This is a genomic window from Chelativorans sp. AA-79, from assembly GCF_029457495.1.
In the GTDB taxonomy this organism is placed as follows: Bacteria; Pseudomonadota; Alphaproteobacteria; order Rhizobiales; family Rhizobiaceae; genus Chelativorans.
This window is the reverse complement of sequence record NZ_CP120361.1, coordinates 1839273-1895383: the sequence shown is the minus strand read 5'-3', so window position 1 is coordinate 1895383 and position 56111 is coordinate 1839273. Positions and strand designations below refer to the sequence as shown.

At 65.5% G+C, this 56111-nt stretch carries 53 protein-coding genes (2 of these 53 cut by a window edge); 20 read left to right on the top strand and 33 right to left on the bottom strand.

Translation table 11 applies throughout. From position 1 onward, the window contains the following. The 6 genes from PVE73_RS09170 to PVE73_RS09145 form a co-directional block, all read left to right on the top strand. Positions 1-157 carry the end of an SDR family oxidoreductase gene (locus tag PVE73_RS09170; RefSeq protein WP_277366640.1) on the top strand. The gene continues 533 nt to the left of window position 1, outside the view, so only the last 157 of its 690 coding nucleotides appear in the window; its start codon lies beyond the left edge, outside the window; its stop codon occupies positions 155-157. 24 nt (positions 158-181) lie between these two features. Further along, a complete protein-coding gene (locus PVE73_RS09165) occupies positions 182-1447 on the top strand; it encodes an amino acid ABC transporter substrate-binding protein (protein ID WP_277366639.1) in 1266 nt (421 codons plus the stop codon). Positions 1448-1511: 64 nt separating this feature from the next. After that, entirely contained in the window at positions 1512-2390 is an 879-nt protein-coding gene (locus tag PVE73_RS09160) for a branched-chain amino acid ABC transporter permease (RefSeq protein WP_277366638.1), read from the top strand. Further along, a complete protein-coding gene (locus PVE73_RS09155) occupies positions 2387-3322 on the top strand; it encodes a branched-chain amino acid ABC transporter permease (RefSeq protein ID WP_277366637.1) in 936 nt (311 codons plus the stop codon). Before PVE73_RS09160 ends, PVE73_RS09155 begins: the two co-directional genes overlap by 4 nt. Then, positions 3319-4047: an ABC transporter ATP-binding protein gene (locus PVE73_RS09150; protein ID WP_277366636.1), complete on the top strand. Its 729-nt coding sequence runs from the start codon at positions 3319-3321 to the stop codon at positions 4045-4047. Before PVE73_RS09155 ends, PVE73_RS09150 begins: the two co-directional genes overlap by 4 nt. Then, positions 4028-4759, top strand: coding sequence for an ABC transporter ATP-binding protein (locus PVE73_RS09145; protein WP_277366635.1), 732 nt, complete (start codon positions 4028-4030; stop codon positions 4757-4759). Before PVE73_RS09150 ends, PVE73_RS09145 begins: the two co-directional genes overlap by 20 nt. 864 nt (positions 4760-5623) lie before the next feature. Here PVE73_RS09145 and PVE73_RS09140 read toward each other — a convergent pair. The 4 genes from PVE73_RS09140 to PVE73_RS09125 form a co-directional block, all read right to left on the bottom strand. Further along, positions 5624-5911 (bottom strand): YciI family protein, encoded by a 288-nt coding sequence (locus PVE73_RS09140; protein WP_277366634.1) that lies wholly within the window; start codon positions 5909-5911, stop codon positions 5624-5626. 23 nt (positions 5912-5934) lie between these two features. After that, positions 5935-6813, bottom strand: coding sequence for an intradiol ring-cleavage dioxygenase (locus PVE73_RS09135; RefSeq protein ID WP_277366633.1), 879 nt, complete (start codon positions 6811-6813; stop codon positions 5935-5937). Further along, on the bottom strand, positions 6813-7727 hold the full coding sequence (locus tag PVE73_RS09130) for an NAD(P)-dependent oxidoreductase (protein ID WP_277366632.1): 915 nt from the start codon (positions 7725-7727) through the stop codon (positions 6813-6815). Before PVE73_RS09130 ends, PVE73_RS09135 begins: the two co-directional genes overlap by 1 nt. Before the next feature lie 64 nt (positions 7728-7791). Continuing rightward, positions 7792-8868, bottom strand: a complete 1077-nt coding sequence (locus tag PVE73_RS09125) for a maleylacetate reductase (protein WP_277366631.1) — start codon at positions 8866-8868, stop codon at positions 7792-7794. Positions 8869-9289: 421 nt separating this feature from the next. Here PVE73_RS09125 and PVE73_RS09120 point away from each other — a divergent pair, with 421 nt between their 5' ends. Then, the gene (locus tag PVE73_RS09120) at positions 9290-10594 is read left to right on the top strand and encodes an amidohydrolase family protein (protein WP_277366630.1); all 1305 of its coding nucleotides are present in this window, start codon (positions 9290-9292) and stop codon (positions 10592-10594) included. 2 nt (positions 10595-10596) lie between these two features. Here the strand turns inward: PVE73_RS09120 and PVE73_RS09115 are convergent, their stop codons facing one another. From PVE73_RS09115 to PVE73_RS09075, 9 genes are all read right to left on the bottom strand, one after another. Then, positions 10597-11367 (bottom strand): SDR family oxidoreductase, encoded by a 771-nt coding sequence (locus tag PVE73_RS09115; RefSeq protein WP_277366629.1) that lies wholly within the window; start codon positions 11365-11367, stop codon positions 10597-10599. A 291-nt stretch (positions 11368-11658) separates the two neighbouring features. After that, on the bottom strand, positions 11659-13365 hold the full coding sequence (locus PVE73_RS09110) for an SMP-30/gluconolactonase/LRE family protein (protein WP_277366628.1): 1707 nt from the start codon (positions 13363-13365) through the stop codon (positions 11659-11661). Then, complete coding sequence (locus tag PVE73_RS09105) at positions 13344-14324, bottom strand: NAD(P)-dependent oxidoreductase (protein ID WP_277366627.1); 981 nt, start codon at positions 14322-14324, stop codon at positions 13344-13346. The genes PVE73_RS09110 and PVE73_RS09105 overlap by 22 nt, the downstream gene beginning before the upstream one ends. Beyond that, on the bottom strand, positions 14324-15436 hold the full coding sequence (locus PVE73_RS09100) for an ABC transporter ATP-binding protein (RefSeq protein ID WP_277366626.1): 1113 nt from the start codon (positions 15434-15436) through the stop codon (positions 14324-14326). The genes PVE73_RS09105 and PVE73_RS09100 overlap by 1 nt, the downstream gene beginning before the upstream one ends. Position 15437: 1 nt before the next feature. After that, positions 15438-16268 carry a carbohydrate ABC transporter permease gene (locus tag PVE73_RS09095; protein WP_277366625.1) on the bottom strand — a complete coding sequence of 277 codons (831 nt, stop codon included), beginning with the start codon at positions 16266-16268 and terminating at the stop codon, positions 15438-15440. 10 nt (positions 16269-16278) lie between these two features. Next, a complete protein-coding gene (locus tag PVE73_RS09090) occupies positions 16279-17232 on the bottom strand; it encodes a sugar ABC transporter permease (protein WP_277367395.1) in 954 nt (317 codons plus the stop codon). 524 nt (positions 17233-17756) lie between these two features. Further along, complete coding sequence (locus PVE73_RS09085) at positions 17757-19022, bottom strand: sugar ABC transporter substrate-binding protein (protein ID WP_277366624.1); 1266 nt, start codon at positions 19020-19022, stop codon at positions 17757-17759. A 25-nt stretch (positions 19023-19047) separates the two neighbouring features. Continuing rightward, positions 19048-20217 (bottom strand): mandelate racemase/muconate lactonizing enzyme family protein, encoded by a 1170-nt coding sequence (locus PVE73_RS09080; protein WP_277366623.1) that lies wholly within the window; start codon positions 20215-20217, stop codon positions 19048-19050. Beyond that, positions 20214-21152 (bottom strand): dihydrodipicolinate synthase family protein, encoded by a 939-nt coding sequence (locus PVE73_RS09075; RefSeq protein ID WP_277366622.1) that lies wholly within the window; start codon positions 21150-21152, stop codon positions 20214-20216. The genes PVE73_RS09080 and PVE73_RS09075 overlap by 4 nt, the downstream gene beginning before the upstream one ends. Before the next feature lie 95 nt (positions 21153-21247). On the opposite strand from PVE73_RS09075, the gene PVE73_RS09070 reads away from it, so the two are divergent. Together PVE73_RS09070 and PVE73_RS09065 are read left to right on the top strand one after the other, a co-directional pair. Continuing rightward, entirely contained in the window at positions 21248-22177 is a 930-nt protein-coding gene (locus tag PVE73_RS09070; protein WP_277366621.1) for a 2-dehydro-3-deoxygalactonokinase, read from the top strand. Positions 22178-22325: 148 nt separating this feature from the next. After that, the gene (locus tag PVE73_RS09065) at positions 22326-23705 is read left to right on the top strand and encodes an FAD-containing oxidoreductase (protein ID WP_277366620.1); all 1380 of its coding nucleotides are present in this window, start codon (positions 22326-22328) and stop codon (positions 23703-23705) included. A 30-nt stretch (positions 23706-23735) separates the two neighbouring features. On the opposite strand, the gene betC is transcribed toward PVE73_RS09065, so the two are convergent. Together betC and PVE73_RS09055 are read right to left on the bottom strand one after the other, a co-directional pair. Next, complete coding sequence (betC, locus tag PVE73_RS09060) at positions 23736-25250, bottom strand: choline-sulfatase (RefSeq protein ID WP_277366619.1); 1515 nt, start codon at positions 25248-25250, stop codon at positions 23736-23738. 107 nt (positions 25251-25357) lie between these two features. After that, positions 25358-26299, bottom strand: a complete 942-nt coding sequence (locus tag PVE73_RS09055) for a choline ABC transporter substrate-binding protein (RefSeq protein ID WP_277366618.1) — start codon at positions 26297-26299, stop codon at positions 25358-25360. A gap of 120 nt (positions 26300-26419) precedes the next feature. On the opposite strand from PVE73_RS09055, the gene PVE73_RS09050 reads away from it, so the two are divergent. Next, the gene (locus tag PVE73_RS09050) at positions 26420-27304 is read left to right on the top strand and encodes a LysR substrate-binding domain-containing protein (RefSeq protein ID WP_277366617.1); all 885 of its coding nucleotides are present in this window, start codon (positions 26420-26422) and stop codon (positions 27302-27304) included. Between the two features lie 70 nt (positions 27305-27374). On the opposite strand, the gene PVE73_RS09045 is transcribed toward PVE73_RS09050, so the two are convergent. From PVE73_RS09045 to PVE73_RS09020, 6 genes are all read right to left on the bottom strand, one after another. Next, complete coding sequence (locus PVE73_RS09045; protein WP_277366616.1) at positions 27375-27593, bottom strand: hypothetical protein; 219 nt, start codon at positions 27591-27593, stop codon at positions 27375-27377. A 66-nt stretch (positions 27594-27659) separates the two neighbouring features. Beyond that, the gene (minE, locus tag PVE73_RS09040) at positions 27660-27923 is read right to left on the bottom strand and encodes a cell division topological specificity factor MinE (RefSeq protein ID WP_277366615.1); all 264 of its coding nucleotides are present in this window, start codon (positions 27921-27923) and stop codon (positions 27660-27662) included. After that, positions 27920-28735: a septum site-determining protein MinD gene (gene minD, locus PVE73_RS09035; RefSeq protein WP_277366614.1), complete on the bottom strand. Its 816-nt coding sequence runs from the start codon at positions 28733-28735 to the stop codon at positions 27920-27922. Before minD ends, minE begins: the two co-directional genes overlap by 4 nt. Positions 28736-28767: 32 nt before the next feature. Next, positions 28768-29520, bottom strand: coding sequence for a septum site-determining protein MinC (gene minC / locus PVE73_RS09030; protein ID WP_277366613.1), 753 nt, complete (start codon positions 29518-29520; stop codon positions 28768-28770). Positions 29521-29760: 240 nt separating this feature from the next. Further along, complete coding sequence (locus PVE73_RS09025; RefSeq protein ID WP_277366612.1) at positions 29761-30435, bottom strand: HAD family hydrolase; 675 nt, start codon at positions 30433-30435, stop codon at positions 29761-29763. A 64-nt stretch (positions 30436-30499) separates the two neighbouring features. Then, positions 30500-30871, bottom strand: coding sequence for a metalloregulator ArsR/SmtB family transcription factor (locus PVE73_RS09020; RefSeq protein WP_277366611.1), 372 nt, complete (start codon positions 30869-30871; stop codon positions 30500-30502). A 40-nt stretch (positions 30872-30911) separates the two neighbouring features. Here PVE73_RS09020 and PVE73_RS09015 point away from each other — a divergent pair, with 40 nt between their 5' ends. The 3 genes from PVE73_RS09015 to PVE73_RS09005 all read left to right on the top strand — a co-directional run bounded on the left by PVE73_RS09015 (position 30912) and on the right by PVE73_RS09005 (position 33831). Next, positions 30912-31427 (top strand): DUF6428 family protein, encoded by a 516-nt coding sequence (locus PVE73_RS09015; protein WP_277366610.1) that lies wholly within the window; start codon positions 30912-30914, stop codon positions 31425-31427. Positions 31428-31453: 26 nt separating this feature from the next. After that, positions 31454-32680 (top strand): arsenite efflux MFS transporter ArsK, encoded by a 1227-nt coding sequence (gene arsK, locus PVE73_RS09010; protein ID WP_277366609.1) that lies wholly within the window; start codon positions 31454-31456, stop codon positions 32678-32680. A gap of 205 nt (positions 32681-32885) precedes the next feature. After that, a protein-coding gene (locus PVE73_RS09005) for an IS630 family transposase (protein ID WP_246249038.1) occupies positions 32886-33831 on the top strand; the annotation gives its coding sequence in 2 pieces (ribosomal slippage) (positions 32886-33226 and positions 33225-33831; 948 coding nt in all). A gap of 166 nt (positions 33832-33997) precedes the next feature. On the opposite strand, the gene PVE73_RS09000 is transcribed toward PVE73_RS09005, so the two are convergent. From PVE73_RS09000 to PVE73_RS08985, 4 genes are read right to left on the bottom strand one after another with little or no spacing between them, the layout of a single operon-like run. Then, a complete protein-coding gene (locus PVE73_RS09000; protein WP_277366608.1) occupies positions 33998-34852 on the bottom strand; it encodes a DeoR/GlpR family DNA-binding transcription regulator in 855 nt (284 codons plus the stop codon). A gap of 51 nt (positions 34853-34903) precedes the next feature. Beyond that, positions 34904-36217 (bottom strand): TRAP transporter large permease subunit, encoded by a 1314-nt coding sequence (locus PVE73_RS08995; protein ID WP_277366607.1) that lies wholly within the window; start codon positions 36215-36217, stop codon positions 34904-34906. Between the two features lie 26 nt (positions 36218-36243). Beyond that, positions 36244-36837: a TRAP transporter small permease subunit gene (locus tag PVE73_RS08990; RefSeq protein ID WP_277366606.1), complete on the bottom strand. Its 594-nt coding sequence runs from the start codon at positions 36835-36837 to the stop codon at positions 36244-36246. After that, entirely contained in the window at positions 36830-37846 is a 1017-nt protein-coding gene (locus tag PVE73_RS08985) for a TRAP transporter substrate-binding protein (protein ID WP_277366605.1), read from the bottom strand. Before PVE73_RS08985 ends, PVE73_RS08990 begins: the two co-directional genes overlap by 8 nt. A gap of 360 nt (positions 37847-38206) precedes the next feature. Here PVE73_RS08985 and PVE73_RS08980 point away from each other — a divergent pair, with 360 nt between their 5' ends. From PVE73_RS08980 to PVE73_RS08960, 5 genes are all read left to right on the top strand, one after another. After that, positions 38207-38920 carry an SDR family NAD(P)-dependent oxidoreductase gene (locus tag PVE73_RS08980; protein ID WP_277366604.1) on the top strand — a complete coding sequence of 238 codons (714 nt, stop codon included), beginning with the start codon at positions 38207-38209 and terminating at the stop codon, positions 38918-38920. A 46-nt stretch (positions 38921-38966) separates the two neighbouring features. Then, positions 38967-40313: an FAD-binding oxidoreductase gene (locus PVE73_RS08975; RefSeq protein ID WP_277366603.1), complete on the top strand. Its 1347-nt coding sequence runs from the start codon at positions 38967-38969 to the stop codon at positions 40311-40313. 6 nt (positions 40314-40319) lie between these two features. Further along, on the top strand, positions 40320-42368 hold the full coding sequence (locus PVE73_RS08970; protein ID WP_277366602.1) for a hydantoinase/oxoprolinase family protein: 2049 nt from the start codon (positions 40320-40322) through the stop codon (positions 42366-42368). A gap of 2 nt (positions 42369-42370) precedes the next feature. After that, on the top strand, positions 42371-43993 hold the full coding sequence (locus PVE73_RS08965) for a hydantoinase B/oxoprolinase family protein (RefSeq protein ID WP_277366601.1): 1623 nt from the start codon (positions 42371-42373) through the stop codon (positions 43991-43993). 84 nt (positions 43994-44077) lie between these two features. Beyond that, positions 44078-44500, top strand: a complete 423-nt coding sequence (locus PVE73_RS08960) for a RidA family protein (RefSeq protein WP_277366600.1) — start codon at positions 44078-44080, stop codon at positions 44498-44500. Between the two features lie 38 nt (positions 44501-44538). On the opposite strand, the gene PVE73_RS08955 is transcribed toward PVE73_RS08960, so the two are convergent. From PVE73_RS08955 to PVE73_RS08925, 7 genes are all read right to left on the bottom strand, one after another. Then, on the bottom strand, positions 44539-46314 hold the full coding sequence (locus PVE73_RS08955; protein ID WP_277366599.1) for a hypothetical protein: 1776 nt from the start codon (positions 46312-46314) through the stop codon (positions 44539-44541). 175 nt (positions 46315-46489) lie between these two features. Then, positions 46490-47374, bottom strand: a complete 885-nt coding sequence (locus PVE73_RS08950; RefSeq protein WP_277366598.1) for an alpha/beta hydrolase-fold protein — start codon at positions 47372-47374, stop codon at positions 46490-46492. Between the two features lie 17 nt (positions 47375-47391). Further along, on the bottom strand, positions 47392-48150 hold the full coding sequence (locus tag PVE73_RS08945; protein ID WP_277366597.1) for an ABC transporter ATP-binding protein: 759 nt from the start codon (positions 48148-48150) through the stop codon (positions 47392-47394). Further along, the gene (locus tag PVE73_RS08940) at positions 48147-49031 is read right to left on the bottom strand and encodes an iron chelate uptake ABC transporter family permease subunit (protein WP_277367394.1); all 885 of its coding nucleotides are present in this window, start codon (positions 49029-49031) and stop codon (positions 48147-48149) included. Before PVE73_RS08940 ends, PVE73_RS08945 begins: the two co-directional genes overlap by 4 nt. A gap of 73 nt (positions 49032-49104) precedes the next feature. Continuing rightward, positions 49105-50067: an ABC transporter permease gene (locus tag PVE73_RS08935; protein WP_277366596.1), complete on the bottom strand. Its 963-nt coding sequence runs from the start codon at positions 50065-50067 to the stop codon at positions 49105-49107. A 79-nt stretch (positions 50068-50146) separates the two neighbouring features. After that, complete coding sequence (locus PVE73_RS08930; RefSeq protein WP_277367393.1) at positions 50147-51067, bottom strand: siderophore ABC transporter substrate-binding protein; 921 nt, start codon at positions 51065-51067, stop codon at positions 50147-50149. Positions 51068-51147: 80 nt separating this feature from the next. Continuing rightward, entirely contained in the window at positions 51148-53346 is a 2199-nt protein-coding gene (locus PVE73_RS08925) for a FepA family TonB-dependent siderophore receptor (protein WP_277366595.1), read from the bottom strand. Between the two features lie 282 nt (positions 53347-53628). On the opposite strand from PVE73_RS08925, the gene PVE73_RS08920 reads away from it, so the two are divergent. Together PVE73_RS08920 and PVE73_RS08915 are read left to right on the top strand one after the other, a co-directional pair. Continuing rightward, positions 53629-55101 (top strand): glycosyl transferase family protein, encoded by a 1473-nt coding sequence (locus PVE73_RS08920; RefSeq protein ID WP_277366594.1) that lies wholly within the window; start codon positions 53629-53631, stop codon positions 55099-55101. A 172-nt stretch (positions 55102-55273) separates the two neighbouring features. Next, positions 55274-55882: a DUF1442 domain-containing protein gene (locus PVE73_RS08915; RefSeq protein ID WP_277366593.1), complete on the top strand. Its 609-nt coding sequence runs from the start codon at positions 55274-55276 to the stop codon at positions 55880-55882. A gap of 58 nt (positions 55883-55940) precedes the next feature. Here PVE73_RS08915 and PVE73_RS08910 read toward each other — a convergent pair whose 3' ends face one another. After that, positions 55941-56111, bottom strand: partial view of a dihydrodipicolinate synthase family protein gene (locus PVE73_RS08910; RefSeq protein ID WP_277366592.1) — the final stretch only. 744 nt of this gene lie beyond the right edge of the window; the window shows 171 of its 915 coding nt (coding positions 745-915); its start codon lies beyond the right edge, outside the window; it ends in the stop codon at positions 55941-55943.

Here is a 56111-nt window from a genome sequence, read left to right as displayed (position 1 = left end):
CTGGTCCGACAAGAACCTCGATCACGTCGTCGCCCGCACGCCGACCAAGCGGCTCGCCACCATGCAGGACGTTTCCGGCGCGGCGCTGTTCCTGCTCGACAACCAATCGATCAACGGAGTGAACCTGAACGTCGACAACGGATGGCTGCTCACCTGAGCGGCAAGAAAGTGGGAGGAGAACATGAGGATTTCGAGGAGAGAGTTCACGAGGCTCGGCGCCGCCGCCTCGCTTGGCCTCGCGGCACCGGCCGTCTGGACGAAGGGTCGGGCGCAGGACCGGCCGATCCGTGTCGGCTGCAGCGCGTCGCTGACAGGGCCGCTGTCCGGCACAAAGAATATGGTGATCGGCTACGAGCTGTGGCGCGACGACGTCAACGCCGCCGGCGGGCTCCTGGGGCGCCAGGTGGAGCTGATCGTCTATGACGACCAGAGCGCGCCTTCCAACGTACCGGCCATCTATTCCAAGCTGGTGGACGTCGACCAGGTCGATTTCCTGTTCACGCCCTATGGTGCGAACCTGACCGCGACCATCATGCCCTTCGCCAAGCAGCGGGACCGTTTCATCATCGGCATCCTCACGCTGGCGAGCAACGACCAGCTCAAGCACGACAAGTTCTTCCAGGCGGCCCCCTGGGGACCGGACGGCGCCACGGACTGGGCACGCGGCTTTTTCGACATCGCCAACAGCACCGGCGTGAAGAAGATGGCGATCCTGGCGGCCGACACCGAGTTCTCCAAGACCGCGGCGGAAGGGGGGCGCAGGGTGTCGGAACAGTTCGGGATGGAGGTCGTCGACTTCCAGATGTACCCCCCGACCAACCGCGACTTCTCCGCCATCCTGCGCAACATCCGGGCGGCCGGGCCGGAAGCGGTCTTCGTCTGTTCCTATCCGGCGGACTCGACCGCCATCGTGCGCGGCATCCAGGAAATCGGGCTCGGCGATACCGTGCGCCTCTTCGGCGGCGGCATGGTGGGACCGCAATACGCCTCGCTCATGGAGAGCCTCGGGCCGGCGCTCAACGGCATTGTCAACTTCCATCTCTATGTGCCTGAGCCGACTCTGGAATTCGAAGGCATCGAGAGCTTTCTGCAGAGATACCGGCCCATTGCCGAAGAGCGCCAGGTCGATCCGCTTGGCTTCTATATTCCGCCCTTCTGCTATGCGGCGGGCCAGCTCATCTCCAAGGCCGTCACCGCGACGGGGTCGCTCGACCAGGCCGAGGTATCGAACTGGCTGCACGCCAACCCGGTTGACACGGTCGTAGGCCAGATCAGCTTCGACGAGATCGGCAACTGGACCGAGCGCCGTGTGCTCATGATCCAGTTCCAGAATGTGGACGGGAGCGGCCTCGATCAGTTCCGCCAGGCAGGCAAGGAGGTCGTCATCGACCCCGAGGCCTACAGGAGCGGAGAGTTGATCCCCTTCATGGAAGCGCGCAAGGCATGAGCGTGCGGACGGCCCGCTGGGACGGCGGGCCGTCCATTCATCTCGTCCCGTTGAGCGGAGCCTTATGATCGTTCTGGACCTTGCCCTCAATGCCGTGGTGACCGGCATCATGCTCGGCAGCATCTACGCCTTGCTTGCGCTCGGTCTGGCGATCACCTTCGGCGTCCTGCATATCCCCAATGTCGCGCACCCGGCGATCGTGATCGCCGGAGCCTATGCGGTGGTGGTCTCTAACAGTTACGGCATGGACCCCATACTGGCGGGGCTCGTCTGGTGCGTTCCCTTCTATTTTGTCGGGCTCGCCTTCTACGAGTTCTACGCCCGGTCCTTCGAGATAAGGGGCGGCGGCAACACGCTGCAGAGCCTGACGCTCTTCTTCGGCGTTTCCCTGGTGGTGGAGATCGCGCTGGTCGTCGCCTACGGCACCGACCTGCGCTCCGTCGGCGTCGGCTATGTGGGACAGAGCCTGCATCTGGGGATGGTGACCCTGCCCTACCGGTTCCTGATTCCGGCAGCAGTCACGCCGGTGGTGATCTTCCTGCTCTGGCTCTATCTCGGGCGGACGAACACCGGTCTTGCGATCCGCGCCGTCGCCTATGACGAGCGCGCCCTCAGCGTCTCGGGCGTGAACCCGGCCGCGATCAAGCGGCACGCCTTCGGCATCGCCACCGCGCTTGCGGTGATCGCCGGCGCGGCCCTCGTCATCACCGGGCCGGTGGACCCCTTCGCCGGCCGCTTCCATATCGGCCGTGTCTTCGCGGTGGTGGTGCTTGCCGGCATGGGCACCATCCCCGGCACGCTGCTGGCGGGCATCATCATCGGCGTGGCGGAATCGCTCGTCATGAGCTTCGCCAGTCCCTCCTGGGCGCCGGGCGTGGCCTTCGCCATCCTGCTCGGCACGCTGGCGCTGAAGCCAACCGGCCTGTTCGGAGGCTTGCGGTGAGGCTTCCCCGTTTCACTCTCGTCGCCGTCGCTGTGGTGGTGGCAGGCCTGTTCCTGCCGAACCTCGTGGGCAATGCGTATTATTTCTACGCGGGCTATGTCGTCCTCCAATATGTCGTCATCGCCACCGGCTGGAACATCCTGGGCGGCTATGCCGGCTACACCAATTTCGGCGCCTCCGCCTTCTTCGGCGCCGGCGCCTATACGGCCGCGTTCCTCTTCAAGGCGCTCAGCCTGCCGCTCGCCTTCCAGATCCTTGGGGCTGCCGCCGTCGGCATGTTCCTCGGCATCGCGACCGGCTATCTCACCCTGCGCATCCAGGGCGTCTATTTCGCCATCGCGACGGTGGCTCTGGTGATCGTGCTGGAGACGCTCGTTCACAACACCGACTATCTGGGCGGCGCCTCCGGCATGACGCATATCGCGCCGCCGCCGCCGGCCTGGTTCGGCGGCCAGACCCAGTTCGTCTTCTGGGTCATGCTGGTGCTCGCCGCGGGTGCGGTGGTGCTGGCGCGGTGGCTGGAGCTTTCTTGGATCGGGCGCGGCCTGCGCGCCATCCGGGCGAGCGAGCCGGCGGCCGAAAGCTGCGGTGTGCCGACGCTCAGGCTGAAGCTGCTCGCCTGCGCCTTGAGCGGCGGGGTGATGGCGGCGGCCGGCGCGCCCTACCCCACCTATACCTCCTATCTCGACCCGGTCAGCGCCTTCAGTCTCCTGATCGGGCTCAACGCGCTCGCCATGCCGCTGATCGGCGGCACGCGCAACTGGAAGGGGCCGGTAATCGGCGCCGTGCTGCTGGCGAGCGTGCAGCAGATCGCGACGGTGACGATCTCCTCCGAATTCAACATCCTTGCCGTCGGCATCGTGCTGATCGCCTTCGTGGTCGCCGCGCCCGAAGGGCTTCTGGGGCTCAGGCTCTCGAGGGCGGCGCGATGAGCGAGGCGCTTCTTTCCGTCCGCGGCGTCGGCAAGAGTTTCGGCGCCATCAAGGCGTTGGGGCCGGTCGATCTCGACCTCGAGCCGGGCGAGCGGCTGGGCATCATCGGCCCGAACGGCTCGGGCAAGACGACGCTGATCAACTGCATCAGCGGCTTCTTCCCCCCGGATACGGGATCGATACGCTACAAGGGCCGGGACATCACCCATATGCCCGCCTACAGGCGCGCGCGGCTCGGCCTTTCGCGCAGCTTCCAGATTCCGCGTCCCTTCACCGGCATGACGGTGATCGAGAACCTGCTCGTGCCGATGGACTATGGCGATGCCTCCGGCAGGGACGAGTTGCAGCGCGCCGCGGACGTGCTCGATGCGGTCGGGCTCGCGCGGCGCCGCGACGATCCCGCGGAATCGCTCTCGCAGCTCGAACTGCGCAAACTGGAGCTTGCGCGGGCGCTGGCGGCCAGTCCCGACATCCTGATCGCCGACGAGGCCATGGCCGGACTGTCGGAGGGCGAGATCGACGAAATCCTTACCGTGCTCTTCAGGCTCAACAACTCCGGCGTGGCCGTGATCATGATCGAGCACATCATGCATGCGGTGATGCAGTATTCCGAGCGCGTCATATGCCTGGAGACCGGACAGATCATCGCGGAAGGCAAGCCGGAGGCGATCGTGAGAAGCCCGATGGTGCAGAAGGTGTATTTCGGTGAACAGACTGCTCGTTGAAGGGCTGAGTGCCGGCTACGGCGTCGTCACCGTGCTGCGCGACATCAGCCTGGAGGTTCGCCAGGGGGAGCTGGTGGCGCTACTCGGCATGAACGGCAACGGAAAGAGCACCCTGCTCAACGGCATTCTCGGCTTCGTGCGGCCCGGCACGGGCCGCATCGTGCTGGAATGGGATGGCGAGCGGACCGAGCTCACGGGCAAGCCGCCGCACCAGATCGTCGGCATGGGCATCGGCTATGTGCCGGAGGGGCGGCGGCTCGCGCCCAACCTGTCGGTGGAGCAGAATCTTCTGCTTGCCGGAAGCGCGCCGCGCGCGCGGGCGGCGGTGAAGGACAATCTGGACTTCTGCTACGCGACCTTCCCCATCCTCAAGGAACGGCGCAGGCAGCTCTCCGCGACCTTGAGCGGCGGCCAGCAGCAGATGCTGGCGATCGCCCGCGCGCTGATGACCTCGCCCAAGCTGATGGTGGTGGACGAGCCCTCGGTGGGGCTGGCGCCGATCATGGTGGAGCAGGTGATCGCCACGATCCGCAAGCTGCAGGAGGAGACCGGGCTGACCGTGCTGATGGCCGAGCAGAGCTTCTTCCAGGCGATCGAGGTGGCCTCCCGCGCCTATATTCTCTCGCACGGCCGTATCATTCGCATGTTCGACCAGAAGGCCGACCCGGCCGGCGAGGAAGAGATCCGCAGCGCGATGCTGGGGGTGGGTTGACGGCGTCGGGTCGCCGCGCCTGTCGGTGCCGTCCGCGCTGCGGCGGCGAAATGTGCCGGTCTCGATCTCCATGGCCGACGCCCAATGCCTTCGCTCGATCGTTCGCACTTTCCTTTTCCATGTGGACGCGCCTCACCGTCGCCACGCCCGCTTTCGCGTCTGGCCATTGATTGGTTTGGGAAGCGGGGCGCACCGTTCACGCCACAAAATTAAATAAGGCGCTCCCAATGCGCCCCGCCGGAGTCTGTCCCGACCTCGGCCGATCACTCGGACCCTTCTCCTTCCCGGCTGCACCCAATGAAGGGGGTGGTCTCTGCCGGGCCGAAGGAGAGCCCTGGCGGCTTCTCCGCGGTTTCCGCGATGCCGTCTCTCACCCAGCATCCGTTTTTCCGGAAACGGCGTCTCACACCCACCGCCCCGGCACCGCCGGCCTGTCGCGGGCCCTCGGATCCCCGGGTTCCGATCCTGGGGAGGGAGGTTTCCGCCGCCCTCCCGAACACCCGGTGCGCATCCGGTTCCCGCGAGAGCGATGGGGCAAGAATAAACCGGGCGGAGGGAGTGGGGAGAAAAACAGTGCGATGAGCGAGTGGCGAAACAGCGAATAGCGAGTAGGAACAGAGGGTTGGCGGGCGAGAAAAATTCCGGAGGGGCGGATTCCATCCCCGTTTTGGGCGGGATGCAGGCTCAGTGCCGGTGCTCCTCATCCTCAATGCCTGCGACGCGGGAGATGGTCAGGCATGGATCCTCGGGTCAAGCCCGAGGATCCATGCCTGAACTTTGCTGAGGGGCTCCGGCGTTGCTGGGATTGCTTGAGGTGCGGAGAGGCTCACCACCCCATCCCGCGCGGGAGCGGCGCAGACGACCTCAGCCCTGCCGGCGGATGAAGCCCGTGATGGTAACCCTTTCCCAGATGCCCGCCTTGTGGAAAGGGTCGGCCTGATTGAAGCGCTCCACTGCCGCACGGTCCTCCGCCTCCACCAGAAAGAGGCTGCCGATCATGGTGGAGCCATCGTCGGCGGTGAGCGGACCGGACATGACGATCTCGAGGCCAAAGGCGCTCGTATCGCTCAGGAATGCCTTGTGCGCGTCATAGTTGGCGAGGCGCGTTTCCAGCGCGCCGCGCTTGTCGAGTGCATGGATGGCAAAAAGCATCGCTGTCCTTCCGATCCTCTCCTTCAGGCTCGCCGGGCGGGCTCGCGCCTGAGCTGGAAATCATAATGCAGGTGGAAATAGGGGCGGTCCGTCTGCCGCCCGTCCGGCGCCCGTCCGGGCTGGTACTCGACAAATTCCCGGATGAGGGAATCTTTCACCCCGAAGACGGCGTCGGAATCGAGATACGGGTCGCCCGCCACGAAGATATGCGTCACCAGCCGCTCGTGCCCCGGCGCCGCGATCATGAAATGGACATGCGCGGGACGCCAGGGATGGCGGCCCTGAACCGCGAGCATGTCGCCCACGGGGCCATCATGGGGGATGGGATAGGCGGCGGGCTTGATGGTCCAGAAATGGAAGCGCCCCGCCTCGTCGGTGCGGAAGCGGGCGCGCATGACAAGCCCGCCGATCGCATCGAGCTGCTGCACGTCATAATAGCCCTCCTCGTCGGAATGCCAGACATCGACAGCCGCACCGGCAAGCGGCGTACCGTCCGCGGCGCTGACGCTTCCCGACACATAAAGGGGGGCGCCCTCCATGCCTCCGGAGATATCCTCGCCCAGCGCCCTTTCGGGCGGGGATTCCACATAAAAGGGCCCGAGGACGGTGGTTTCCGTGACACCCTCCCCGCCCGCATGGTTGATCGCGTCGACCAGCATGGATATGCCCAGCGTGTCGGACAGGAGGATGAACTCCTGCCGCTTGTCGTCGCACAACTGACCCGTGCGGGTCAGAAAATCGATGGCGAATTTCCATTCCTCCTGGGTGGGCCTGACCTCGCGCACCAGCGCATGCAGGTGGCGCACCACAGCCTCGCTGATCTCCCGGATGCGCGGGTTTTCCGCCTGTTGGACCCGCTCGATGACCGCATCGGTGATGGTGAACTCATTGAAGTTGCGCATCACGCCTCCCTCGAAATCTTGCGTTCGGGCTCGCCCAGCCCCGAGAGCCACTCCGTGTGCTTCACGGGGGCAATGAAATCCAGTTTGCCCTCGCCGCGAGCGACGATCGCCCCATAGGTCTCCCGCACCAGCGCCGTCAGCGGCATGGGCACGCTGCCGGCGCGGGCTGCACCCAGGATCAGGTCGAGATCCTTGATCATCTGGTGACAGGAAAAGGTGGAGCTGAAATCGCGTTCCGCGAGCGGCCCGACCTTGTATTTGACCATGGGGGATGCGGCGGCACTGTCGGCGAGCACGTCGAGAATGTCGCTCCAGCCGAGATTGCCGCGACGCGCAAGCGCCAGGCTCTCGCCCATCATGACGGCGGTGGCCGCAAGCATGAGATTGACGGCGAGCTTGGCGTAGCGCGCCTCCTCGCCGTCGCCGAGATAAACCTGGGCGCGCGTGAAAGCGGCAAGCAGCGGCCGCACCTCCTCGAAAACCCGGCGCGGACCGGAGGCGAAGCAGGTGAGATTGCCGGTATGCGCGATCGAGGCGTTGCCGGAGATGGGCAGGCGCAGATAGTGCACGCCGGCGGCCTTTGCCGCCTTTGCCACCTCCGCCGAGACTTCAGGACTGACGGTGCTGATCTCGATGAACGTCGCACCGTCGCGCATCCGCGAAAGCAGCCCCGCCTCTCCCAGCGCTGCGCTGCGCAGGGCCTTGTCGTCGGGAAGGCAGGAGAAGACCACGTCGCCAACGGCCGCCTCGCCCATCGACGCCGCCCTGGCGATGCCGCGCCCGGCGGCGATCTCCAGTCGTGTGCCGGCCGGATCGTAGCCCGTCACCCGGTACCCGGCTTCCGCGATGCGCGCCGCGATGGGCAGGCCGAGCTTGCCGAGGCCGATCCAGCTGATTGCAGGTTCTTCCGTCATTCCGTCCTCCCGCGCGGTTCCGCGCTCTTTTCCGTTCCGCCGCACCGACCGCCCCTCGCCGCTTCTATGCCGTGGACGGCGCCTCCCCCGCCCAGGCCCGCGCGATGAGGGAGCGGATGGCTTCGGCCTCGATGGGCCGCGGGTTCCAGTAAGGGTTCTTCAGCGCCAGCTCGACGGCGCGGCCGATGCCGTCCCGCGGCATGCCGATCTCCTTCAGCGCGCGCGGCGCACCGAGGCGGCCGGCGAGATCGAACAGGGCGCGTGCGGGGTCGTCCGTCTGCAACGCCCGTGCGAGCGCTGCCATCGCCTCCCCCGCGGCGGACGCATTGTAGGCCACGGCATGCGGGAGGACGACCGTGTGGGTTTCGGCATGGGGCAGATCAAAGAGCCCGCCCAGCACGTGGCAGAGCTTGTGGTGCAGCGCCATGCCGACGGCGCCGAGACAGGTGCCGCACAGCCAGGCGCCATAGAGCGCGTCCGAGCGCACCGCCCGGTCCGACGGATCCTCGACGATGCGCGGCAAAGCGGCGGCGAGTGCGCCCACCGCCGCCTCCGCGAGCATGGAGATGACGGGATTGCGGTCCTCGGCGTAGAGCGCCTCCACTGCATGGGCCATGGCGTTCATACCCGATGTGACCGAGAGTGAGGCGGGCAGCGTCAATGTCAGGTCGACATCGTAGATGACGGTTTCAGGCAGGACCTTCCCGCTGCGCTGTGTTGTCTTCACGCCGCCGGCGGTCTCGCCCAGGATCGGCGTCATCTCCGATCCGGCATAGGTAGTGGGGATGCATATCTGCGGCAGGTCGGTCCTGAGCGCGATCGCTTTCCCGAGGCCGGTGGTGGACCCGCCGCCGAAGGCGACCGTGCAATCGGCATCGAGCTCGCGCAGCGTAACCATCGCGCGCTCCGTGACCTCGACCGGCGTGTGCATGGCCGCGCCATCGAACAGGCCCACCGCCCTCTCGCCCAGAAGCGCGGCGATTTCGCGGGTCTGAGCCGCTTGCTGCGGGGTCGACAGGATCAGCGCGCGGGTGCGGCCGAGCCTTTCCAGCTCTTCCGGCAACCGTACAAGCGTGCCCGCCCCGAAGACGACGCGCCCGGGCAGGGCCGTGTATGTGAATGACCGCGCTGCATCAGGCATGGAAATGCTGTCCTGGCCCTCCTAAGACGTGCAGTTTTTATTCACACGTTTAATATGCATTAACAATCCGGCTCCGCGCATTGTCAATGGTTCTACGCCTCATCGAGCCTCCCGCGGGCAGCCAATGAGCCCTTAAACCGTTCAGTGTAGATGCACGGCTGCTTCTGACGTATGGTATTGCCACGGTCGGGCAGACAACCTGAAAAAATCACCCGGCAGGATTCATGTGCAGGAGGGAGGAACTCACATGTGCGCGCTCTGCGAAGGGGGACAGTCACAGGATCGTTCATCGTCCGGCCAAGGCGCGGCAGCTCCTCCACCGGCCGCCCCGGGAACGGCTACCCGGAGCGCCGGCAGGCAGCCCGCCGACAGCGGCAGGGCCGGCCGGCGACTGTTGATCCGCGGCGGCACGGTTCTCAGCATGGATCCCGCCATCGGCGATTTCGCGGAGGCGGACGTGCTGGTCGAGGGCAGCAGGATCAGGGACGTGGGGCGCAACCTTGCCGTCTCCGACGCCGCAATCCTCGAGGCGAAGGGCATGATCGTGATGCCGGGCTTCATCGACACGCATCACCACCAGTTCGAGACGGCGCTGCGCAGCTTCCTCGCCGACGGCATCCTCATCAACGACGGCGCCCCGCACAGCATGTTCAACTACTACGAACATGTCCTGCAGAAATTCTCGATGATCTACAGACCGCAGGATGTCTTCATCAACGAGCTCTTCGGCTCGCTCTCCCAGCTCGATGCCGGTGTGACGACGGTGATGGACGTCTCGCAGATCCACCATTCGCCGGAGCACACAGATGCGGCGATCGCGGCGCTGAAGGAAGCCGGGCGCCGCGCCGTGCTCGGCTATTTCGAGGGCTGGGGCGAGAAATCGCGCTACCCCGACGACGCCCGGCGCTTGAAAGCGGAGCACTTCTCCTCCGACGACCAGCTGGTCACCATGGTGATGGGCGGTGAGATCTATCTCCCCGGCCATGAGAAGGCATGGCGGACGGGCAGGGAGATCGGCGTGCCCATCGCGCTTCACGTGGTGGGCACCTTCGGCATGGCGCCGACCTTCGACGAACTCGCCAAGGCAGGCGCCTTCGGTCCCGACAACATCTTCATCCACATGACGGGCATGAGCGATCTCGGCTGGCGCGCAACCGCCGACGCAGGCGCGCACGTGTCGCTCGCCGTGCCCGTTGAGATGACGATGCGCCACGGCATGCCGCCGATCCAGCGGGCGCTGGACCTGGGCATTCAGCCGTCGCTTTCGAGCGACGTGGAGTGCACGATGACGGCAGATCCCTTCACGCAGATGCGCGCGGCCATGACGGTGCAGCGCGCCTTCGTCAACGAAGCGGCACTTGCCGGCGCAACGAACATGCCGCCGCTCCTGACCTCGCGCGACGTGATCCGCTTCGCGACCACGGAGGGCGCGCGGGGGCTGAAGCTCGACGGCAAGACCGGCTCGCTCACCCCCGGCAAGGAGGCCGACATCATCCTGCTCGACGCGACGGCGATCAATGTGGCGCCGCTCAATCATGCGCCCGGAGCAGTGGTCACGCTGATGGAGCGCAGCAATGTCGACACGGTGATCGTGGCGGGACGGATCCGCAAATGGCGGGGCGAGCTGCTGGACGTCGATCTCGTCGGGCTGCGCCGGAAGCTGGAGGCTTCGCGTGACTATCTGTTCGAGGCCGCGGGCGTGGAGCGGGATCTTTTCCGCCAGTAGCGCTAATATCCACCCGAAAGGACGATCGCCTCGCCCGTCATGAAGCTGCAGGCGTCGGAGGCGAGGAGGACGGCGGCGCCCACCATCTCGTCCACATGGCCGGCGCGGCCCATCCAGTTCAGCTGCCGCACATAAGCGGCCCAGCCCTCAGGGTCGGCGTCGCGCCGGGGGGCGTTGCGGTCGGTGTCGATCAGGCCGGGGGCGAGCGTGTTGAGGAGCACGCCCTTCGGCGCATAGTCGCGCGCAAGGCTCTGGATCAGGTTGTGCTGGGCAGCCTTTGTGGCGGCGTAGATTGCGACGATCCCCTTCGGCCGCAGCTGGTTGATGGAGCCGATATTGACGACCCGGCCCCAGCCGCGCTCGGCCATGCCGGGCAAGCATGCCTGGAGCATCTCCACCGTGGAGCGCAGGTTGACGTTCACCTGTGTGGCGAAATCCTCGTCCGTGACGGTGTCCAGCGTGCCATTGATCTGGGCGGAGGCGTTGATGACGAGGATGTCGAGCAGGCCCTCGGCTTCTTCCGCCTGGCGGATCAGATCACGCCCCGCGCCGGGCGCGGCGAGATCTCCGTGGACGGCAACGCATGCGCCGCCAGCTTCAAGGATCGCCTCGCAGGTGGATTGGGTAGACTCCGGCGCCTGGCCATGCACCACCACTTTCGCGCCGAACGCCGCAAGCCCCTTGGCGATAGCCGCGCCGATGCCGCGGCTCGACCCGGTGACGAGAGCGGTACGGCCGTCGAGGCGGAAGAGATTGCGGTAGGCTGTTGTCATTGGAAAAGCCCTTGGACGGTCAACGCCTGGAAGCCCCTCTCTTGCAAATTCTAAGGACTTGGGCTTCGCCCAAATCCAAGAATTTGCTTTCTCCCCCGCCAAGGGGGAGATAGGCGCGCTCCCTGTACGTCATTGCCAATCTCAAACACCGACGACTGGCGGGGGCGGAAATGCGAGCATATCTCTCCCCTTGCGGAAGAGAAAGCGATTTCAACATCTTAGCCGGAGCGAAGCGGAGGCTAAGTGTTAGAGATCGCAAGAGAGGGGGGCTTCGAAGGCATATGCGCATCCCTAAGCGCGCCCGAAGCGGTTGGCGCGCAGGCCGGCGACGCCAGGTTTACAGGCGAAAATGCCGCCGGACAGTGGTGCTTCGGCCAATGTAGAGGCAGGCAAGCGCGTGCGGGCGCTGGTGATGTAGAGCGTCGAGAGATCCGGGCCGCCGAACGCTACGCTCGTCGGGCGTGGCACGGGCAGGTCGATCACTTGGTCGAGCTTGCCATCGGCGCGGTAGCGATTGACGCGCCAGCCGTCCCAGATCGCGCACCACACACCGCCTTCCACATCCACCGCGATGCCGTCCGGCCTTCCCTCCTCCATCGGGATCGTCGCGAAGACCCGGCGATTGGCGATCGTGCCGGTGGCGGGATCGCTGTCATAGGCGTAGATGTAGCCGGGCACAGTATCGACGAAGTAGAAAGTGCGGCCATCCGGGCTCCAGTCGAGGCCGTTGGCGACGGTGATGCCTGTCTCCTTCCGCTCCACCGTACCGTCCGGTACGATGCGGTACAGCCCGCCGGTCGGACGGCTCGCATCGAGCCGCATGGAGCCGACCCAGATCGCGCCGGCAGCGTCCACCTTGCCGTCATTGAGGCGGTTGTCGGCAATGCCGGCTTCGGGCTCGGCGAGGGTCTCGAACATACCCTTCTCGAAATCGAAGCGCTCGATGCCGTCCTGAGAAGCGACGAGGAGGGAGCCATCCGCCGCGGGGAACACTGCGCTCACGAGCTTGTCCACCCCGCAGCTCTCGTTGCGGCCGGTCCTGGGATCGAAGCGGTGGACGGCCGGATGCAGGATATCGACCCAGTAGAGCCGGTCCCCGATCCACACCGGCGCCTCGCCGAGCTGCGCGCCCCAGGGAAGCACGCAGGTGACGGGAATCGAGGAGGCGGAGGAGGAGCGCGGGCGCGGGCCGGAGCTGATCGCCACCGTGCCCGCATAGCCGGTGATCCGGCGGGCGGCCGCCATCAGCTCACGGCCCGTCGGGTGGATGTTCTCCGCATCGAGCCGCGAGGACGGCCCGAGCGCCACCAGCGCGCCGATGGGCGTGCCGTCCTGCCCGGTGATGGGGGCGGCAACCGAATTCACGCCCGGCAGATGCTCTTCATACGAGACGGCATAACCCCGTGCCCTCGTCAGCGTCATGTCGGCCTGGAGCTGCTGCTGATCGGTGATGGTCTTGTTGGTATAGCGCTCCAGCGTCAGCCGGGCGCCGAGCGCGCGCGCCAAGGCCGGCTCCTGGAAGGCGAGCAGCACCTTGCCCGCTGCCGTGCAGTGGATCGGCACGCGCCGCCCGGCATCGACGCGAACGCCGAGGCCGTCGCCCGAGCGCTGCTCGAGATAGACCACCTGCTCGCCTTCCAGCCGGCAGAGCGCGACCGTCTCGCCGAGTTCGGCCGACAGGCGCTCCAGTTCGGGGAGCGCCGCGGAGTTCAGGTCGAACGTGTCCCACACCCGGTGCGAGAGTTCGAGGAAACGCTGGCCGAGCGTGTAGGTGCCTGTCTTATCGTCATGGCGGACGAGGCGGAAGGCGATCAGCGTGCGCAGGATGCGCGCGAAGGTGGGCTTGGGCAGGCCCGAGCGTTTCAGAAGCTCGGCGAAGCGCACCGGACGGTTCGCATCCGCCACCATGTCGAGCAGGGTGAGGCCCTTGGCGAGCGCGGCCGTACCCGCGGGCACGTCCGGCTCGTCGCGGGCGGTCAGTGCGTCCTCGACCGCCATGCGTCCGCCGCCTCGCTCAACATCCGTTCGATCGACCATTCGGGCTCATATCCAAGAAGGCTGCGAATCTTCGCGTTCGACGTGTGATAGTAGACGCCGGGGCCGGGGAGATCGACCCGCACCACCGGCAATCCGGTCACCGCCGACATGGCGTCGAGCAGCTTCGGGAAATCGACCGGGTCGGTGGCGCCGAGATTGAAGATCTCTCCCGCCGCCTCCGGCTTGTCCGCCGCAAGCAGGATGCCCCGCACCATGTCGCGAGTCTCCGTGATGTGCATCTGGAACGGACGGCCGTTCTCGTTGCAGGCGAGGATATGCGCTTCCCGGCCGGGATCGGCGGCGCGCAGAAGGTCAGCCACCGCCTTGTTGCCGAAGGCTTCCTGCTGGCGGATGCGCGGACGGAGGAAGAAGCGCGGCCCGGAAAAGAAGCTGTCCGGATCGAGCAGCTCGCGAGCATCCTGCGTGTGGGAGAAGCGCAGGATCACCGTCGCCATGTGCCCCAAGCGCTGGTGGAAGCGCACGAGTTCCTCCCCCAGCAGCTTTGTCAGCCCGTAGGGGGAGTTGGCGTTGAGCGGGTGCTCCTCCGTGATGGGCAGGAATTCCGGCTTGTTCTCCGGATAGACCTCGCCGGAGCTGGCAAAGACGAAGCGCCGCACGCCCGCTTCTGCCGCGCTATCCAGCAGGATGCGGGTACCCTCGACATTGGCGCGGAGGAGCCTGTCGCGGTCTTGCGGCTTCCAGGACATGAAAGCGCCGAGGTGGAGGATCGTGTTGACGCCCTCCACTGCCCGCGCGCAGGCTTCCGCGTCATCGAACGTGCCGATCACCTCCGAGTAGCGGGGCGACGGGTTGCCGGAAGGATTCAGGTCGAAACCGCGAACGGTTTCCCCGCGTGCAAGAAGTGCCTCGACCGTCGCGCGCCCCACGCGGCCCGCCGAGCCTGTGACGAGGAAGGCCATTAGTTCAGCGCCTCGCCGCTCTTCCCCTCGAAAAGATGGAGTTGGGCGGGGTCGAAGGAGAGTTTCAGTTCTTCTCCTTCCGCAAGCGGCCTCGAATGCGCGAGCCTGGCGATGAGGCCCTTGCGGGCCTCATCGTCGCTCAGGCCGCCGCTAAAAGCATGCTCCCCCGCATCGAAATAGACGTATTTCTCCGAGCCGAGGCTCTCGATCAGACTGGGGCGGACGATGAATTCCGTGCCGCCCTCGTCAGTCGAGATGTATTCGGGGCGGATGCCCGCGACGATGCCGCCACTGGAATGCGCCTGGCGCAGGCGGTCGGCGCTGACATTGACCGGCACTTCCTTGCCGAAGAGCCTGATGGCGGCGCCGTCGGCCGGGACGGCGGACAGGAAATTCATGCCCGGCGAGCCGATGAAGCCGGCCACGAACAGGTTCTTCGGCTTCTGGAACAGCGTGTCGGGATCAGCGATCTGTTGGATGAGGCCGTCCTTCATGATCACGACGCGGTCGGCCATGGTCATGGCCTCGATCTGGTCGTGCGTGACATAGATGGTGGTGACGCCGATGCGCTTGTGCAGGGCGCTGATCTCCGCGCGCATATGGACGCGCAGCTTGGCGTCGAGGTTCGACAGCGGCTCGTCCATGAGGAAGGCCTGCGGCTCGCGCACGATGGCGCGGCCCAAGGCCACGCGCTGGCGCTGCCCGCCCGAGAGCTGCTTCGGCCGACGGTCGAGCAGGTGCTCCACGGCGAGGATGCGCGCGGCCTCATCCACCCGCTTGCTTATCTCGGCGGCGGGAATGCCGCGCATCTTCAGCCCGAAGCCGATATTGTCGCGCACGGTCAGATGCGGATAGAGCGCGTAGTTCTGGAACACCATGGCGATATCGCGGTCGCCGGGCGCCAGGTCCGTCACGTCCCGCCCGCCGATCAGGACGCGGCCGCCGGAGGCGGGCTCCAGTCCCGCGAGGATCTTGAGCATGGTGGATTTGCCGCAGCCGGAGGGGCCGACGAGCACGACGAACTCGCCGTCCTCGATCTCCAGCGAGAACGCCTTGAGGACGTTCAACGTGCCGTAGTTCTTGTAGACGTTCTGGATGCTGATGCTGGCCATTTTATTTCTCCGCGCCGGCGGTGAGGCCGCCGACCAGGTAACGCTCGAGGAACAGGTAGATTACGATGATGGGAATGGCGATGAAGACGGCGGCCGCGGCGATCTCGTTCCAGTCGGTCACGTACTCGCCCTTCATGGTGGTGATGCCGAGATTGGCGGTCCAGCTTCCCTGCTCGTTGGTAAGGAAGGTGCGCGCATAGGCGTAGTCCGCCCAGGAGAGCACGAAGGCGTAGAGTGCAGTGGCTGCGAGCCCCGGCGTGGCGACCGGCAGAATGACGCGGACCATGGCGGAAAGCGGAGAGCAGCCGTCCACCATCGCCGCCTGCTCCAGCTCGCGCGGGATCGTGTCGAAATAGCCCTTCATCATCCAGGTGGTGAAGGGAACGATCAAAGTGGAATGAGCAATCACGAGCGACCACAGGCTGCCGACGAGCCCCACGCTGCGGAAGATGCTGAAGAGGGGGATGACGAGCAGGGTCGCCGGCAGCATCTTCGCCGTCAGGATGAAGAGGCCGAGGCTGTGCCCGCCGCGCACGGAGAAGCGCGACAGGCTGTAGCCCGCGAGCACCGAGACGAACATGGAGAGGATCACCGAGCCGAGCGCGGCAAGGGTGGAGTTCAGGAGCCAGAGCGGGATCGGCCGCTCGGCCCAGACCTTGGCGAAGGTCTCCCATTGCGGGCTCTCAGGCCAGAAGGTGGGCGGAAGCTGCGTCAGCTCCGCGCTAGTGGCCAGCGCCGTGACGAACAGCCAATAGATCGGGAAGAGCAGGAACGCGCAGACGGCTATGACGCCGGCATAGAGCGCTATGTTCTGGGAAGTGGTTCGGTTCATCGGGTGGCCCTCAATACATGGCCTTGCTGCCGCGGCCGAGCATGGCAAGGCTCGCGACAACACACAGGAGAAGGGTGATCACGCCGACGGCCGAGGCATAGCCGAATTTGAAGAAGCCGAAGGCTTCGTTGTAGGTCATGATCGAGAGCGTCTGCGTGGCCTTGAGCGGCCCGCCATCCGTCAGCACCTTGATGATGGAGAAATCGCGGAAGACCCACAGCGTGACGAGCACCATCGTCACGCCCAGCACCGGCATCAACGAGGGAATGGTGATCCAGCGCAGGCGCTGGAAGGCGTTGGCGCCATCCACCTTGGCCGCGTTGTAGAAATCCTCCGGGATGGACTGGAGGCCGGCCAGCGCCATGATCGAGACGAAGGGATAGCCCTTCCAGACCATGGTTGTGGCCACGACCCAGAAGGCGGCTGTCGTATCGGAGAACCAGGCGACCATCTGATTGGCAAGGCCGAGCTTGATGAAGAGCCAGCCCATGAGCCCGAAGGAGGAATCGAAGATCCAGGCGAAGATGACCGTCGCGATCACCTCCGGCACCGCCCACGGGAGCGCCACGGCGAGCCGCGCCAGCCTGCGCCCGCGAAAGCGGTTGTTCACAAGAAGTGCGGTGCCGAGCCCGACGACGAGAGAGGCGGCCGTGACAACGACCACCAGCCTCAGCGTTACCCAGCAGGTCTGCCAGAACTCGGGTGAGGAGAACAACCTCTGGTAGTTTTCGAGCGTGAAGGGTTTGCGCGGCGCGCCCATGCGCGGCAGCTTCACGTCCTGGAACGAGAGGTCGATGGAGATGATCAGCGGATAGACGATGATGGCCGCGACGAGGATCACCGCCGGCGCAAGCAGGATATAGCCGAGCCAATGCTGGCGGCTGGGGCGGGCGAGATCGAGGAACGCGCGGCGCCTCGCCTTCGTCTGGGCGGCCGGGAGATGGCTCGTCTCGGTGATGTTCATCGCCGATTCCGGCATGGCATTCCTCCGCGCCTATCTGTGTGTGCAGATGGCAAGTGATGCGGCGGGACGGACGACCCGCCGCATCCATCACTTGGCCTCCACTCCCTCCTTCGGGTCGCTCCGGCCGACACCAACGACCTTGCCCCCTGACCGATGGCGACGTGTCGATGTTCAGGCATGGATCCTCGGGTCAAGCCCGAGGATGACGACGACATGGGACTTTGCCGCCAATCGCCAACGCCCGAGATTTGCGGAAACCTCCCCACTTCGTCATCCTCGGGCTTGACCCGAGGATCCATGCCTGAACGGTCCAGCCAGAAAAACGGTCGAAGCAAAGGGCCGTTGATACAAGGTGTTGAAATCGCTGTCTCCCGCTTGGCGGGGGAGAAGGCAAATTCCTGGGTTTGGGCGAGACCCAAGTCCTTGGAATTTGCAAGAGAGGGGGTTCTCACGCGTGCTGTCCTCACCGTTCCTCGGAAGCAAGGGCGCGCCGGCAGGTCGGCCGGCGCACGCTTCTCTTCAGCTCACTGCCCCTGGATCTCCTCGGCCTTGGCCTGCATGGTCCTGGCGACTTCGGCGGGATCGAGATCCTGAATGATCATCCGCTGCGCCTCCTCCTGCACCATTTTGGAGAACTCGTTGTACTGGAGCTCAAGGCCGGTCGGGATGCGGTCCACGCCGGCGGCGGCCGCAGCCTTCTGGGCCTTCACCAAGAGATCGAAATGGGGCGTCGTCTCCTCGGCGCCCGTCACATCCGCGTTCGGGCTCGGCGGCGTGGAATTGGCGACGGTCGCGTATTTCGACTGGAACTCCGGCGACATGGCGAGCGCGATGAAATCCCAGACGAGCTGCTTTTCCTCGTCGGAAATCTCGCTCGCCATGGCCAGCACGTTGGACGAGCCGCCGACGGGCGGGGAGAAGGCCGGCATGGCAAGCGCAAGCTTGTCGAAGGCCGCCCCCTCCTCCATGATCGGATAGAGCCACGGGCCGTCGAGCTTGAGCGCGATCTTGCCGTCCGCAAAGAGCTTGCGCACCTCGCCCGCCGACATGTCGCGCGGGGTATAGTTCTGCGAGACGACTTCCTTCCAGCGCCTGAGGCCCTCGACCATCTCCGGCGTGTCGATGGTGATGTTGCCTTCCTTGTCGGTCCAGTAGGCGCCGGCGTCCAGCACATAGTTCAGCATCTCGGAGAGGTACTGGCCGGCGCCACCCTTGGTCTCGTGTCCGGTGCCGAACTGGTCGACGATGCCGTCGCCGTTCAAGTCCTTGGTGGTGGCCTTGAGCGCCGCCTCGAACTCCTCCCAACTGGTGGGGACCTCGAGCCCGGCCTCGTTCAGGATTTCCTCATTGTAGCCCATGATGTAGCCGAAATAGAGCAGCATCACGCAGACGGTCTCGCCGTTCCAGCGGCAGGTGTCCTGCCCCGCCCAGCCGTTCATGTCGATGCCGGCCTTCTCGATCCAGGGGCCGAGATCCTCCAGCCAGCCATTGTCGGCGAAGGTCTGGAACTCGAAGGAGGCGAGGTGGACGATCTGTGGCGGCTGCCCGCCGGCAAAGAGCGTGGTCATCGTGTCGGCATAGGCCGCACGCTCCACCTTGGTCCATTCGATCGTGGTGCCGGGATGCTGCTCCTCGAAGGTCTTGATGAGCTCGGCCCACCAGTCGCCCACGCCCTTCTCGTCCTTCTGCCACGAGACGAATTTCAGGGTCGCGGCGAAGGCCGGCGTGAGCGAGGTTGCCGCCAGGAAGCCGGCGAGAGTCGCGGCGGCCGCGGTTCTGATCAGACGCATGTTCGTTTCTCCTCCACAGTCCGGTTCAGTTTCTTTTCAACAGTCTTAGAGCCTCTTGCGAGGGTTCCACCCCGAGTCCCGGGCCACCGGGCGCGGTGTAGGCGCCCTCGCGGCAATCCATGTCGCCCGCAAGCAGCCGGCGGTTCGGCTCGAAGATGGAGTGCTGGAACTCGTGCGCGGCGACGTTTTTAAGCGCAGCACTCGCCTGCAGGCTGGCGGCCAGGAAGATGCCCGCCCCGATGGTGGCGTGCGGGATGACCTCCATGCCGTGCTCCCCGGCATAGGCGCCGATGCGCATGAATTCGGTGATGCCCTTGTGCCCCATCTCCGGCTGCACGATGGAGATGGCGCATTGCGGTACGCGGTGGTGCATGTCGTAGACGGTGCGCCACTCCTCCCCCACGGCGACGGGCACATTCACCGCTGCGCAGACCTGTGCGAGCCCGGCGATGTTCTCCGTGCGCACGGGCGCCTCGGCGAACCAGGGGGCGTGCGGCACCATCTCCTCGATGAGCGCGATCGCTTCTTCGGGCGTGTGCGCCCAATGCATGTCGCAGGCGATCCGCACATCCGGGCCTAGACGGTCACGCAAGGTGGCGAACTCCGCGCCCGGCCCATCGTCCGCCACCGGCAGGGCGAACTTGAAGGAGGAAAAGCCGCGCTCGCGCCAATGCTGCGCAAGTTCGGCGCGCGCCTCTCGCGTCTTTTCCGGCAGGCCGGAGACATAGGCGGGAATGCGCGCCCTCGCCTGTCCGCCGAGCATTTCCGCGATAGATTTGCCAGCGATCTTTCCCGCGATGTCCCAGAGCGCGATGTCGATGGCCGCGAGCGCATCGACATAGAAGCCGCCCGTATAGCCGCGCACGCGCATCAGGTCGTAGAGATCGTCATGGATGGCGGTGGGAGCGGCCGGGTCGCGACCGATGGTGAAGTCCGCTAGCAGGTCCTCGATGATGGCGATCACCGCACCCGGCGCCACGAGGCCGTAGGTCTCACCCCAGCCGGTCACACCATCCTTTGTACGGATTCGCACGAGCACACTGCGGTCGAAGGTGGGATAAACGGTCTTGTTGCCCTTGCGCACGAGATAGCCGCGCGCGTTCGGCTCCTCCCCCGGCCGTGAAGCGCCGAGATAGGGCGTCTCGCGCGGGATGGTGAGGGTGAAAACCTCGACGCTGGCGACGCGGTCGGTCATCCGATGGCTCCCGCCATCCTGGAAGCTGCTCCTGTGGGGAGCGCCAGCGCATCGATCTCGGCGAGGCAGGCATCGATGTCCGCAATCGCCTGGGCATCGAGCTCGGGCGTCGGCGCGCGCACGATGGTGTTCTCGCAGACACCGCGCCGCATCAGCACGTGCTTGGTGAGCCGCATGCGGTAGACTGCCTGAAGCGCCAGCAGCGGCAGCGTTCTCACATAGATTTCCCGTGCCAGCTCGCGATCACCTGACCGATAGGCGCGGTCGAGCGCCACATGATGCGCGGCGATCTCTAATGCCGGCATGGCCGCACAAGCGCCACGCGCATATTCGTCGAGGATGTAGCGCGCACCGCCGCCGCCGATGACGCCCGCAAGATGCGACGGCGCATCCTCGAGCATGCGGGAGATGGCGGGACCGGCCGGCAGCGTCTCCTCCTTCACATAGGTGATCGCGGGAATCTGCCCGACGACGGCGAGGATCGTCTCCGGAGAAAGGTCGCTGCCGCGCGGGGCCGGCGCATTCTGGAGAATGATCCGGGCTTCGGGCAAGCCACGGCTCACCTCGCCCATGAAGCCGGCCACCGCTTCGGCGGAACTCCCCAGCGTCTTCGGGGGCTGGATCATCAGATGCCGCACACCCATCGAGACCGCCTGACGGCCGTGGCCGATCACCTCTTCGGCGGTCGGCGCGCTGGCGCCCGCCACGATCGGCACGGTGTCTCCCACTTCCTCCACACAGACCCGCAGCAAGGTTTCGCGTTCGCCCGCCGACAGCGTCTCGACCTCGCTGGCAAAGCCGGGAAACACCACGCCGTCAACGCCCGCATCAAGCGCGAAGCGCAGGATGCGACGCATGGCAGCGGCGTCAACCCCGCCCTCTTCCGTAAAGGGCGTGGGAAGCACCGGCAGGATCCCGCTCAGGTCTTGATGCATCAGTATGTCCAAATAGTGATACTATGTTTCATGAATTGACACTATCAGCCCGATCCGCTTATGACAAGAGCCAATCAGCAGGGAGAGTGCCGCAGATGCCCGAGAAGCAGGAAGATGCCCACGCCATCGTCGTCGACTGGGGGACCACGTCGCTGCGCGCCTATCTGGTGACGCGCGACGGCGTCGTGCTGGCGGAGAAGAAGACCGGGAGCGGCGGCATCCAGTTCATTGCGGACGGGCGTTTCGAGGAAAGCCTGGTGGGGGCGATCGGCGGCTGGCTGGAGAGCGCCGGGAAACTTCCCGTCATCGCGCTGGGCATGGTGACGAGCCGCAACGGCTGGGTGGAGGTGCCCTATGTGCCCTGCCCGGCGAACGTCGCGGCCCTCGCCAGGGGCACGATGCGCCGCCTGCTCCCCAACGGCTCGGACCTGATCTTCCTGCCCGGCCTCACCGACCCGCGGGGCACACCCTTTCCCGATGTGATGCGCGGCGAGGAAACGCAGATCGTGGGCTTTGGGCTGAGCACGGACATCACGCTCGTGCTGCCTGGCACCCATAGCAAATGGGCGCGCGTGGAAAGCGGTGAGATCGCCTCGTTCCAGACTTTCGTCACCGGTGAGCTCTATGCGCTGCTGACCAGGCATTCCTTCATCGCCAGGAGCGCGGGAGCGGCCCCGGAAGGCCCGCCGGACTGGAACGCGTTCGACCGCGGGGCGGCACTCGCCGCGGAGAGGCAGCCGCCGACCCTTCTCTCCGAACTCTTCTCCGCCCGCACGGGCATGCTCGCAGGCAGGCTGAAGGCGCAGGAGATCCGCGACTATGTCTCAGGGCTCATTATCGCGCACGAATTCGCGGAGGCACGCGAGCAGGGCTGGTTCAAAGCCGGCGATACGATCGGCATTGTCGGGAATGACGGGCTGAACGAGCGCTACGTTCGTGTGGCGCCGCTCTTCGGCCTCGCCGCCGTTCACGGGCCGGACGACGCGGCCCTGCTCGGCGCGCTTGCGATCTCCACCTGCGCTTGAAGGCAGGGCGGAACAGAGAGCCGCCGCGATACCGATCCGCCTAAACGGCTCGCCAACGGCAGCGTATGTGTTAGCCTGCCCTTCTGTCTTTGGAGCAGAAAGATCTTGTCGCCGTACTCGGCGGCTTCCTGATAGCGGGAGCGGTCCCATGAAAGCGAAAGCGTTCGATGCCATCGTCATAGGGACGGGACAGGCCGGAACGCCGCTCGCAGGCCGCCTGAGCGCGACCGGCATGAAGGTGGCGCTGATCGAGCGGCATCTCGTCGGCGGCACCTGCGTCAACACCGGCTGCACGCCGACCAAGGCGATGGTGGCGAGCGCCTATGCCGCTCACATGGCCCGGCGTGCAGGCGACTACGGAGTGCGGCTCGGCGGCGACGTGACGGTGGACATGAAGGCGGTCAAAGCGCGCAAGGACGCGATCGCCGGAAAATCGCGCAGCAATCTTGAAAGCTGGATCGGCGGCATGGAGAACTGCACCTTGCTGCGCGGCCATGCACGCTTCGAATCGGCGCGGACGGTGCGCGTCGGCGACGATCTCCTCTCTGCGGAACGCATCTTCATCAATGTCGGCGGCCGCGCCGCCGTCCCCAACCTGCCCGGCATCCACGAGATCGATTACCTCACCAATTCGACGATCATGGAGCTGGATCACCTGCCCCGTCATCTGGTCGTGATCGGCGGCAGTTATGTCGGACTGGAATTCGCGCAGATGTACCGCCGCTTCGGCAGCGAGGTGACGGTCGTCGAAAAAGGTCCGCGCCTGATCAGCCGCGAGGACGAGGACGTCTCCGACGCCATCCGGAAGATCCTCGAAGGCGAAGGCATCCGCATCCGGCTTTCAGCCGAGTGCATCAGCTTCAAGCCCCATGAGCACGGGGTCACCGTCGGCCTCGATTGTTCGAGCGGTGACCGCTCGGTCATCGGCACGCATGTGCTTCTGGCGGTCGGCCGGCAAGCCAACGCCGACGATCTCGGCCTGGATAAGGCCGGTGTGGAAACGGACTCGCGCGGCCACGTGACCGTCGACGACCAGCTGAGAACGAATGTGGCCGGCATCTGGGCGCTGGGCGACTGCAACGGCAGGGGTGCCTTCACGCACACTTCCTACAATGACTTCGAGATCGTCGCGGCCAATCTCCTCGACGACGATCCGCGCCGCGTGAGCGATCGCATCGAGGCCTACGCGCTTTATACGGACCCGCCGCTCGGCCGCGCCGGAATGACGGAAGCCGCGGTGCGCAAGTCCGGCCGGCGTGCGCTCGTCGGCATGCGCCCCATGACGCGGGTGAGCCGGGCGGTGGAAAAGGGCGAGGCCCAGGGCTCCATGAAAATCCTGGTCGACGCGGAGAGCGACGAGATTCTCGGCTGCTCCGTGCTCGGCCCCGGCGGTGACGAGGCCGTCCATTGCGTGCTCGACCTGATGTATGCGAAGGCGCCGGCGCGAACACTGCGCCGGGCGGTGCACATCCACCCCAACGTATCGGAGCTGCTGCCGACGATCGCACAGGAGTTGAAGCCGTTGTGAGCGGCGGCGCCGGCGCAGCGGACTCCCGCCTTACTCGCCGCGCGGAAAGCGCTTCTCTTCCTCCAGCACGTTGAGGTCCATGTGGTTGCGCATGTAGCGCTCGGAGGCGCGCTGCAGCGGCTGGTAGTCCCACGGGTAGTAGGCGCCGTTGCGCAGCGCCTCATAGGTGACGCGCCGGCGCGCCTGGCTCGCGCGGACCTCGGCATCGAACCGCTTCAGGTCCCAGCGCGCCGCCGCCATCTCCACCATCGCGGCGAGCGTGTCGGCATGGTCGGCCCGTGCGGCGAGGTTGGAAAGCTCGTGCGGGTCCGCATCGAGATCGAAAAGCTGGGGCGGATCGAGCTCGCAGAGCACGAGCTTGAAGCGTCCGTCCCGGAGCGCGACCAGGGGCGCATGGGAGCCTTCTGCCGCGTATTCCATCGGCACCGGCGCGCGGCGGCGGGCACCGGACGCGACATCCACCAGGCTCTCGCCGTCGGTCCAGGGAAGCACCTCGGCAAGGTCGACGCCGGCAATCTCGGCAAGTGTGGGCACGACGTCGAGCGTCGAGACCGGCGTGTCCACCCGCCCCGCCGGCAGGCCGGGCGCGGCGATCATCAGCGGCACGCGGGCGGAGCCCTCGAAGAAGCTCATCTTGAACCACATGCCGCGCTCGCCGAGCATGTCGCCGTGGTCGGCGAGGAAGACGACGATGGTGTTCTCCGCCTGGCGCGTACGCTCCAGCACGCCGAGGATCTCGCCGATCTTCTCGTCGATATAGGAGATGCTGGCGAAGTAGCCCCGGCGGGAGCGGCGGACGTCCTCCGGCGTGATCTCGTAGGCGGCATGGTCGCTGGCGAGCATCAGCCGCTTCGAATGCGCATCCTGCTCCTCGAAGGGGATGGCGGGAACGGCGGGATCGAGCGCGGAGCAATCCTCGTACAGATCCCAGAAGCGGCGGCGCGCCACGTAGGGATCGTGGGGATGCGTGAAACTCACCGTCAGGCACCAGGGGCGCGGGTCGCGCCCGCGTGCCAGGTCATAGAGCTTGTGCGCGGCGTGATAGGCGACCTCGTCGTCATATTCGAGCTGGTTGGTGATCTCGGCGACGCCGGCACCCTTCACGGAACCCAGATTGTGATACCACCAGTCGATGCGCTCGCCGGGGCGGGTGTAGTCGGGCGTCCAGCCGAAATCCGCGGGATAGATGTCCGTCGTCAGCCGTTCCTCATAACCGTGGAGCTGATCCGGCCCGACGAAATGCATCTTGCCGGAGAGGCAGGTGTGATAGCCGGCCCGGCGCAGATGATGCGCGTAGGTGGGGATGTCGGAGGCGAATTCGGCGGCGTTGTCGTAGACGCGCGTACGGCTCGGCAGTTGTCCGGACATGAAGGACGCACGGCCGGGGGCGCAGAGCGGGCTCGCCGTATAGGCATTGGCGAAGCGGGCCGATCGCGCGGCGAGTGCGGCGAGGTTGGGCGCATGCAGGAACGGAGCCGGGCCGTCCGGAAAGAGGGTTCCGTTGAGCTGGTCGGCCATGAGGATGAGGATGTTCGGGCGCTTCATGATGCGCGACGGGCTCCCTGGAGAGGACTGGAGGACGTGTGCGGGGCGGCCAAAGCCGCCCGCGCCGGCGAAGAATGCGCCATCTGGACCGATCTGCGCCTGCCGCTCTAAAGGCCGAGCGAGGCCTTTACCGCCGGCAGTCCTGGCTCGCCTTCGAGCGTCGTGACACCGGCGAGCCACGGCTCCAGCAGATCGGGGTTGGCCTTGAGGAACTCGGCGGCAGCCGCTTCCGGCCTCTTCCCCTCGTCCAGGATCTTGGCCATCATCTCGTTCTCCATGTCGACGGTGAAGACGAGGTTGCGGAAGAACTGCGCGGCGTTGGGACACTCCTCGGACCAGCCGGTCCGCGCCAGCGTGAACACCTCCGCGCCACCGAAATTCGGGCCGAAATAATCGTCGCCTCCCGAGAGATAGGTGATGTCGAAATTCCGGTTCATCGGGTGCGGCGCCCAGGCCAGGAACACGATCGGCTCCTTCCCCCTTTCGGCGCGCGCCACCTGGGAGAGCATCCCCGTCTCGCTCGATTCCACCACGCTCCAGTCGCCCAGGCCGAAATCGTCGGCCTCGATCATGCGCTGGATGTTCTCGTTGGCAGGGGCGCCGGGTTCGATGCCGTAGATCTGGCTGTCGAAGGCGTCGGCATGGGCATCGAGATCCTTGAAGTCGCGCACCCCCATCTCGGCGACGTAATTGGGCACCGCGAGCGTGAACTTCGCCCCGGTGAGGTTCTTGACCAGCACCTCGGCCGCATTGGCCTCGTTGAGCTCGTCGACGAATTTCTGCTGCGCCGGCATCCAGTTGCCGAGAAAGACGTCGATGTCCTGGTTCTTCAGCGATTGGTATCCGACGAGCACGGAGAGGGTCTGAACCTCCGGCGCGTAACCCAGCCCTTCGAGCAGGACGGAGGCGATCGCGTTGGTCGAGCTGATATCCGTCCAGCCGGGATCGGAGAGGCGTATGGTCTCGCAGCTCTCGGGATCGGCGGCAAGCGCCGGAGCGCTGACGATAAGGAAGGCGGCCGCTGCCAGGCGGAAGCAACGGTGTGTCATGGCGGAGTTCCCCTTTTTTCAAGTAATTCAAGTGATGCGTACCGAGCCGCTTCCATTAAATCCGCATATGGGGTTATCTTTAAACCCGCTGATTTTCGATCATCGCCATAGAGTCTATTTATGAATGACAGACCGCTGGACGTTGGCTGGCTGCGCATCTTCGATGCGGTCGGGCGCCTGGGGAGCCTGACGAAAGCCGCGCAAGAGCTGGGCCTCTCGCAACCTGCGGTGACCTATCAGATCCGGCGCATCGAGGAGCAGCTCGGCGTGGCGCTGTTTCACCGTTCGCAGGGCGGCAGCCGGCTTTCGGAGCCTGGAGAAGCGCTTTACCGTGCCGTCCATTCCGGGCTGGAGCGCATCGACGAAGCCGCGCGCGACATCCGCCGAAGGGCGCGGGCGCCGGCCATCCGCATCTTCACCGACTATGGCTTCGCCGCCTATTGGCTGATGCCGCGCGTGGCCGACTTCCGCCGGCTGCACCCGCAGGTGGAGGTGCACATTGTGGCCTCGCAAAGCCTGGAGGACGAATCGGAGGGGGATATCGATGCGGCCGTGCTCTTCGGCGGGAGGGACGATTTTCCGCAACACGCCCGGCTTCTGATGCCCGAGCGCGTCGTTCCGGTCTGCACGCCCGGCTTCCTGGCCCGGTTCGGCCCGTTCGACGAGCCCGCCACGCTCGCAAGAGCGCCGCTGCTCCATCTCGAGACGGCGGGAAAGCCGCGCTGGCTCACATGGACGACCTGGCTTGCCGCCCACGGCGTGACGCGCGAGCCCGCGCAGGGCGATCTCGGGCTCAACACCTACGGCTTCGTGATCCAGGCGGCCCTTGCGGAACAGGGAATCGCGCTCGGATGGATCGGCCTGGTCGACGCCTTCCTTGCCGCCGGCGCGCTGGTCGCGGTCGCCCCGGAGGTCGAGCGCAGGGATTTCGGCTACTGGCTGGTGTCGCACAGGCCGGACGGCGCGGCGCGGGCCTTGACGGACTGGCTGCTCGGGGAGGCCTGAAAGGCGCCGGAGCGGCGGCTGGCATGGCCAAATGTCCGCACGCTAACGCAGATATGGCCGGAGAGCAGTCTCAGGCACGGCCCGAAGGAACGCCCTTCTCATGGCCGGGCGATCGTTCGTCGCGCGAGGCGGGGCGGCCGGGTGCGCCCACAGCCTCCTCGCAAAGCTCCACATGCTTGGCCAGGGCCTCGTTGGACAGCATCGCGCTGACGGTGGTGATGTCGCGCGTGTGGAATTTCGGCATCTGCTGGAGCTGCTTGAGCCGTTCGAGAAGTGCGAGCCGGGTCATGACCATCTCCTTGTGTCCGATCGGCGGCCGCGAGGATCGCGGCCATGTTCCGAGAAACGGGCGCCGTCAGGCTGCGCGCATGTCCGCCTGGAGCGGTATTTCGATGTCGACCGCGAGCATGGAGACCTGCTCGCCGCGCTCCATCTTTACATTGACCTTGTCGCGGTCGATCTGCACGTGCTTGGCGATGACGGCGAGGATCTCCTCGCGCAGGAGCGCCACCAGATCGGAGTGCCCCGCCGACGCCCGTTCATGGGCGAGCAGCACCTGCAGCCGCTCGCGCGCCATGGGCGCCGAGGCCTGCTTGCCGAAGAAGCGGAAGATGTTCATGCTGCCCTCCTTCCGAATATCTTGCCGAAAAGGCCGCGCTTCTCGCCGGGCACCGTGACCGGTACGCTCTCGCCCGTGAGCCGCCGTGCCGCGTCGAGATAGGCGAGCGCCGGCGCGCTGCGGCTGTCGGCAAGGGTGACCGGCGAACCGAGATTGGAGGCGCGCAGGACATCCATGCTCTCGGGAATGATGCCGAGCAGCGGAATGGAGAGGATTTCCAGCACGTCGTCGACCTTCAGCATGTCGCCGCGCTCGGCCCGGCTGGGATCGTAGCGGGTGAGCAGCAGGTGCTTCTCCATGTGCTCCCCGCGCTCGGCCTTGGCCGTTTTGGCGTCGAGCAGGCCGATGATGCGGTCAGAATCGCGCACCGAAGAGACCTCCGGATTCGTCACCACGACCGCGATGTCGGCGTGGCGCATCGCCAGCGTCGCGCCCCGCTCGATGCCGGCCGGGCTGTCGCATATGATCCAGTCGAAGCACTTCCTGAGCGCCGAGATCACCCGCTCGACGCCCTCCGCCGTCAGATTGTCCTTGTCGCGGGTCTGGGAGGCGGGCAGGAGGTACAGCGTCTCCAGGCGCTTGTCGCGGATCAGCGCCTGCGAGAGCTTGGCATCGCCCTGGATGACGTTGATAAGGTCATAGACGACCCGCCGCTCGGCGCCCATCACGAGGTCGAGATTGCGCAGCCCGACGTCGAAATCGACGACGACCGCCTTCTCGCCCCTTTGCGCCAGTGCGGCACCGAGCGCGGCGGTGGACGTCGTCTTGCCGACGCCGCCCTTACCCGATGTGACCACGATAACTTTTCCCATTTCCCTCTCCTGTCTACTGGCCGGCAGCCGGCTCAGATGAGTGTCTCCGCCATGATCGCATCGTCTTCGAGCCAGAGCTGGACGGCCCGGCCGCGAAGCCGGGATTCCATGTCCTCGGCCGTCTTGTAGTAGCCGTCGATGGCAACGAGCTCCGCCTCCAGCTTGCGGCAGAAGATGCGCGCCGAGGCGTTGCCCATCGTACCCGCCATGGCCCGCCCGCGCAGCGTCCCGTAGACATGGATCGAGCCGCCGGCGACGATTTCCGCGCCCGAGGCCACCGACCCGATAATGGTCACGTCGCCCTCCGGAAAGGTCACCGCCTGCCCGGACCGCACCGGCTGGTTGATGATGACGGAGGGCATCACTCTGACCATCTGCGGCTGGGGATCGCGCGCGGGAGCTGCGGGCTTGGCATCGTCGCGGGGCGGCGTCTCGACCGCCTCCTCCGCTGCCGGCGTCTCGAAATCCGGAGCCGGGCGACCGCCCGCCATCGCCGGGGGCATGTCGACGCCCAGCAGCGACGAACGCGCGCCCTCGATGCCCATGATTCGCACGCTGCGCGCTTCGAGCTGGTCGATCAGCTCCTTCAGTTGCGTCCGGTCGACCTCAAGCCCCTCGACATCGAGCACGACCGGACGCCGCAGGAAAAAGCCCGCCGAGCGGGCGGCCAGATCGTCGAGCCGCGCGAGCCAGCCGTCGAAGGGCAGTTCAGGCGTGAGCACGAGGGCGAGGAAGGAGCGCCCCTTGAGGCGGATTGGCCGGGTTTCGGTTAGCACTTTGGTCATCTTGGTTAATTTTCTGTTGTTTACGTCTATTCGAACGATGGTTAACGAATGGTTAATTCGGGTGCCGCCCGCGAGGAAATGCCGGGACCGGATATCGGGCAAGCGCCCTGCCCCATGACCTCCTGCGATTTTCAGACGGAATCGAATGATGAGATGTCAGCGCCCTTCGCACGCCTGCTGGCCCGGGCGGCGCGAAGGGGCGCCTGCCTGCCCGATTCGTCAGACCGAGCGCGATTCGCCCTAGCGCCGGCCGCCCACCTCGTCGATGTGCTCCAGAAGGTCGGCGGGATCCTCGTAGACCCGGATCGCTCCTGACTGGCGCAGTTCCTCCGCGCCATAGCCTCCGCTCAGGAGGCCAACGCCCAAGGAGCGGCAGCGCGTCGCCGCCAGCATGTCCCAGATGCTGTCGCCCACGACCACGGCGGTCTCGATCGGTACCGCGAGCCTGTCCGCGGCAGCAACGAAGAGGTCTGGATCGGGCTTGGCGTAGCGGACCTGGTCGCGCGTCACGACCGGCACGCGCTCAGGATCGACGCCGAGCGCGGCGATGTTGACCGCGGCCGTCTCCATGCGCCCGCTGGTGGCGATCGCCCAGGGGATCCCTGCATCCGTCAGCCAGGCGAGCAGTTCGCGCGCGCCCGGCAGCGGACGGACCTGCCCCGCATAGCGGCGGTAGGCTTCCGCATGGCCTTGCCGCAATCGCTCCACATGCGCCGTGCTGATCTCGAGCCCGGTCTCACGGAGAAGCTGATTGGTGAAGAGCCCGCCGCTCATGCCGATCCTGCGATGGATACGCCAGATCGAGAGTTCGATGCCCTCGGCATCGAGCGCCTCCTTCCAAGCGAGCACGTGCTGGTAGACGCTGTCGACGAGCGTGCCGTCGAGATCGAAGATGAATGCCGACTCAATATGCATTGGGGTGCTCCTTCCGGCCGGTCTAACCTAAAGTATGGCCCGGGAGAGACATCGGGCAAGCCCATCAGCGACGCACCCGCGCTCCCCGCCCCGCGGATGCGCAACAAGCTTCTGCGGCCTTGGCGACCCCGGCCACGACTTCGGGATGTCCCTGGCAGCAATCCCGCATCAGGAATTCCACCAATCCGGACAGGCTGTCATAGTTGGCCGTGTAGATGATCGAACGCGCCTCACGACGCGACGTGACGAGCCCCGCCCGCTCCAGGTGCGACAGGTGAAACGATGCGCTTGAAGAAGACGCCCCCACCGCATCGCCGACGGCACCGGCGGGCATGCCCTGCTCCCCGGCAATGACCAGCGCCCGGACCATCCTCAGCCGAGTTTCCTGAGACAGCGCGGCAAATGCATCGAGGGCTTGATGTTCGTCGAGTTTCATTTCAATATCTCATGAGTCGTTGAAATAAGGATAGTCGATCATGAACCGGCACGCCACCCCCGTTTTTCCCGCCGACACGTCCGTCGATCAGCTCCTGGCTGCCCTGGCGGAGCACGACAGCAAACCGCTCGTCATCGACTATGCCGGCCGGCGTGTTCAGCCGGGCTATCATGTCACAGAGGTCAAGGCGGGCTCCTTCGTCACGCTCGATTGTGGCGGGCGGCCGGATGCCTGGCAAGAAACCGTGCTGCAGGTCGAGGACATGCCGGCCAGGGAAGAAGGGCAGACCTTCATGTCGGTCGGCAAGTTCCGCGGCATCCTGGCCAAGGTCGACAGCCAGATTCAGCTTCAAGCGGGCGCGCGCATGACGTTCGAGGTGAGCCGGCCGGACGAACCCATGCAGATCTTCGATGTTGCCGGCGTGGCGCTCGAAGGCGATGCCGCGGTGCTCAAGCTTGCGCCTCGCCCCGCCATCTGCAAACCACGTCACAGGGCGCGCGAAGATACGGTCACGAGTTGCTGCGCGCCCGCCTCCTCGGGGAAATGCTGCGCCTGAGGGCGTCCGCGTACAAGGAAGCCTTCATGACGGGCCGCATCCCGGCCAGCGCCATTTGGGCGCTCGGCCTCACCCAGATCATCGGTTACGGCACGCTGTATTATTCTTTCAGCGTTCTGGCGCCTGCCATCGGCGCGACCTTCGACTGGACCCCGGAATGGACGTTCGGGGCACTCACGATCGCCCTCCTGGCGGGCGGGCTTGTTTCGCCGCTAAGCGGGCACATGGTCGACAAATGGGGCGCAGCCCCCACGATGACGGTGGGATCGCTTGTGGTCGGTCTTGCCTTGGTCTTGATGGGGGTTGCGGCGAATGGCTATCTCTTCGCATTCGCGCTGATCTTCATGGAAGCGACGTCCACCCTGGTGCTCTATGCCGCCGCCTTTGCCGCACTGGTGCAGTTGGGCGGCCGCGATGCGCAAAGAAGCATCACACATCTGACCCTGATTGCCGGTTTCGCCTCGACGATCTTTTGGCCGCTCACCGCCGCTTTGCTGTCATGGATGGACTGGCGCACCGTCTATCTGGTCTTTGCCGCGATGAACGTCCTCGTTTGCGCGCCCCTGCATTTTTGGCTCGGCAGGATTCCGCGACCCGCGCTCGAAACGGAGCGGGCCGGGACGGACGACAGCCGCCGTGAGGAGATTGCCGGCAGCCTCCCGCCGGGCCGGCGCAGCTTCGGATTCGCCTTGGTTCTCGCGGCATTCGCATTCGAAGGCGTTCTCATGTCGGCCGTCACGCTGCAGATGGTGCCGCTGCTGACGACCTTGGGGCTGGGAAGCGGCATGGTGCTGATCACCAGCGTGTTCGGTCCGGCGCAGGTGCTGTCGCGCTTGACCAACATGGTCTTCGGCAAGAATTTCCCGGCGACGTCTCTCGCCATCGTCGCCGCCGTCCTGCTGCCGTTCGGTACGGCGGTTCTCGTTCTGACGGCGCCTTCCATACCCGGCGCTGTACTGTTTGCCCTGCTGTTCGGATTGGGTTCGGGCCTCACCAGCATCGTTTCGGGGTCGTTGCCTCTGCAACTGTTCGGCCGGGAACGGTACGGTACCCGGCTCGGCTGGCTGTCCTCCGCGCGTCAGGTCGCCTCGGCGGTCGCCCCCTTTGCAATGGCGGTTGTCATGGGTTTGGTCGGCGTACCGCTTACGCTGTGGATTGCCGTAGCCATCGGTATCATACCGGTGGTGGTGTTTGCGGGGGTCGCGGCCATGACGCGCTCGTCATTGCCGGCGCCGACCCCCAGAACAGCCTGAGGAGCGGATCCCGACCTTCGCGCTCAGCACGGCCGGAGATGGCCGGCAAATATGGGCACTCTCATCTGGACCAACCGGTCCGGGCCCATGGCACCATGCAATGAGGGAAGGGCATACCTAGAGCACGTCCGTTGAACTCCGAGTCGTAGCGTTGATGACACGGATTGGGTTTTATGATTCACCGTCGCCGTTGCAGGAGATGGCGATGGCTCGAGCTTACGGTGAGGATCTTCGGATGCGGGTTCTGGATGCTGCAGCGGCAGGCGCTTCGGCGCGCTCCGTCGCGGCACGGTTTGGCGTCGGCGTTTCGACGGCAATTGTCTGGATCAGGCGGGCGCGTGAGAACGGGGAACGCTCGGCGCGGCGTCAGGGCAAGCCGCGGGGCTCACGCCTGGATGCGCACGAGACGTTCGTTGTTGCCATGATCGAGGCGAACAAGGACGTGACGCTGAACGAGATGGTCGAGCGGCTCGCAGCCGAGCGCTCCGTGTGTATCGGCCGCAGTGCCCTGAGCGCCTGGCTGCGCGGGCGGGGCTGGACGTTCAAAAAAGTCCGCGCATGCATTGGAGCAGGACCGTCCTGATGTCCTGAAGCGCCGGCAGGATTGGTTCGAAGGCCAACTCGACCTCGACCCTGCCAGGCTTGTCTTCATCGATGAGACCGGCCTGTCCACCAAGATGGCCCGCCTGCGGGGTCGCGCGCCATGCGGCGAACGCTGCCGAGCCGGCATGCCGCATGGGCACTGGAAAACCACCACCTTCACCGGCGCACTGCGCCTGTCCGGCATGACCGCGCCCTTCGTCTACGATGGCGCCATGAATGGCACCGTCTTCCTCGCTTATGTCGAGCAGGTCCTGGTCCCCACCCTGAGGCGCGGCGATGTCGTCATCATGGACAACTTGCCGGCACACAAGGCAGCAGGCGTCCGCGACGCGATCGAGCAAGCCGGTGCAACCCTCATGTTCCTGCCGCCCTATAGCCCGGACTTCAACCCCATCGAGAATGCCTTCTCAAAGCTCAAAGCGCTCCTGCGGGCAAAAGCCGAGCGCACCATCAAAGCGCTCTGGGATACCGCTGGCGCACTCCTCGACCAGTTCACTCCCGCAGAATGCGCAAACTACTTCAGGGCTGCTGGATATGACCCGGATTAAGCCGGACGTGCTCTAGGTAAGTGCTGCGCCGGTATCTCCTCCCATTTTCCGGCGCGTTCCCCTCTGGAGGTTTTTACCTTCATTTCAGCCGGGCCTACGCCCGGCTCTTTTTTTGCATCTTGCAAGCAGGCCTAGAGGGCGGACACTAGCGGTGGGCCGAGCCTGCTCAACCGGCGATGCTGTCGGATGCAGCAGAGACCGCATCCCCCATGGGAGCGCAGGTGATCTTCACGCTCATGGCCTCGTAGCGCTCCCGCTCTTCGCTGCCCAGTCCCTCGTCCGTGATGATCTCATGGATCCTGTCGAGCGATGCGACCTTGTAGATGGCGCGGCTGGAGAATTTCGAGCTGTCGACCAGAAGCGTCGTGCGTTCCGCCGCATCGATCATCGCCCGCTTGAGCTGGACGAGCTCGATGGCCGTATCCGAAGCGCAGTCGAAATCCACCGCCTGCGAGCACAGGAAGAAGTGATCGCAGCGGACATCCTTCAGGAACGAGAGCCCGGGCTCGCCAAGCAGCGCATAGGCGCCGTGCCGGCAGGAGCCGCCGGGCACGATAAGGCGGATGTGATCCTTGTTGCTCAAGAGGCTCGCCACCAGCACATCATTGGTGACGACGGTGAGCGGGATGGTAAGCCCCGCCACCACATGCGCGAAATGGTGCAGGGTGGAGCTCGTGTCGATCAGGATGCTCTGCTCCGGCTCCAGCCGCTTTGCCGCCTCCACGGCGATGGCGCGCTTCTCCTCGACCGCCGTCTGGCGGGCCTCGTCGGTGGTGGGTTCGAAAGTCGCCCGGCGCCGGATGCGCACCGCGCCGCCATGGGTGCGGCGGACAAGGCCCTGGGATGCCAGATAATCGAGGTCGCGGCGTATGGTGGAAACGGACGTGTTGAAAATGCGCGCGAGATCCTGGCTCGACGCGGCCAGGTTCTGCGTGAACCACTCCTGCAAGCGCTGCCTCCTCTCCGCCGGCAGCATATCCTCGGCCTGCATCGGGGTCTGGTTCGGCCCGTGCTCGCTCACGCGGTCTCCTTCCTGACTCTGCCTGATGTCTGCGCGAGATGTCGCATTTCGCTAGCGCGCGAACAATAGGTCGGGAAGCCAAAGCGCGATTTGCGGGAAGACCGCGAGGATGGCCGTGCCCAGACACAGGAGCAGGAAGAACGGAAGGGCCGCGCGCACAGTGCGGCCGAGATCCTCGCCGGTGAGTCCCTGGAGGATATAGAGATTGAGACCCACAGGCGGCGTGAGCGCGCTCATCTCGATCATCACGATCAGGTAGATGCCGAACCAGACCGGATCGTATCCCGCGTGCATGACAAGCGGAAGCGCGATCGGGACGGTCATCACTGTCATCGAGGTCCCGTCGAGGAACATGCCGAGAACGATGTAGAAGCCCGCCAGGATGAGAAGCAGCATATAGGGCGAGAGATCCATGGCCGCGATCCCCGCCGAGATCGCGGAAGGCAGGTGAAGATAGGCGATCGCCGCCGACAGGAACGCCGAGGCGGCGATCAGCATGCAGATCATGGCCGAGATGCGGATGGTCGCCATCAAGGAGGAGACGAAGAGTTCCCGGCTGAACTGTCCCGTCACGACGGTGATGACGAGCGCTGCGAACACCCCCACCGCGGCGGCCTCCGACGGCGTCGCCAGCCCCGAATAGATCGAGCCGAGCACGATGAACATCAGGGTTCCGATGGGGATCAGGTTGAGCAGGCCATGGCCGATCTCCCTGATCGAAACCGGTGTGTCGTCACGCGGCGCAAGGTCCGGGCGCAGCGTCGTGGCGGCTGCGATATAGCCCATATAGAGCCCCGCCATCATGAGCCCCGGCAGGATGCCTGCGGCGAAGAGGCGGGCAATCGAGGTTTCGGCCAGAACCCCATAGACGATCATGGCGATGGAAGGCGGGATGAGGAGGCCGAAGCTGCCGGCCCCCGCCAGCGACCCCGACGCAAGGTCATGGCCGTAGCCGCGCTGCAGAAGCTGCGGGATGGTGATCTTGCCGACGGTCGCCGTGGTCGCGTTGCTGGAGCCGCTCACGGCGGCAAAGAGCGTGCAGCCCAGCACATTGGTGTGCAGCAGGCCGCCGGGGATGCGCTTGACCAGCGGCGCGAGGCCGAGAAACAGCCGTTGGGCGATGTCCGTGCGGAAGATGATGTCGCCCATCCAGATGAAGATCGGAATGGAGGCGAGCTCCCAGGAAACGGCGCTGGACGAGATCACCCGTGTCGCGATGGGCCCGATGCGCGCGAGCGGAAAGTCCAGCACCATCCAGAGCGAGCCGATGGCCACCAGGATGAGGCCGGAGAAAATCCAGACGCCGGCGCCGAGAAAGAGGAAGACCAGGCCCAGCAGGACGGCGCTGGAATAAACGGCTGTCATGGCAAAGTCCTTTGCCGTTTAAGCTGTTACAGGACGAGCTTCGATTCCTCCGTGAGCCCGACAGTGATCAGGCGGAGGAAGCGCACGACCAGATGAAGCAGTATCAGGAGGAGCCCGATGAGGAAGAAGGATTCCGGTATCCAGAGCGGGATCGGCAGGTAGTGCTCGCTCACCGTGCCGCGCGTGAAAGCGCGCGAGACCGACCGCCATTGGTAGCCCGCAAGAAACCACATGAGCCAGCCGGTAGCGAGCACCGCGAACATCTCCGCGCACCAGGCGAGCCTTCGCGGCATGCGCTGGGTCAGCACGCTGACGCGGATCATGCTGCCATTCTCGAGCGCCCAACCGAGGGCAAGGAAGGTGATGGCCGCGACGCCGTAGCCCACCAGCGCGTCCGCCATATAGGTGGAGCGCGAAAAGAAGCGCAGCACGATCTCCAGGAGGATGTGGCAGGTCATCAGGACGAGGAGGAAGGCGGCCGCGAGAGCGGCAAGCCTGTTCAGCCCCGAGGAGACCGTGGCCACGAAGCCGACCCATCGCGGTTCGATCCGGAGCGCCTGGTGGTCGACTTCGCTCCGCTCCGTCACCGCCATCGCTCGTCCCCCGTTCACGTCAGGCACGCCCCTTCTCGAATTCGTCGAGAATGGCCTTGCCGCGGTCTCCCACACGCTCCACCCAGGCGGCATGAACGCCCTCGCCTGCCGCCTTCAGGTGATCGAACACCTCGGCCGGCGGGTTCTGCGTGACGGTCATGCCGTGTTCGCGCATGATACCGTAGCTGTCCTCGATGGTCGCCACCATCGCCTTCCAGTTGAACTCGTCCGTCAGGTCCGAGACTTCCTGGATCGCCTGCTTCGCGCTGTCGGACAGGCTTTCGTAGGCGTCCTTGTTCACATGTGCCATGAAGAGGCCCATGGCGTAATTGAGCTCGGTGAAGTCCGTCAGATAATCCCAGATGCTGAGCTGCACGCCGCCATCGGCCGAGCTCAGCACCGCGTCGATGCCGCCCGTCGAGAGCTGCGGCACGAGATCGGACCAGCTGATCTGCAAGGGAGCGGCGCCGGCATTGACCAGCGTCTGCGTGCCGTTCACGTCGTAGGTGCGGATGCGCAGGCCCTTCAATGCGTCGGGCGCGTCGATCGGCCTCTTGCCGTGGATCCCGCTCGGCGGGTTGGGCATGGCCCAAAGCAGCACCATGTTGTGCTCGTCGAAGATCCTGGCGTATTCCGGCTTGGCGATCCGCCACAGCCGCATCGCCTCGTCCGGCGTCGGCACCAGGAAGGGCAGCGAGGTGAGGTCGAACAGCGGGTCGATGCCGCCGAGCTGGGTGGCAAGCGTGACTGCCAGGGGGACCGCGCCGTCCTCGACCGCATCGAAGTGATCCACCGAGCGGTAACCCAGCGCGCCGCCGCCGTGATAGGTGATGTCCAATTCGTCGCCGATGCGCTTCTTGAGCTCGTCGATGAAGTAGAGGCTCGCCTTTCCGGTCAGGGCGTTCTCCCCATACTCGTCGGCCATGTCCCAGCGCTGCGGCGTCTGGGCGAAGCCCGTACCGCCCATTCCGGCAAGAGCCGAGCCTGCGGCCAGGCCGGAACCCATCTGCAGCAGTGTGCGTCGTGATATTTTCATCTCCGGTTCCCCTTAGAACGGTGCCGTTGCTTCTTCGACGTCCCGGACTCTCCCGCAAACGTTCATTTTTATTGGCAGGATCTGCATCAAGCTGCGCGATCCGCATTCGGATGATGCGCAATCTACCACAACATGTCAATCATTCGGTCGAAAAACTGTCACAAAGTTCCTTTCGAGCCGCTGCCCTCCTCTTTTCACCGGGATTTTAGGCTTGATCGCGAAGAGGGTCTTGAGTATCTATCAAAAACGTTCAAAAAAGATCATATACACGCACGTATTGCCAGTCTCCGATGGTCGCAGCATTGCTCGGAGGTTGGTTGCGCCTAGATGGGGAACCGCAGTTTAGCGAAGGGGAAGAAGATGTCCGCCACAAACGATCAGCCGGTCGTCGTCATTTCAGGCGCCAATCGCGGCATCGGCCGTGCGATCGCCGAGCATCTGCTCGAACACGGCTATCGGCTGAGCCTCGGCGCGCGCGACACGGATGCGCTGCAGGCCGCTTTCGGCGCGCATGCCGAACGCGTGCTGTGCTGCCGGTTCGACGCGTACGAGCCAAAGACGGCGAGCGACTGGGTGGATGCCACCGTCGCTCGTTTCGGCCGCATCGATGCGCTGGTCAACAATGCCGGTCTCGCCGAAAGAGTCGAGCTCACCGAAGACAACGACGAGGCGCTCGACCGGCTCTGGGCGGTCAACGTCAAGGCGCCGCTGAGGATGACGCGCCTCTGCCTGCCCCACCTCGAGGCGACGGGAAGAGGACGCATCGTCAACATCGGCTCTCTTTCGGGAAAGCGCGTGCGCAACAGCTTCGTCGGCTACAACATGACGAAATTCGCGGTCATGGGTCTCACCCACACCACGCGCCAGGTGGGCTGGGAGAAGGGCATCCGCGCCACGGCCATCTGCCCGAGCTTCGTGCGCACGGAGATGAGCGCCTACACCAGCAAGGTGACGCCGGAGGAGATGATCCAGCCCGAGACGATGGCGGAGCTGGTGCGAACGGCGATCGAGCTTCCCAACAATGCCGCGGTGGCCGAGCTCCTGGTCAATTGCCGCCTCGAGGACATGCTGTGATCGCCACGGGCCTGCGCGCAGACATCTCGATGAAGACGACACCGCGATGACCTCCCTCCCCCTGGACCAGGTGCAAGGCCACGAGCGCCTGCCCGAAAGAGTGGACGTCGTCATCATCGGCGGCGGGATCATTGGGGTTTCCACCGCCCTTTTCCTGACCGAGGGCGGTCTCAGGGTCGCGCTCTGCGAGAAGGGCCGCATCGGTGGCGAGCAGTCGGGCCGCAACTGGGGCTGGGTGCGCCAGATGGGCCGTGATCCACAGGAGATCCCGTTGGCGCTCGAAAGCGTCCGGCTCTGGTCGACGATGAACGAGCGCATCGGCGACGAGACAGGCTTCCGCCTGACCGGAATCACCTATCTCTGCGAAAGCCGCCGCGACATGGCGGAGTATGAAGCGTGGCTCGCCCATGCCAGGCAATGGCAACTTCCTTCGCGGCTGGTTTCCTCCGCCGAGCTTCCCGGTCTCCTGCCCGGCCTGGCCGGCCGATTCGAGGGTGGCTTGCACACGGCGAGCGACGGCAGGGCAGAACCGTCCAAGGCCGCCCCGGCCATCGCCCGTGCGGCCCAGAAAGCCGGCGCGCACATCCTCACCGACTGTGCGGTCCGCGGGATCGAGATGAAGGCGGGAAAGCCGGGCTGGGTGGTCACCGAGAAGGGACCGATCGCCTGCGACGCCGTGGTGCTCGCCGGCGGCGCCTGGTCGCGCCTCTTCCTCGGCAATCTCGGCATCGACTTCCCGCAACTGAAGATCATCGGCTCCGTGGCCCGTGTAAGTGCAGCCGACGGCGTGCCGGACATGCCGGTGGGCGCTTCCAACTTCTCCTTCCGCAGGCGTCTCGACGGCGGCTTTTCGGTCGCCATGCGCAACGCCAACATCGCGCCGATAGTACCCGACAGTTTCCGGCTCTTCGCCGATTTCATCCCCTCGCTCGTCAAGCAGTGGCGCGAATTGAAGCTGCGCGTCGGCAGCCGGTTCATCGAGGAATGGCAGACGCCACGCCGCTGGTCGCTCGAGAAGGAAAGTCCGTTCGAGCGGGTGCGTGTCCTCGATCCCGTACCGATCGAGCACTTCAACCGCAAGGGGCTCGCCAATCTCGTCAAGGCCTTCCCCGCCTTCACGGAGGCGAGGATCACCTATAGCTGGTCGGGCATCATCGATGTCACGCCGGATGCCGTTCCCGTCATCGGCCCCGTCGCCGCCCTGCCCGGCCTTTATCTTGCAAGCGGCTTTTCCGGCCACGGTTTCGGCATCGGGCCGGGCGCCGGGCGCCTCATGGCCGACCTCGTGCTCGGGCGCACGCCCTGTGTGGACCCGCAGCCTTTCCGCTTTGACCGTTTCGCAAAAGCCAGAAAAACTGCCGAACGCGTGCTCGCGAGACAGACCGGAGGGTGAAGAAACATGGCGTGGAGAATTGGCGTCGATTCCGGTGGCACATTCACCGATCTCTGCCTCTTCGATGAGGAAACGGGCCGCCTCGAGATCTGGAAGGTTCCCTCCACCCCGGATGATCCGTCGCGCGGCATCGCCAACGGCGCCGAAGAGGCGCTGGCCGAGGTCGGCGCCAAGGCGGCCGACATCAGCTTCCTGGGCCACGGGACGACGGTGGCGACCAACGCGCTGATCGAACTGCGCGGCGTGAAGACCGGCCTGATCGTCACCGACGGCTTCCGCGACCTCCTGGAGATCGGCAGGCAGAAACGGCCGAGCCTCTACGACATGAACGCCGACAAGCCGGAGATCCTGGTAAGCCGGGACCTGCGCCGCGAAGTGCCGGAGCGGCTCAAGAGCGACGGCAGCGTCGATGTCCCGCTCGACGAGAATGCCGTGCGCGAGGCCGCACGCCTTCTGGCCCGGAACGACGTGAAGGCGATCGCCATCTGCTTCCTCTACGGTTTCCTCAACACCGAGCATGAGGTGCTCGCGCGCCGCATCGTGGCCGAGGAGTTGCCGGAGGCTTTCGTGAGCGCCTCCCATGCCGTCGCGCCCGAGTTCCGCGAATACGAACGGCTCTCCACCACGGTGGTGAACGCCTATCTCGGCCCCGTGATGCAGCGCTATATCCGGCGCCTGCAAAAGCGCCTGGCCGAGTTGGGGGTTGCCGTCGCGCCGCAACTCACCCAATCGAATGGCGGTGTCATCGGCTTCGAGGCTGCCGCCGAACTTCCGGTGCGCACGGTGCTGTCCGGCCCGAGCACTGGCGTGGTAGCCGCCCAGGCGATCGGCCGCATGGCGGGCTTCGAGAACATCATCACCTTCGATGTCGGCGGCACCAGCTCCGACGTGGCATTGCTGCAGGGCGGCGTCTGCAAGCTCACCGGCGAGGCGAGCGTCCACGGCTATCCCATCAAGGCGCCGATGCTCGACATCCACACCGTGGGCGCAGGCGGCGGCTCGATTGCCCATGTGGACAGCGGCGGGCTGCTGAAAGTCGGCCCGCAGAGCGCCGGCGCCGATCCCGGACCCGTCTGCTACGGCCGCGGCGCCACCGAACCGACGGTGACCGATGCCAACGTCGTGCTCCAGACGCTCAACCCCGTCGAGATCCTCGGTGGCCGCATGAAGGTGGAGCGCGAGCTCGCCGTCGCCGCCGTGCAGAGACTGGCGGACAAACTCGGCCTCGATCTCATGGAAACGGCACAGGGCATCATCTCCGTGGTGACCGCCAATATGGCGAAAGCCATCCGCGTCATCAGCGTGCAGCGCGGGCACGACCCGCGCGACTATGCGCTGATGGCCTTCGGCGGCGCCGGCCCGCTGCACGCCGCGCGGCTCGCGAAGGAGCTCGACATCTCCCATGTGATCGTGCCGCGCACGCCGGGCACGCTGTGCGCGCTCGGCCTGCTGCTCACCGACCTGCGCGCCGATTTCGCCGTGAGCCGGCTGATGGAGCTTTTGCCGGAATCGCTTCCGGCGGTGGCGGAGGGGTTCGCAACGCTCGAACGCCAAGCGGTAGAATGGTTCGAGGCGGAACGCACGCCTCCGGACCGGCGCCGCATCACCCGCACCGCCGATATGCGCTATGTCGGCCAGAACTACGAACTTTCGGTGCCCGTACCGGCCGGTACGGTCGACGCCGGCACCTTCGAGCGCCTCGCGGAAGGCTTCGCGGAAGCCCATCGCCAGCGCTTCGGCTTCGCCGCCGAGGGCGCCCCGGTGCAGATCGTCACGCTGCGGGTGGAGGCGGCGGGATTGGTGAAGAAGGCCGAGTTCGCCCCCCTCCCCGATGCCGGACCCGACGCATCGCAGGCGGTGATCGCGGAGCGCGAAGTCTATTTCCCCGAGGCCGGCGCCTTCGTCGTCTGTCCCGTGTACCAGCGCGACCGCCTCAAATCCGGCAACCGTATCGACGGCCCGGCGATCGTCGAACAGATGGACACGACCACGGTCGTGCTTCCCGGCATGAGCGCTGCCGTTGACCCCTATCTGAACCTCATCCTGAAGGTGTGACCATGACCGAGGTCGATCCGATCACCGTGGAAGTCATCGGCAGCGCGCTCGCCTCGATCGTCGAGGAAATGGGCGAAGCGCTGGTGCGGGCGAGCTTTTCCACCAACATCAAGGAGCGGCGCGACTGCTCCACCGCCCTCTTCGACTGGCGCGGCAACACGCTCTGCCAGGCGGAGCACATCCCCATGCATCTGGGCAGCTTCATCGGCATCCTGCCGCATATCGGCCAGCGCTATGCCCGCGAGGACATCCAGCCTGGCGACGTCTTCATCGGCAACGATGCCTATGAGGGCGGCGCCACCCACCTGCCCGACATCGTGCTTGCCGAACCCATCTTCTTCGAGGACCGGCTGATCGCCTGGGCCGTGAACACTGCCCACCATGCCGATTTCGCCGACCGTGGCCATGCCCATATCTACCAGGAGGGCCTGCGCATCCCGCCCGTCAGGCTCTATCGCCGCGGCGAGCTGCAGAAGGACATCCAGGACCTTTTCCTGCTCAATTGCCAGGTGCCGCACGAGCGTCTGTCGGACCTGCGCGCGCAGATGTCGGCCAATGGGCTCTGCGTGAAGCGCATGCAGGCGCTCTGCGCCAAATATGGCGCGGACCGGGTGCTCGCCGCGGGCGATGCGCTGCAGGATTATGCCGAGCGCAAGATGCGCGCCGGCATCGCCGCCATTCCCGACCGGGCCTACAGCTTCACCGACCGTTTCGACAGCACCCAGTTCGACGGCGAGATGGAGCTGAAGGTGGACATCACCGTTACCGGCGACCGCATGCATCTTGCCTTCGACGCGCCGCCGCAGGTGGCTGCCGGCCTCAACATCATCTACACCGCGCTGCTCGCCACCTGCTATTACGCCGTGAAGGCGGTGATCGACCCGACCGTGCTCCCCAATGCCGGCCTCGCGCGGCCGATCACGGTCGAAGCGCCGCTGGGTTCGATCCTCAACTGCAAGCATCCGGCCGCCGTCGACGGCCGCATAGCCGCTTGCCAGCGCGTGGCCGACCTCGTGCAGGGCGCTCTCGCCCAGGCCCTGCCCGACAAGGTTGCGGCGGCCGGCAATGGCTGCTGCACCGGCGCACTTTTTACCGGCACGCGCCCCGACGGCAGTCTCTGGGTCTATCTGGAGACGATCGGCGGTGGCGCCGGCGCGCGGCCGACCAAGGACGGCCTGAGCGGCGTGCATGTCCACATGACCAACACCTCGAACCTTCCCGTCGAGGCGCTCGAGCTCGAATATCCGCTCACGCTCCTGCGCTATGAGCTGGTGAACGGCTCCGGCGGCGCCGGTACGCATCGCGGTGGCATGGGCCTGCGGCGCGTCTACCGCGCCGAGGCGGAATGCCGGCTGAGCGTCGAGGGCTCGCGTGTCCATTCCCGCCCGTGGGGCCTCGCCGGCGGAGGGGCAGGATTGCCCTCGGCCTTCGACTTCGGCGACGGCCGCGAGGACTTCAAGGGCACCGTGGCGCTCATGCCGGGACAGATCGTGGAGATCGTCACACCCGGCGGCGGCGGTTACGGCGCGCCGGAGAAGCGGGCGCGGGAGGCGATCGCCCGTGACCTGGCCGAGGACCGCATTGACGCCCGCACGGCCGAAGCGATCTACCGCATGGCCGTCTGACGCCCGTCATTTCCAACCGGTCCTCTCCCGCCGGGCCCGGCGGACGGACCCCTTTTTGTCCCAACCGCTCTGAAAGGATGAACGATGAGCAAGGTCGTGAAAGTGAAGTCCGGCAGCATATTCGAGGAGAAGGAGAGCTACTCGCGCGTCGTGATGGTCGACAACTGGGTTCACGTCTCCAACACCGCCGGCCGCAACTACAAGACCCGCGAGATGTCGACGGATGCCGTCGAGCAGGCGAAGCAGTGTTTCGCCAACATCGAGGGTGCGCTGGCCTCGGTAGGCGCCACGCTGGCGGACGTGGTCCGCTCGCGCGTGGTCATCCCCTATCGCGAGGATGCCGCGTCTGTGATGGCCTTTGTCGGCGAGAGATTCCGTGGCATCGACCCGGCGAGCACCGTGACCTGCGCGCCGCTCGGCGCGCCCGATTTCAAGGTGGAGATCGAGGTCACGGCCTATAAGGGCGCCGGAAAGGCCGAGCAGGAGCGCATCCAGGTGCAGCTTTGATGCAAATGCGCGGGGGCCGCTGCGGCGGCCCCGCCCTGCTATTCGGCGCCTTCATGGGCGCCGCGATCCACCTTCGGCGCCTGCACCCTCGGTTTCACGGCACCGTCCCGCACGCCAATGCCCGGCCCCATGAACCCGCTGTCGCGGGCCGGTGAATCGGCGCGCAGCCGAAAGTCCCCCGTCTCCGGATCCACGAAGCCGGGATCGGCGACCATGCTGCCGGTATCGCCGCTGACGGACCGGAAGGCTTTGAAGTCATCTCCCGGCCTGCCCTCATTGTAGAAGTTCCGACCTTCCCAGAACCAGCGCGTTTGGTCGCCCCCGGCGGAGGAGAAATAGAGATTGTGCCCGATCCTCACCGAATCCGAACGGTCCTCGGAGAATTTGGTGATGACGTAGCCCTTCCTGCCCGCGTGCAGGATGTTGTTCTGGAAGCGGATATTCGTGGCATTGCTGCCGATCTGCAGTTCGCCCGAATGGATGCCGGGCGCATCGCGGGTGTTGTTCTCGAAGAGCGTGTTGTTGACGATGGTGCAATTGTCCGCCCCGCCAGACCGGGTCGGATGGTAGCCGCCTACCAGAATGCCGGCATCCCGGTTGAAGCGCACCACGTTGTCGCGGACGATCACATTGCTCGTGGCCTTGCCGGGATGCTCGCTGAGGATCCAGATGCCGCCGTCGTTTCCCTCCACAAGGTTGCGCTCGACCGTAATGTCCCGCCCGCCGTCGATATAGATTCCGATCGCGGCGGCGATGTAGGTGAGCCCCCGGTTGCCGGCGGTCGAGAGGTTGTAGACGGTGTTTCCGGCGATCCATCCGCGGCGGGCCCGGTCGGACTCGGTGCCGGTGTGGTAATAGCCGATCGCATCGATGCCGATGAAATTGTTGTCGTGCACGCTGTTGTTCGTGACCTGCCAGCCCTCGACATTGCCGCCGACCGTCAGCGACTCTCCGGTGCCCGTCCTAAGGCCGTAGAGCTCGTTCCCGTCGACGATCACATTCCGCAGGGGTTCGGCCTCCGTGCCGTAGACGGCGATCCCGAGCCCGTTGGCATTGCCCCTGGCGGGCAGGTTGTTGGCCTCGATGCGGTGGATGACATTGTTTCTTATCTCGATGCGCTCGCCCGCACCGCTGACGAGAACGCCGATCACGATGAATTCGGAATCCGACTTGTAGTTGCGGATCTCGAAGTCCTTCACCCGGACGTAACCGACATTGGAGAGCGTGATCAGCCCGCGCCTCCCATAGGGCTGATCGACCAGTCCGGCCCCGTCGATGACCGCGTTTTCGCCCGGCGCCTCCATCAGCGTGATGTATCCGCCTTCGGCGGAGCCTGACCGCGTGATCGTCACGGTCTCGTTGTAGATGCCCCCATGCACGAGAACCGTATCGCCGGGCTCGACATGATCGACCGCATGCTGGATCGTGCGCCATGGCGCCTGGGCCGTCCCATCGCCGGCATCCGATCCGTCGATGGCTACGTGATAGGCGTTCCCCGGCCGGTCGAAAGCCCTGTTGCACACGCTCCAGTGGGTCGCTGCGGAAGGATCGCTGGCCGAGGCGGCCGTCACCGTCACGTCCAGTTCCGCACCCATATTCGCCGGGGCGGTATAGAGCCCGCGGTCGCTGATCATTCCGATCTCCGGCGCTCCTCCGGGAACGCCGTCCACCATCCAGACGAGATCGGCGCCCGCGGTGTCCGCCTGGAACTGCTCCGTCGCATTCGCCTCCAGCACCCGGCAATCCGCCGAGGCATCGGCGTTTGCTGCCGGGAGGAAAAGCGCCGTTGCGGCAAGCGCGACGATCCAGGCCATCACGGCTGCGCACCGGAACCGCCCGGTCCGGGCGCTCGCCCCAGGTGCAATGTCTCCGTCTCGCATGGATGCCCCGCTTCTCCGGAAGGATAGGTTTCGCGGTACATTATCGAGATCGCGCTGCCGCGAAAGCCCAAAAGCATCGTCCTGTACGCCGGGACTTCAGCTGCAGCACCTACGGCCCCTCGCCCTTGATCCAGTCCAGGGTGGTGGGCAACGAGGCCGCGAATGTGGCGCCGTGCCCGAGCCCCTTCAGCACCTCGACTTGCATGGCAAGGGACGGCACCTCGTCCAGGCGGTCCACCAGCGCCATGGTGTTCGCGGCCGGCCCGAGGGGAGCGCCGCCGGACCGCCTTTCGCTAACCCCCAACGCAACCAGCAGGCGAAGGCGCGGACCGTCCGGCCACCGCACGTCGTCGAGCCTTCTCCGCAACGCACCCGCGCTCCGCCAGACGGAAGGGCTGATGGCGGCATAACCGTGAAACGCGGACGGCTGCGCGAACAGGGCGAAGAGGGCGAAGAGCCCCCCATACGAGTGGCCCCAGATGAACCTGCGCGATGGATCGACCGCGATGCCGCGTTCCGCTGCGCGCCGAAGGTCACCGGTAAGGAAATCCAGGAAGTCCGGCGCGCCGCCGATCATGCGTCCGGGCCGGTCCGGATCGGGTGTCGGGCCATCGCTGCCTTCCGGCGGCGTGTAGTCCAGCGAGCGCTCCTCGACGGCGTATCTGAGCGTGGTGTCGTAGCCGATACCGATCACGGCGAGTTGGGGCATGCTTTGCAACAGGGCCTGAGTGAGGGAGTCGAAAGCGCCGTTGCCGTCGAGCATATAGAGGACGGGAAAACCTCCGGCGGGCGGCACCCCCGTCGGCAGCGCACGAAAGACCTGATAGCGCCTCCCGCCGTTTCCGGTGACGAAGAACCTGTCGAGCCTGTGTGTCGATGGCGGCGCGTCGAAAATGGCCAGGCTCGTTTCGGGAATGACGGGCTGCGAACCGGCTGAAGGGATGAAGGAAAGCGACATGGCGGCGATGAGCATCCGTCGGTTTGGGAAGTGCATCTCGGTTCCCCGGAAAATCAGCGGAAATAGGTGGCGATCCGTTGCCCGTCGATCTCGTGGACCTTGATGGGTACCTGATAGATCGCGGTGAGAACCGAAGGTTCGATGATCGTCTCCGGCGCCCCCTGCGCGGCGATCCGCCCATCCTTCATGACGATGATATGGTCGGAGTAGCAGGAGGCGGCGTTGACGTCGTGCAGGACGACGACGACGGTTTTGCCGAGTTCGCGCGCGGCCCGGCGCAGCAGGCCCATCATGGAGACGGCATGCCGGATATCGAGATTGTTCAGCGGCTCGTCGAAAAGCATGTAGTCGGTGTCCTGACACAGCACCATCGCCACGAAGGCGCGCTGGCGCTGGCCGCCCGAGAGTTCGTCCAGAAAACGATCCGCAAGCTCGCACAATTCGAGGAAACCGAGTGCCTCGTCGACATGGCGGGCGTCCTCCACGGTCGGGCGTCCCTTGGAATAGGGATAGCGGCCGAAGGCGACGAGATCGCGCACGGTGAGACGCGAGGCGATATGATTTTCCTGGCGCAGAACGGAGAGGCGGCGGGCGAGAACATCGCCGGGCGCCTTCGTCACGTCGAGCCCGTCCACCTTCACGCTTCCGCGGTCCATGGCGATCAGGCGGCTGACCATCGAAAGCAGGGTCGATTTCCCGGCCCCGTTTGGGCCGATGATCGCCGTGACGCCCTTCGCCGCGATCTGCAGCGAAACGCCGTTCACGACGACGGTTCCGTCATAGGTTTTGACAAGATCGTCGATCTCGATCATCGCGCGGCCCCCTTCAAGACGAGCAGGATGAAGACAATTCCCCCCACGAACTCGATGATGATACTGAGCGCGGTGTCGAAGCCGAAGACATGTTCCAGGACGACCTGGCCGCCCACCAGGCATATGACCGCGATGAGCGTGGCGGTCGGCAGCAGCCAGGCATGCCGGTGCGTCGGCATGAGCTGGTAGGCGAGATTGGCGACGAGCAGGCCGAAGAAGGTCACCGGCCCGACCAGCGCCGTCGAGATCGAGACGAGGACGGCCACCAGGACGAGGATCACGGTCACGGCCCGCCTGTGCTCGACGCCGAGATTGATCGCGCTCTCCCGCCCGAGTGCCAGCACGTCGAAGACATGGCGCATGCGCCAGCCGACCACGCTTGTCGCCGCGACGATGGCGAGCGCAAAGCCGACCAGGCCGGTGTCCACCGTGTTGAAGCTCGCAAAAAGCCTGTCCTGAAGGACGACGAATTCGTTGGGATCGATGATGCGCTGGAGAAAATTCGAAAGGCTGCGGAAGAGCACGCCGAAGATGATGCCGACGAGGAGCAGGAGGTGCAGGCTGCGCGCACCACCGGAAAACAGCCAGCGGTAGAGCACAAGGCAAAAACCGATCATCACCATCGCCTCGAACGCGAACAGCAGATGCGGGTCGATGGCCGACACGCGCGCCGCGCCGACGAAGAAGACGAGCCAGGTCTGGATCAGCGCGAAGAGCGCGTCGAAGCCCATGATAGAGGGTGTCAGAATCCGGTTTCCCGTGACCGTCTGGAACAGCACGGTGGAGACCGCGACGGCATAGGCAACGAGAAGAAGCGCGATCAGCTTTCCGCTCCGGAAGGGCAGCACGAAATCCCAGTTGCCTCTCGCCCCGACCGTCATGAAGGCCGCGACCGCCAACGCCGCACAGGCGGCCAGGACGGCCAGCACCGCCACCGGACGCGGATGGCGCGGCTTACGCGACACGGGAGCGCTTCCTGAAGAGCAGGTAAAGGAAGAAGACGCTTCCCACCACGCCGAACACCGTTCCGATCGGTATCTCGTAAGGATGGATGACGAGGCGGCCGACAATGTCGCACACCAGCACGAGCCCCGCACCCGTGAGCGCGATCCAGGGCAGGGAGCGCCGCATATTGTCGCCCATCATCATGCTCACGAGATTGGGCACGACGAGGCCGAGAAACGGAATGGCCCCGACGGTGGTCACGACGACCGCCGTGACGAGCGAGACGATGACCAGGCCGAGGGAAACGACCCGCCGGTAGCTGAGCCCGAGATTTGTCGTGAAATCCTCGCCCATTCCCGCGACCGTGAAACGGTCCGCGGCGAAATAGGCGACGGCAGTGAAGAATAGATTGAGCCAAAGGAGCTCATAGCGGCCCATGAGCACGCCGGAAAAATCGCCGGTCGTCCAGGCCCCGAGCGACTGCAGCAGATCGTAGCGATAGGCGAGAAAGGTGGTGATGGCGCCGATGACGCCGCCGAGCATGATGCCGATCAGCGGGACGAGCAGAACCGAGCGCAACGGCACCTGACGCAGGATGCGCAGGAAGAGGGCCGTTCCGGCCAGCGCGAAGGCGGAAGCCGCGAGCATCTTGCCGAGGACCGGCGTGCCCGGCGCCACGAGCATGACACAGAGAATGCCGAGGCTGGCCGATTCGACAGTTCCGGCCGTCGAAGGCTCCACGAAGCGGTTCCGCGCCAGCATCTGCATGATGGTCCCGGCGATCGCCAATCCGGCTCCTGAAAGGAACAGCGCCAGGGTGCGCGGGATGCGGCTCACCACCAGGACACGGAGGGCGTGGCCGCCTTCGCCCGACCCCGTCAGCGTGGCGATCGACACATGGCTGACGCCGACGAAGAGGCTGGCGAGCAGCAGGAGCAGGATGAGAAGAATGGCAGGCAGAAGGCGAGTCAAGAACGCAGGGTCCGGTCGGGCGAGTGGTTCCGGCCGCTCACCGGATGGCGAGCGGCCGTGTATCGCTGAGAGTGATGGTTCAGCCGCCGATCGCGTCGTTTAGCTGTTGAACGGTGGCCTCCAGCGCACGCAGTCCGCTGCCGGCGAGATACCAGTCGGACGGATCGAGATAGACGACGTGGCCTTCCCTCCATGCGGTTGTCTGGTTGACCAGATCATTGTCCAGCATCTGGCGAGCTGCCTCGCCCTCCCGGCCGATGGCGGCATCACGGTCGATGACGAAGAGCCAATCCGGATTGGTCTCCAGGATGAACTCGTAGGAGACCGACTGTCCATGCGTGGCGACGTCAAGATCGGGCACGGCCGGCTGGATGCCGAAGTCATCATGCAGCACGCCGAAACGCGAGCCTGGCCCGTAGGCGCTCATGCGGCCGCCGGTGGTGAGGATGATGAGGCCTTTGCCGATCCCCCGCGCCTTCTCGCGCAGGACGGCAATGGACGCATCGAGCTTCCGCAGATGCTCGGCGACGGCGTCTTCCTTCCCGAAAATGCGTCCGAGGATCTCCGCGTTGGCCTTGGCGCTATCGAGATAGTGCTCGGGATCGACGGAGAGGTCGATTGTCGGCGCGATCCTGGCGAGATCGGCATATTTCGCGCTCGACCGTCCGCCGGCGATGATGAGATCGGGCTCGGCGGCGTTCACCGCCTCGTAGTCCGGTTCGAAGAGGGAACCGATCTTCGGATAATCGTCGGAATTGTATTTGGAAAGGCGTTCCGGCTTGGGGCCCTGGGGCACGCCGCCGACCTCGACGCCAATCGCATCCAGCGTGTCGAGTGCGGCAAGATCGAGGACCAGAACGGTTCCGGGATTGGCGGGCACGCTGGTCTCGCCCTGGGCGTGGCGCACGGTGATCTCCTGCGCATTGGCGTCCGTCTGCGGGAGACCGAATGCGAGGGATGCGAGGAGCAGCCCTGCAACGGCTGTCCGGCGTCGGATCATTGTGGTCAACATTGCTTCATCCTTTCGGTTGGGCCAACGTCCGTGGAGCGTTGGGACACGGGCGATCGCGGCGGGCATCTTCAGAAGCGCCCCGACAGGGAGACGTAGTAGGAGCGCCCGGGCTCGTTGTAGGTGTTGGCGCCCTCGCCGGTCCGGAACAGCCGTTCATCGAAGAGGTTGTTGATGCCGGCGGTGAACTTCAGATTGTCGTTCAAGCGGTAGTCGGCGCCGAGATTGACGATGGTATAGGCCTCCCGGGTCTCGAGATCCTCCGGATCGGTGTAGTCCTCGCCGGTGATGCTGGCGCTGCGCGGCTCGATCTCGCCGTAATGGGTGGCCGAAAGCGTGAGGCCGAGATCCTGCACGGGCTCCCATCGCAGGGCGGTGTTCACTGTGTATTCCGGCACCAGGGAAAGCGGCTGGCCCGTTTCCTTCTCCTCGCTTTGCAGCATCCAGGTGGCGTTCGTGGACCAGGTCAGGGCCTCGGCGAGCGGAACGGTAAGGCTGCCTTCCAGACCGGAAATGACGGCTGGACCGCTGTTCTCCCAGCGAAACAGGCGGCCGCGCTGGTTTTCCTCGTCCGCATAGCGGATCGGTACATTGCTCGGCGCGATGCGGTTCTCATAATCGTTGTGGAAATAAGTGAGCGTGGCATTCCAGCCGCGAAAATCGGAGTAGCTGACACCGATCTCCTTGTTGATGCTGATCTCGGGATCGAGGTCGGGATTTCCGACGATATAGCATCCGACGCCGCCGACCTGGCCGTAACCCGGAGGGCAGCCGTATCCGCGCGTGTAGTACACGTAGTTCGGGTTGAGCTGGTAAAGGTTGGGCGCCTTGAACGCCCGTGCGATACCGGCCTTGACGGTGATCTCCTCGGTCACGTCGTAGGAAGCGTTGAGGCTGGGGCTCAGATTGAAGCCGAACTTGTCATGGTAATCCGCGCGCAGGCCCGGCGTCACCGTGAGCCTGTCGGTGACGGCGATGTTGTCCTCGACATAGACGGCGAACAGATTGGCGGAGGTCTTCGGGTCGCGTTCCTCCGGGTCTGCCGGCGTGCCTATGTCGACGCCGTCGACCGCGGTTTGCCCGATGGAGACGTCATCCTCCATGAACTCGCCGCGATATTCTGCGCCAAGCGTAAGGGTCTGCTCCCAGCGGAGCGAGAGCGGAATATCGAATTCCGATCTTGCGGTGATGTTGTCGAGATAAATCTCGCCATATTCCTCACTCGTGTTGATGCTCCCTTCGCCGCCGCCGGCAAGCCCTTCCAGAAGGCGCCGGTTGGTGGTGCTTTCCCATTGAACGAAGCTCAGCGACCTGCCGAAGTCATATTCCCCGTGATGGGTGGCCGAGAGCGAGTAACGCGTCATCCGATTGGTTTCTGCGCCTTCTTCGGCAAGGTCGTTGATGATGTCGGTTGCACTGCTGTATTGCGTGTCGCCGGCATAGATGTTGCTCTGGCGGCTGTAGGCGGCCTCGAAATCCATGCGGTGCTGCGGGTTGATCTCCCACGAGAGCATCCCGTTGATGTCGTAGTTCTTGACGCCCTCGCGGCCGGCGGGGGAATCCGTGGTGTCGGCCGCGCCGTCGTTGATGTCCGGATCGTCCGCGTCCGTCTGGGCAACACCGCCATAGATCCGGTAGGAAAACATGTCGTTGATCGGCCCGCCCACCAGGAAATTCGCGCGCCGGCTGCCGCCCTCCTCCGAGTGCTCGGGTATCTCTGCGAATGCCGAGAAGCTGTATGTGGCCGTCTCCGGCCGCTTGGTGATGATGTTGACCACGCCGCCCGACGCGCCCGAGCCGTAGCGCGCCGCGGCGGGACCGCGGATGACCTCGATCCGCTCGATGGCCTCCGCCGGCACCCAATTGCTGTCGCCGCGCGTGTCGCGTTCGCCGCTGCGGCCGTAGCGCACTGAATTCCTGGAAAGCACCGGCTTTCCGTCGATCAGGATCAGCGTGTTCTCCGGCCCCATGCCGCGGATATCGATCTGGCGATTGTTGCCGCGGATGCCGGTGGACGAATTGCCGGTGAGATTGACGCCCGGCATGCGGCGGACGATTTCGGAGATGTCGTTCGCCACCGGCCGATTCTCGATATCCTCCTCGGTGATCGTGGAGACGCCCAGCGACTGTTTGAGCTCTTCGGAAGCCGCCCGCACCGTGAGCCGCTCGAGGACCGTTTCCCCGCCGTCCTGGCTCTGCGCCAGGGTCGGCGCGGACAGAAGAAGCGCAAGCGCCGTCAAACCACTGCCGCCAAACGAATATCGTGACATCGAAACTCCCCTGAAATCGCGTCGGCTGGCGGCGGCTGGCTCCGGACGCATGTTGCCTCTGGCGGCGGCCATCAGCCGCCACGTCTCAAGACGGATCTGGATCGAACATGCCCGCACCGGTCGGGCCGGCACCCCTTGCGCCGGCTTCGGAACGATCGCCCCTCATGGCGCGTGGCGCCGGTGTTGCCCTCGAAACAAACTTGAGTAATGGTGTCCTATTAAAACGCGGATTTCAGTCAACGGCGATGATTCAGAGAGATTCCAAATTCACGAAAGTGCAACATGCGACCTGAATGCAGGACTGAGGCCCGGTCGGCAGCCGAAGACGCCGATGTGACCGTCGACGGTGCGGGGGCCGGGTTGAACAGGCTTCGGCTGCTCGTGGCGCTCGACGCGCTTCTTGTGGAAGGAAGCGTCGGAAGGGCCGCCCGCCGGATGGGGCTCGGCACCCCGGCAATGAGCCGGCTGCTGGCCCAGTTGCGTGCCGTCTACGGCGATCCCATCCTCATCCGCACGGGTCAGGGGATGGTACCGACGACATTCGCCGAATCGATCCGTCAGCGCGTACGCGCCGTTGCCTGCGAAGCGGAAGCGCTCCTGGAAGGCCTGCCGCCGCCTTTGCATGAAAGCACGGCACGCCGTGCCCCGGTGGAACGGAGCCGCCCTATCGTCCAGTCTCCGCCGCTGGCCATGCGGCCGGTGCTGCCTCTGGAGGGGCAGCCGCTGCCGGAGGACATCGCAAGGAAGCTCACCGATATCGAGAACGACGCCGATCCGCACCGCCGGCTGGCGCGGGCCATCGCGCTGGTGGGCGGCGGGGCCGGACGCTCTCGGCCGCTGACCCGCGAGGAAGCCGAAGAGGCCTTCTCGATCGTGCTCGAGGGAGAGGCCGATCCGATCCAGATCGGCGCCCTGCTCATCGTCCTGCAATATCGCGGGCTCACCGCCGATGAACTCGCCGGGCTGGTCTCCGCCGGCCGGCGCCACTGCTGCGCCCTGCCCCTGGAATCGGACGCCGCAGACCTGGACTGGCCGGCCTATCTGTCACCCAAGTCCCGAACGCCGCCCTGGTTTCTGCACGCAGCACGGCTCGTCGCCCAATCCGGCCAAAGGGTCCTGCTGCATGGCCAGGATGGCGGGAGCGGCTGGCTCGACATGGCCGTCCAGGCGGCAGGCATCCCGGTCTGCGAAACGATCCCCGAGGCACGGGAGGCGCTCGCCGAACGGCGGATCGCCTTCCTTCCGGTCGGCTCCTTCGCTCCGCAGATCCGGGCGCTCTTGGCGCTCTACAGCATGTTCGAAATCCGCTCGCCGCTGAACATGCTCGTCCACCTGCTCAATCCGCTCGGCGCCTCCGCCAGCCTTCTCGGGGTGTCCAACCCCTCCTATCCGGCACAGCACCGTGATGCCGCCCAGATCCTGGGATGGCGGCAGCTCGCCATCCTGGGCACAAGGCGCGACGTAGCGCAGGCGACACCCTTCCGCATGACGCCGGTCTACCGCCTCGTCGACGGCGTCTGCAGCGACGGCGTCATCCCGTCGCGTCGCGATCCCGGAGGCCAGGCACGCACCGCGCTGTCCAGCCTCGAATATTGGGATTCCATGTGGCACGGCAGGGTACGCGACGAGCGGGCCCGCGAGATCATCGTGGCGACCACCGCGGCGGCCCTGCAGGTTCTGTCCGGCAGCGGCGAGGACCGCCGCGCCGCAGCGGTCGAGACGGCGGACGCTCTGTGGAGGAACCGGAAAACATAGATGCATCCGATATATCTTGATTTCCGTTGTATCGACGGAAGGCATACACTGGCGGTTTCCGCCCCTGGCCTTATCGAACGCCATCTGGTTCGCTTTACCTTCCGCGAGGATCTGAAAAATCGGCTGGCGTCGCTCCTAAGCTCCGAAAGCATCAGCCATTCAGGGAGTTCGCATGGACGACAAGATCACGGCGGTACTCGACGCCTATCACGAGATGATCCGGCAGGAGCGGCAGGGCCAAGGCGGCATCGCCGCGCAGAGTGGCCGCGAGCACCGGCTGCTGGCCGTCGGGCCGGAGACTGGGCGCTTGCTGAACATCCTCGCAAAGAGCTTGACGACGCCTACCATCCTTGAGCTTGGCACGTCCTACGGTTATTCCGGCATCTGGCTGGCCGAAGCGGCGCGGGCGACCGGCGGCCGGCTGATCACGATGGAACTGCAGGACGACAAGTCCGCCTATGCGCGCGACATGGCGGTCAAAGCGGGGCTTGCCGGCCATATCGACTTCAAGGTGGGCGATGCCCTGGAGATGATCGACCGGCTGGAGAGCGGGCTCGATTTCGTGTTGGTCGATCTCTGGAAGGATCTCTATGTACCCTGCCTCGAAGCCTTCTATCCGAAGCTCAATCCCGGCGCGATCATCGTCGCCGACAACATGCTGCATCCGGGCGGCGACAACGTGGCGCGATACGGCAAAGCCGTCCGCGCCAAGCCGGGAATGACGAGCGTGCTCCTGCCGGTCGGCTCGGGTCTGGAAGTTAGCCGGTTCGAGCCGAACTGAGCGGTACGGAACCGGCGCACGCACGCGTGCAGGCGCCGGTGACCACATGCCTGCGATCCTACGCGGCTTGCGAGGCAGCCTGTGTCTCGTCCCATTGCAGAACGTTTTGCAGTTCCTCGTCTATCGCTCGCGCCTGTATCGCGGAAATGGCCGGCATCGGCATACGCGGTTGCCCGCCGGGGACTCCCTGCCTGCCGAGGCAGTACTTCACATTGGCGGGAAGATTGTC

What these genes read in the sequence shown, in the direction of transcription:
- PVE73_RS09070 (WP_277366621.1), top strand. Translation starts at nt 21,248, where the DNA reads ATGCCCGAGAAGCAGGAAGATGCCCACGCCATCGTCGTCGACTGGGGG.
- betC (WP_277366619.1), bottom strand. Translation starts at nt 25,250, where the DNA reads ATGAAGCGCCCGAACATCCTCATCCTCATGGCCGACCAGCTCAACGGA.
- minE (WP_277366615.1), bottom strand. Translation starts at nt 27,923, where the DNA reads ATGAACATCTTCCGCTTCTTCGGCAAGCAGGCCTCGGCGCCCATGGCG.
- PVE73_RS09080 (WP_277366623.1), bottom strand. Translation starts at nt 20,217, where the DNA reads ATGACCGACCGCGTCGCCAGCGTCGAGGTTTTCACCCTCACCATCCCG.
- PVE73_RS09050 (WP_277366617.1), top strand. Translation starts at nt 26,420, where the DNA reads ATGAATGACAGACCGCTGGACGTTGGCTGGCTGCGCATCTTCGATGCG.
- PVE73_RS08955 (WP_277366599.1), bottom strand. Translation starts at nt 46,314, where the DNA reads ATGGCCTGGATCGTCGCGCTTGCCGCAACGGCGCTTTTCCTCCCGGCA.
- PVE73_RS08985 (WP_277366605.1), bottom strand. Translation starts at nt 37,846, where the DNA reads ATGAAAATATCACGACGCACACTGCTGCAGATGGGTTCCGGCCTGGCC.
- PVE73_RS09115 (WP_277366629.1), bottom strand. Translation starts at nt 11,367, where the DNA reads ATGACAACAGCCTACCGCAATCTCTTCCGCCTCGACGGCCGTACCGCT.
- PVE73_RS08925 (WP_277366595.1), bottom strand. Translation starts at nt 53,346, where the DNA reads ATGTCACGATATTCGTTTGGCGGCAGTGGTTTGACGGCGCTTGCGCTT.
- PVE73_RS09025 (WP_277366612.1), bottom strand. Translation starts at nt 30,435, where the DNA reads ATGCATATTGAGTCGGCATTCATCTTCGATCTCGACGGCACGCTCGTC.
- PVE73_RS09100 (WP_277366626.1), bottom strand. Translation starts at nt 15,436, where the DNA reads ATGGCCAGCATCAGCATCCAGAACGTCTACAAGAACTACGGCACGTTG.
- PVE73_RS09045 (WP_277366616.1), bottom strand. Translation starts at nt 27,593, where the DNA reads ATGACCCGGCTCGCACTTCTCGAACGGCTCAAGCAGCTCCAGCAGATG.
- PVE73_RS09130 (WP_277366632.1), bottom strand. Translation starts at nt 7,727, where the DNA reads ATGACGGAAGAACCTGCAATCAGCTGGATCGGCCTCGGCAAGCTCGGC.
- PVE73_RS09160 (WP_277366638.1), top strand. Translation starts at nt 1,512, where the DNA reads ATGATCGTTCTGGACCTTGCCCTCAATGCCGTGGTGACCGGCATCATG.
- PVE73_RS09110 (WP_277366628.1), bottom strand. Translation starts at nt 13,365, where the DNA reads ATGGCGGTCGAGGACGCACTGACCGCCCGCGACGAGCCGGACGTGCCC.
- PVE73_RS09075 (WP_277366622.1), bottom strand. Translation starts at nt 21,152, where the DNA reads ATGCATCAAGACCTGAGCGGGATCCTGCCGGTGCTTCCCACGCCCTTT.
- PVE73_RS08960 (WP_277366600.1), top strand. Translation starts at nt 44,078, where the DNA reads ATGAGCAAGGTCGTGAAAGTGAAGTCCGGCAGCATATTCGAGGAGAAG.
- PVE73_RS08995 (WP_277366607.1), bottom strand. Translation starts at nt 36,217, where the DNA reads ATGACAGCCGTTTATTCCAGCGCCGTCCTGCTGGGCCTGGTCTTCCTC.
- arsK (WP_277366609.1), top strand. Translation starts at nt 31,454, where the DNA reads ATGACGGGCCGCATCCCGGCCAGCGCCATTTGGGCGCTCGGCCTCACC.
- PVE73_RS09065 (WP_277366620.1), top strand. Translation starts at nt 22,326, where the DNA reads ATGAAAGCGAAAGCGTTCGATGCCATCGTCATAGGGACGGGACAGGCC.
- PVE73_RS09135 (WP_277366633.1), bottom strand. Translation starts at nt 6,813, where the DNA reads ATGCGCAACTTCAATGAGTTCACCATCACCGATGCGGTCATCGAGCGG.
- PVE73_RS09055 (WP_277366618.1), bottom strand. Translation starts at nt 26,299, where the DNA reads ATGACACACCGTTGCTTCCGCCTGGCAGCGGCCGCCTTCCTTATCGTC.
- PVE73_RS08920 (WP_277366594.1), top strand. Translation starts at nt 53,629, where the DNA reads ATGCGACCTGAATGCAGGACTGAGGCCCGGTCGGCAGCCGAAGACGCC.
- PVE73_RS08915 (WP_277366593.1), top strand. Translation starts at nt 55,274, where the DNA reads ATGGACGACAAGATCACGGCGGTACTCGACGCCTATCACGAGATGATC.
- PVE73_RS09165 (WP_277366639.1), top strand. Translation starts at nt 182, where the DNA reads ATGAGGATTTCGAGGAGAGAGTTCACGAGGCTCGGCGCCGCCGCCTCG.
- PVE73_RS08945 (WP_277366597.1), bottom strand. Translation starts at nt 48,150, where the DNA reads ATGATCGAGATCGACGATCTTGTCAAAACCTATGACGGAACCGTCGTC.
- PVE73_RS09125 (WP_277366631.1), bottom strand. Translation starts at nt 8,868, where the DNA reads ATGCCTGATGCAGCGCGGTCATTCACATACACGGCCCTGCCCGGGCGC.
- PVE73_RS08965 (WP_277366601.1), top strand. Translation starts at nt 42,371, where the DNA reads ATGACCGAGGTCGATCCGATCACCGTGGAAGTCATCGGCAGCGCGCTC.
- minC (WP_277366613.1), bottom strand. Translation starts at nt 29,520, where the DNA reads ATGACCAAAGTGCTAACCGAAACCCGGCCAATCCGCCTCAAGGGGCGC.
- PVE73_RS09140 (WP_277366634.1), bottom strand. Translation starts at nt 5,911, where the DNA reads ATGCTTTTTGCCATCCATGCACTCGACAAGCGCGGCGCGCTGGAAACG.
- PVE73_RS09085 (WP_277366624.1), bottom strand. Translation starts at nt 19,022, where the DNA reads ATGCGTCTGATCAGAACCGCGGCCGCCGCGACTCTCGCCGGCTTCCTG.
- PVE73_RS09015 (WP_277366610.1), top strand. Translation starts at nt 30,912, where the DNA reads ATGAACCGGCACGCCACCCCCGTTTTTCCCGCCGACACGTCCGTCGAT.
- PVE73_RS09090 (WP_277367395.1), bottom strand. Translation starts at nt 17,232, where the DNA reads ATGAACATCACCGAGACGAGCCATCTCCCGGCCGCCCAGACGAAGGCG.
- PVE73_RS09120 (WP_277366630.1), top strand. Translation starts at nt 9,290, where the DNA reads ATGGATCCCGCCATCGGCGATTTCGCGGAGGCGGACGTGCTGGTCGAG.
- PVE73_RS08930 (WP_277367393.1), bottom strand. Translation starts at nt 51,067, where the DNA reads ATGATCCGACGCCGGACAGCCGTTGCAGGGCTGCTCCTCGCATCCCTC.
- PVE73_RS09095 (WP_277366625.1), bottom strand. Translation starts at nt 16,268, where the DNA reads ATGAACCGAACCACTTCCCAGAACATAGCGCTCTATGCCGGCGTCATA.
- PVE73_RS09020 (WP_277366611.1), bottom strand. Translation starts at nt 30,871, where the DNA reads ATGAAACTCGACGAACATCAAGCCCTCGATGCATTTGCCGCGCTGTCT.
- PVE73_RS08950 (WP_277366598.1), bottom strand. Translation starts at nt 47,374, where the DNA reads ATGCACTTCCCAAACCGACGGATGCTCATCGCCGCCATGTCGCTTTCC.
- PVE73_RS09105 (WP_277366627.1), bottom strand. Translation starts at nt 14,324, where the DNA reads ATGGCCTTCCTCGTCACAGGCTCGGCGGGCCGCGTGGGGCGCGCGACG.
- PVE73_RS08975 (WP_277366603.1), top strand. Translation starts at nt 38,967, where the DNA reads ATGACCTCCCTCCCCCTGGACCAGGTGCAAGGCCACGAGCGCCTGCCC.
- PVE73_RS08970 (WP_277366602.1), top strand. Translation starts at nt 40,320, where the DNA reads ATGGCGTGGAGAATTGGCGTCGATTCCGGTGGCACATTCACCGATCTC.
- PVE73_RS08980 (WP_277366604.1), top strand. Translation starts at nt 38,207, where the DNA reads ATGTCCGCCACAAACGATCAGCCGGTCGTCGTCATTTCAGGCGCCAAT.
- PVE73_RS09150 (WP_277366636.1), top strand. Translation starts at nt 3,319, where the DNA reads ATGAGCGAGGCGCTTCTTTCCGTCCGCGGCGTCGGCAAGAGTTTCGGC.
- minD (WP_277366614.1), bottom strand. Translation starts at nt 28,735, where the DNA reads ATGGGAAAAGTTATCGTGGTCACATCGGGTAAGGGCGGCGTCGGCAAG.
- PVE73_RS08940 (WP_277367394.1), bottom strand. Translation starts at nt 49,031, where the DNA reads ATGACGGTCGGGGCGAGAGGCAACTGGGATTTCGTGCTGCCCTTCCGG.